Consider the following 55,388-nt stretch of genomic DNA (forward strand, 5'->3'; position numbering starts at 1 on the left):
TTTTCCCAGGCTGCGGCGATCTGGTCGGCGCCTTCCTGGGCCTTGAGCTGGCCGGCATAGATCTTGGCGAGAATGTCCTCGGCCAGGCTGTAATATTGGAAGATGCCGGGGATGCGCGGTTCGATCGCCCCGTTGGGGTGGTTGTAGGAGTTGAACTGCGAATCCAGATAGTTGGTGATGAATTCCTTGTCGTAACCGGCCGCGACCCATTCGTCGATATTGTGCTGGCTGTTGCGATAGCACTGGAAGCCGGAGGGGTAGACCGCCGTCCACAGCGCCAGGTCCTTGCCGCCGAGATGGGCGGCGGCGCTCCAGGCGGCCTTGTGCTTCTTCTCGTCCTTGTCGACGCGGGCCATCACATAGACGCCCCAGCCGAGATACGCCAGATTCGGCGCGAAGTTGGGGCCGCTCGCCAGCTTGTCCCACTTGCCGGTCTTCGCATTGTAGACGTCGTCGGAGCCCGGCAGGATGTCGAAGCCGCATTTGTCGCCGATGACCGAGGAATCATTGGTCTTGGCGTTGGAGCCGATGTCGCCCCACCACACGCACATCGAGCCGGTGCCGCCGAGAAACTGCTGGAAGCCGGTGGTGTTGGGGTCGGCGTTGAGCTGGTCGGCGGGCTCGGAGGGCAGGGCGTCGAGCACGTCCTGGATGGCGCGCACCCAGGCCGGATTGTTGATGCGCGGCTTCATGGTGTCGACGTCGAACAGCCAGGCCTTGTCGTCGGGATGCTTGGCATAGGCGGTGGCGCGGCTGCCGAGGAAATAGAAGCCGAAGCCGCCCCAGGCCTTGCAGGCGTCGAGATAGCCATAGGCGTCCTGGCCGTCGACCTGCTTGCCCTTGAGGAATTTGGTCACCGCCTGCACCTGCTGCCAGGTACGGGGCACCGCCCATTCGGTGGTGTTGCCGGCTTCCTTCCAGGCCTTGGCCAGGGCCTCGTCCTTGAAGTAGTCGGTGCGGTAGTTGAAATTGTGGGTGTCGCCGTCGATGGTGACGCGGTACTGCTTGCCGTCCCAGGTGCCGACGGGCGGCTTGAGGTAGGAGACGAGATCGTCCATGTCGATCTGTTTCTTCACCCAGTCCGGCATTTCCGAAGCCAGGCCCTTGCCGCAGACGTCGCCCTCGAAGGGAGCGCCCATCTCGAGCAGGTCGAAATCGACCGTGCCGGTGGCGATGGCCTGCTGCAGGCGGGGGTTGTAGTCGGCCTGGGCGAGGTCGATCCAGTTGATCTTGGCGCCGGTATAGGCCTCCCAGGGCTTGAGGAAGCCGCGGAACAGCAGGTTGTGCAGGTTCTGGTTGTTGAGCCCCATGAAGGAGAGCTCGACGCCCTTGAACTCGCCTTCCTTGATGGAGGCCTTGGTGGCGCCGAGGCAGAGCTCGCCGACCTTCTGCCAGTCGGCATCGGTGGGTGAGCCCTTGCCGACCCCGGGGATCTGCAGGATCTTGGCCCTGAGGTCGCTGGCTTCGTCCGCCACCGCCGGCTGGGGGGCGGCGGTGACGCCGAGGCTGCCCATCGCGGCCATGGCGCCGACGCTTGCGGCGCCCTTGAGCAGCCCGCGGCGGCTCGCCTGCAGGGCGAGGAGATGTTTGTAGTCTTCCGTTTTCACGTCGATTCTCCCGGTCTGAATAGCTGGTCTTGTTCTTGGCTGCCTCGGCAGCGGGGAATGTCTTTTTCGTAGCGCTTCGGCAACGTTGGGTTGTGGCGAAGTGTGCGGATGCTAGGAAGGCGCCCCACTCTCGTCAACAAAAAGGTCAGACCATTCCGGGTGCGCGGGCATCGCGACATGCGGTCTTGCTGCCGTGATCTCCATGCATCCTGAACGCTGCGCCTCAGTTCAACCGCAAACCGCTCTCGGCGTCGAAAAGATGCACGGCGGCGAGGTCGGGCTGCAGCGCCAGGATCTCGCCCGAACCGGCCGTCACCCGCTCGCGGAAGACACCGAGCACCCTCTGCTCGCCGAGCTGGGCGAAGACCTGGGTTTCGGCGCCGGTTGGCTCCACCACGGTAATCCTGGCCTGCAGGCTGCCGCCGAGGGAGAAATGCTCGGGACGGATGCCGTAGATGACACGCCGGCCCTCGCTGCCGGGCGGGATGGCGGGCACGGGCAGTTCCACGCCGTCGTCGGTGACGAAGCGCGGCGCCGGACTGGCCTCCAGCCGGCCCTTGATGAAATTCATGGCCGGCGAGCCGATGAAACCCGCGACGAACAGATTGGCTGGACGGTCATAGAGCTGCAGCGGCGAGCCGATCTGCTCGATGATGCCGTCATGGAGCACCACGATGCGATCGGCCATGGTCATGGCCTCGATCTGGTCGTGGGTGACATAGATGGTGGTGGTCTTCAGGCGCTGATGCAGCTCCTTGATCTCGGCGCGCATCTGCACGCGCAGCTTGGCGTCGAGATTGGAAAGCGGCTCGTCGAACAGGAAGACCTGAGGGGCGCGCACGATGGCACGGCCCATGGCGACGCGCTGGCGCTGGCCGCCGGAGAGCTGGCGCGGATAGCGTGCCAGATAGGGGCCGAGGTCGAGGATCTCGGCCGCCCGCTTCACGCGCTCGTCGATCTCGGCCTTCGGTGTCTTCCGGATCTTGAGCGCGAATCCCATGTTTTCGGCCACGGTCTTGTGCGGGTAGAGCGCGTAGCTCTGGAACACCATGGCGATGTCGCGGTCGCGCGGCGGCAGGTCGTTGACCTGGCGGTCGCCGATCCTGAGGGTGCCCTCGGTGATCGGTTCCAGGCCGGCGATCATGCGCAGCAGCGTGGACTTGCCGCAACCCGAAGGCCCGACCAGAGTGACGAACTCGCCGTCCTCGATGGTGATCGATACGCCGTGGATGACCTTCTGGGCGCCATAGGATTTCTTGACGTCGACGACATCGACCGAGGCCATGCGGCAGGTTTCCCTTTGACTGGATTTGTCTGACGAGGATTGGTAGCCGAATGCTTTGCCGCTCGGCAAGGGCAGCGCAAGGATAGATCGTTTGCGTCCTCCCGCAGGCAGCGGCACGCGGTGCTGCGATGCAGGATCGCGTGAAGAGATCGCGTTTCTTCTCGATGGCGGTCCCGTGTCGCCGGGCAACGTTGCATGCTGCGCACGGTATGACGCCGCCATTTGAAGCCTTCATCCCCTCCGGTGTGAAGAAACATGGTTGCACTCGGTTTGGAAAGACGCCATTTCCCCGCAAGGAGGCACGCATGAAAGCCAACAATTCACCGTCCGCCGAGGACGTCATCGTCGCGGTGTCCGGCGTCAGCAAGACCTACAAATCGGGCTTCCAGGCCCTGAAAAGCATCGATCTCAATCTGCGCCGCGGCGAGATTTTCGCCCTGCTCGGCCCCAACGGGGCAGGCAAGACCACGCTGATCTCGATCATCTGCGGCATCGTCAATCCCTCCAGCGGCACGATTCGCGCCGACGGCTGCGACATCGTCAGGGATTACAGGACCGCCCGCACCAAGATCGGCCTGGTGCCGCAGGAATTGTCGACCGATGCCTTCGAGACCGTATGGGCGACGGTGAATTTCTCGCGCGGCCTGTTCGGCAAGCCATCCAACCCGGCCTTTCTCGAAAAGATCCTGCGCGACCTTTCGCTGTGGGAGAAAAGGGACAGCAAGATCATGGCGCTGTCGGGCGGCATGAAGCGCCGCGTGATGATCGCCAAGGCCCTGTCGCACGAGCCGACCATCCTGTTCCTCGACGAGCCGACGGCGGGCGTCGACGTCGAGCTGCGCCGCGACATGTGGGAAATGGTGCGGGGCCTGCGCGAGAATGGCGTGACCATCATCCTCACCACCCACTATATCGAGGAAGCCGAGGAGATGGCCGACCGCATCGGCGTGATCAACAAGGGCGAGATCATCCTGGTCGAGGACAAGGCCGAGCTGATGCGCAAGCTCGGCAAGAAGCAGCTGACCCTCAGCCTGCAGCAGCCTCTCGAGACGGTGCCGCCGGCTCTTGCCGCCTACCGGCTCGATATCGCCGACAACGGCAACCAGCTCATCTATACCTTCGACGCCAAGGACGATCCGGAAGTGCTCTCGCGCCTGCTTCACGACGTCGGCGAAGCCGGCATCGGCTTCAAGGATTTGCAGACCAGCCAGTCCTCGCTCGAGGACATCTTCGTCAGCCTGGTAGGGGCGCATTGATGAACATTCACGCCATTCGCGCCATCTACGTCTTCGAGATGTCGCGCACCTTCCGCACGCTCCTGCAGTCGATCGCCTCGCCGGTGATCTCGACCTCGCTCTATTTCATCGTGTTCGGCTCGGCCATCGGCAATCACATGCCGACGGTCGGCGGCGTGAACTACGGCGCCTTCATCGTGCCCGGCCTCGTCATGCTGGCGATCCTGACCGAGAGCATTTCGAATGCCTCCTTCGGCATCTACATGCCGAAATTCATCGGCACCATCTACGAAGTGCTGTCGGCCCCGGTCTCGGTGGTGGAGATCGTCATCGGCTATGTCGGCGCGGCCGCCTCCAAATCCATCCTGCTCGGCTTCATCATCCTGATCACCGCCTGGCCCTTTTCGCATTATTCCATCGAGCATCCGTTCTGGATGCTGGCGTTCCTGGTGCTTACATCGGTGACCTTCAGCCTGTTCGGCTTTCTCATCGGCATATGGGCCGACGGCTGGGAAAAGCTGCAGATCGTGCCGACCCTGATCATCACGCCGCTGACCTTCCTGGGCGGCAGCTTCTATTCGATCAAGATGCTGCCCGACTTCTGGCAGGGCGTCAGCTACATCAACCCGGTTCTCTATCTGGTGAGTGGGTTCCGCTGGGCCTTCTACGGTGCTTCCGCTTCCGATGTCGATTTCGTGCAGAGCCTGGGCATGACGCTGGTGTTCATGCTGCTGTGCCTGGCCGCGATCGCGGTGATCTTCCGCACGGGATGGCGGATCAAGGTCTGAGCGGAGCTTCCGGGCAAGGCGGGCCGCGATTTCAGGGCAAAGCGAGATTTGAAAAATGATCGAAACATCGCGCCTTCTCCTGCGCAAACCGATTCTCGACGATTTCGAGCCCCACGCCGCCATGTGGGCGGAGCCGGAAGTCTACAGGTACATCTCGGGCAAGCAGCGCAGCCGAGAGGATATGTGGCAGCGCTTTCTCCAGGCCCATGGCACCTGGCATTTCTTCGGCTTCGGCTATTTCTCGGTGATCGAGAAGGCGAGCGGGCGCTATCTCGGCATGACCGGCTTCCAGGATGCCATGCGCGACATCGAACCGAGCCTGGTGGGCTCACTGGAGGCGGGCTGGGTGTTCGCGTCCTATGCCCATGGCCGGGGCATCGCCTTCGAGGCCAGCCGGGCCGCCTTCGACTGGGCGCGCGGCACGCATCCCGGTCGCAGGGTCACGGCGATCATTGCACCGGAAAATACCGCTTCGATCCGGATCGCCCAAAAGCTCGGCCTCGAGGCCGGCCCGAACGTGACCTATCATGATTCCGTCGTCACGCTGTTCGAGGGCTGGCTGGGCGAGCCTGGTTCCCCGGCTCGACATTCCAGCGCCGGCGCAGTAGCAGGGGCGTGACGATCACAGCCATGACCGGGTAGGTGCGCGCATGCCGAATCAATCGACACCGATGAGGGGAAGCTGTCGCTGCGGACAGGTCGAGTTCGAGGTCGCCGCCACGCCCCTGATGACCATGGCCTGCCATTGCCGCGGCTGCCAGAAGATGACCGGCAGCGCCTATTCCCTCAGCGCGGCAATTCCTTCCGAAGGCTTCCGGGTCACCCGCGGCGAACCCGTGATCGGCGCCCTGCATGGACCGACGCGGCATTTCTACTGCGGCCATTGCAAGAGCTGGCTTTTCACCAGGCCGGAAGGCATGGATTTCTTCGTCAATGTCCGCCCGACCATGCTGGCCGAAGCGGTGTGGACGGAACCCTTCATCGAAACCTGCACTTCGGAGAAGCTGGCCTGGGCCTCGACACCGGCCCGGCACAGTTTCGAGCACTATCCGGCACCTGAGCTCTATCAGCCGCTGATGGCGGAATATGCCGAATATTTGTCGTCGCAGAGCGCCGCCTCGCGCGACTGACGCGGCCGGCTCCGTGGAGTGTTGTCATGTCGGAAGCCTTGCCTGCCTATCGCAGCCGGGCCTCGTTGCGCGATGATCTGCGCCGGCTCGGTATCCGGGAGGGCGATATGGTCATGGTGCATGCTGCCATGAGCCGGCTCGGGCCGCTGCTCAATGGCCCGGATGCCTTGTCACATGCGCTCCTCGATGTCGTCGGCCCGCAAGGGACGATGATGGTCTATACCGATTGGGACAGCGTCCACACAGATCTCCTCGACGAGGAGGGGCGCGTCCTGCCGGCATGGCGCGATCATGTGCCGGGCTTCGACCAGCAGGCCTCGCGCGCCGTCCGCGCCAATGGCGTGATCGCCGAATTCGTGCGAACCATGCCCGGCGCCCACCGCAGCGGCAATCCCGGCGCCTCGATGGCGGCGATCGGCGCCCGCGCGGCCTGGCTGACGGCCGATCACCCGCAAGACTACGGTTATGGCGAGGGCTCGCCTTTGGCCAAGCTCGTCGCGGCCGGCGGCCGCGTGCTGATGGCCGGAGCGCCCTGGGACACCATGACCTTGATCCACCACGCCGACCATCTGGCGCGCCTGCCCGGCAAGCGCATCCTGCGTTACGAAGTGCCTTTCGCCGGCAAGAACGGCACGATCTGGCGCTTCATCGAAGAGTTCGACACCACCGAGCCCGTGCTCGAGGATATCCCGCCCAATTATATCGAACGCATCGTCAGCGCCTTCGTCGCGCAGGGCGGCGGCCGTCAGGGGCTCATCGGCCAGGCGCCGTCCCTGCTGGTGGATGCCAGACCCATGCTCGATTTCGCCATCGCTTGGCTCGAAGCCTGGGCTGGTCCGCATGACGGCTGAGACCTTGAGCGCCCGCCAGGCTTTGTGGTTCGGGATCTGAACCATCGCGTCGAAAATGATAAGGTGGCCTCAGGCCCCGGCGTAAGGCGTGCCGTCCTTGTGCAGGAAGCGGCCGTCGGAACTGGGGCTCATCATGTCGATATCGGAGCAGTGGATCACGTCGGCGGGAGAGCGGGAGCCGATTTCCAGATAGACCGCCATGGCGCCGGATCTGTTGATCATGTGGTGGCCGTTGCCGGTGCCCTTTGGAAAGGCGGCGCAATCGCCGGCCCGCAGGATCGTCTCGCCGCCATCCTCGACGAGCGTCAACTCGCCCTGCAGCACATAGACGAATTCGTCCTCGGCGGTGTGCCAATGGCGCTGGCTCGACCAGTTGCCCGGCGGCAGTTGCATGAGGTTGATGCCGAAATCCTGGAGGCCGCCGGCATTGCCGAGGCGCTGCCGCACCCGTTCCGCGCAGGACCCGTCAAAGGGCGGCGGATAGCCGGAGCCCTTGTGCCTGGGAATGGTGGCGAGATCGAGCTTGGGCATGGCGGGCTCCCGACTATATGGCAATCAGGGCGGCGAAAGGGAGATCATCATGTCCCTTCCGGCCTCGGAAACAAGAGGAGCTTCCGCTTCCCAGATCGCGGGACGCCTCAACCCCACCGACGATGGGCCCACATCCACTGTTCGGGATGTTCGCGTACCCATTTTTCGAAGAGTTGGTGAGTGAGGTGCGTTGCCGCGTCCACATCGGCGTTTCGGTCGTCGGTGCGGGGTATGTCGAGGATCTCAGCTTCGATCCGAAAACGCACGCCATGGGTGCGGATGACGCGGGCTGCGACCAGCAGCGCATCGCTTCCCCTGGCAAGCAGGGCCGGAAAGGTGGTCGAAGGGGCGGGCCGGTCGAAAAACGGCACCGAGAGCCCGTTGCGGTCGCGCAGATCGGCGAGCAGCGCAATGGCGCCGCCGCCGCGCACGATGCGCAGCAGCTTCTTGCCGACATCGCCACCCTTGACGAAAAGTCCGCGTGGATAGCGGTCGCGACGCACGAGAGCGACGTAGTCGTCGACCTTCGGATTCTTCATGCGCTGGTAAACGCCGGCCACCTTGATGCCGTTCGTCACCGTCGGGATGACGACGAGTTCCCAATTGCCCGTGTGGAGCGAAACGAATACCACGCCCTTGCCGCTGGCCTTCACCGCCTCGATCAGCGGTCCGCTGGCATCCTCCACGCGTCCGGCCTTGACGATGCGATCCACCATCAGGCTTTCGGCGAATGTCCGACCCAGATCCATCCACATCGCGCGTGCCAGTGTATCGATCTCGGCGGCACTCTTTGTCGGGTAGGCGGCGGCCAGGTGCCGCAAGGCCCGGTCGTGGCGGCGCAACCGAGGGGCGACCAGGCGCCACAGGGAGCCCATGGCCCAGGAACCGAAATCGAGCGGCAGGATATGCAGGAGACCGACCAGGCCGCGCAGCAGGAGATATTCGGCGGCGTGCTTGGTGCTGCGCCAGCTGCGTCCGGTTTGAGCCGGGATCACGTTGGATAGGTCTGTCACGTTTACCATCATCGTACTGAAGCTGCCGGCCCGACCGAACATCACGGCGATGCCAGGCGATTGCGGGCCGGCACCTCGGCTATGCTGGATTGGGAGGTCACTGCCCTGCCTATACCAGAATCGGTGCCCGGCGCCTGTTCTTTCGGGGACTCGGTGAAGCCCTGCAAGCCAATGAGCGTTTCCGTCTAAACGCGCTTTGCTCCAGCGGGATCACCGGGAATCTGCATCCCTTCCTGCATGCGTCATGTCGACCGCCGCGTCGGCCTGGTCCGCGCGGGTTTCAGAGCGCTCCGGTGCGGCTCGGGCGTTAGGCCCGCGCCTTGCCTGGAAGCACGCAGTTCGTGCTCCCGAGCCACCCTTTCGCGGGAATCCGAGATGTCTTTCAGCCTGTAGGCGGGCTCGGGGCCATCGGCGGGCATTTGCCGGGTCACCTGATAAGGGCCTTCGTCGTGCCTCGAGATGGACGAATGAAAGGTGACGATATCGCCGACCTCAAACGCATGCTTCATCAATCACGCTTTCTGTGTCCTGGAAGTGTCGGGAGGTGCTCACCGCATCACAAATATGGCAATCTGCGCGGCGCCGGACACGACAATCACGTCCTGGTGGTGGTCGAAGGCCCGCTTCTCCCTGGCCCTCCCCGTCCTCGCGACTGGGCCTTGGGCTTGGGGGCAGGCAATAGGCCCTCGCGCTGAGCCTGCTTGCGAGCGAGCTTGCGGGCGCGGCGAACGGCTTCCCCCTTCTCGCGCACCTTGCGCTCGGACGGCTTTTCATAAGCTCTGCGCAACTTCAGCTCGCGAAGGACGCCTTCGCGCGCCAATTTGCGCTTGAGGGCCTTGAGCGCCTGTTCAATGTTGTTCTCACGAACGAGTATCAGCATACGAACTCCAAATACCAAAAACAAAAGGGCCGAACGCATCGCCGGCTCAAGGATGAATCGTGCCGTCTTGCGCCAATCAAACGTTCTGATCGGTCGGGCTGAAGGAGGCTGGCAGCTTTCAGACTGCCCGCCACGGACTTATCCCTCCCGCGGCGCCTCATGGCAGGGCCGGGAGAAGAATTGCAGTTTCCTGGAAAAATCGCAGCCTGCAGGCACGATGCCACAAAAGCTTCGGTCAATCCGCCGATCCTGGAGCGTGTCTCAATTAGGGCAGCGTCTCATGCGCTGACTTTGCTCCAATTTTTGGAGTTGTACACCATTCCCGGCGGGATAGCCAGAATCGGATGACCGCACGGTCCGGCACACCTTGCCGAAGGGGACGGGCTGGAGCGCTCCAAATCCCGCCACGCTTGTAACTCACGCGATCCGCCAGACCTTCCTACAATCCCGTCATCGAACCAGGCAACAGGAGGCAGCCATGACGGATCGCAGTTACACCACCAGCTTTACGGTCGACCAGACACCGGCGCGGGCTTTCGCCGCCATCGTCAATGTACGCGGCTGGTGGTCGGAGAACATCGAGGGCGGAACCAGCCGGGTCGGCGAGAAATTCAGATACAGCTACGAGGATGTTCATCGCTGCGAGATCCAGGTGCGCGAATTGATCCCGGACCGGAAGGTCGTCTGGCGCGTCCTCGACAATTATTTCAGCTTCACCCGGGACAGCTCCGAGTGGAAGGGCACCGAAATCATTTTCGAGATTGCGAGGAAGGGCGATCAGACGGAGATTGCCTTCACCCATTTGGGGCTCGTGCCCGACTACGAGTGCTACGATGCCTGTTCGGACGGCTGGCACAGCTACATCACGGGCAGCTTGCGGGATCTGATCGCCAGCGGCAGCGGCCGTCCCAATGTCGGCGAGGCCATCACCCAAAGCGAGCAGCTGCTGACGCGCCCCACTGCGGCCTGACCTGCGCGGGGCGAGGCGCGTCCTCTTCGGGACGCGCCGGCGATGCTGTGCAGATCCGGGATCGCAGGACGAGTCCATTCAATTTCGATGCAATTCCGGGGTTGCTCTGCATCACTTCATGCTGCAACGCGACCGAGAAATTCGAGCACGCGCCGGGTGAGCGCCCTTGTGGCATCCGCGTCGAAGGACGGCAGCGAGCTGTCGGCGAAGTAATGCTGATCCCCCGGATAGAGGAACAACTCCGCGTCCTCGGCTTTCTCGACGATTTCGCGCGCCGCCTCGATGTCGCCCTCGCCGACGAAGATGGGATCGCGGTCCATGCCGTGGATCTGCACCGGAACGCCCTGCGGCCAGGGACCGAAGGCCCATTTGCCGCTGATCGGCAGGCAGGAATGGAAGAAGAGGGCGCCGCGCGCGCCCGGGCGGGTCTGCGCGAGCTTCTGAGCCGGCACCACGCCGAAGGAGAAGCCGGCATAGACCAGGCCCGGGAGCAGGCCGTCGGCGCAATGCTCGGCCCGATCCCGCATGGCATCGAAGCCGACCTCATTGATGTGAGCCAGGCCTTCCTCGATGCTGGCGAAGATGCGCCCGTCGAAAAGGTCCGGCGCATGCACGACATGGCCGGCGGCCCGTAAGGTTTTGGCAAATGCCTGCACGCCGGGTGTCAGACCCTGGGCATGATGAAACAGCAAAACTTCAGCCATCATCGCTCTCCGGCTGTCGGCGACGCCGGCAGCTAAACACGCCAGGGCCGCAAGTTGAAGATCCGGCGAAAAGCGCATGGCAATTCCGGCAGGATCCCTTCGTCAGTCCAATTCACAGGACCGGCACCCGGACGGCTGGCGTTCTCGCCAGCTTCTGCAACACTGGGGCTGAGCGCGATTTATCCGAATCGCACTTTTTCTCTGACTTATTGTCCTGAAGCATTTCCTCAACCGCAAATGCCCGCCGGCTTTTCTGCAAGATGCTTTGGGGCCTCCCATTGTTGCCCGGAGTGTTGCTCGATGAAATTATTCTTTTCCGACAGGCAGATGGCCCATCGGCCGACCCAGTACATGATCAACGGTCGAATCGGCAGCGCCTTGGAGAATCCCGAGCGCGCGCAAACCCTGGTCGGATCTCTCACGACGCTTGGCCTGACGGTCGAGGAGCCCAGGGATGCGGGCCGGGCGCCGATCGAGGCCGTGCATGCCGGCCATTACATCGACTTTCTGGAAACGGCCTATCGGCGCTTCCAGGAACTGCCCAATGCCGGGCCCGAAGTCCTGCCGGCCGTCAGCCCCTATCAGGGCGCGGATGCGGCCTTTCGCCCGCGTCCCGCCCCGCGCCCGAAGGGCATTCTCGGGCAGACGGGCTGGTACATCAACGGCCTGTCCAACGCGATGACGGAGCACACCTTCTCCTCCGCCTATCTGTCGGCCCAGAGCGCCGTGGCGGCTGCCGACGACCTCATCGCCGGCGCCTTCGACAGCTTCGCGCTTTGTCGCCCGCCGGGGCACCATGCCTATGTCGATCGGGCCGCCGGCTTCTGCTTCTTCAACAATGCCGCCATTGCCGCCGAGCGGCTGCGCACCCGGTATCAGCGCGTGGCCGTCATCGACTTCGACACCCATCATGGTGACGGCACGCAGGCGATCTTCTACAGCCGCGGCGACGTCTTCTTCGGCTCGACCCATACGGACCCATCGAGCTACTACCCCCATTACTCCGGCTATGCCGATGAGACCGGCGAGGGGCCGGGCGAGGGCGCCAACCTCAACCTGCCCTTGGCCGAGGGCAGCGGCGACGGCGCCTTCATCGAGGCCAACCGGGCGCTGGCCGCCGCCGTGACGGCTTTCGGGGCGCAGGCTCTGGTGGTGTCCGCCGGCTGGGACGCCCATCGCGAGGACCCGCTGTCCAAGCTGGCGGTAACCACGGCTGCCTATGAGGCGATCGGCGCCGTCTGGGGGGCGCTGCCCCTTCCCGTCGTGATCGTACAGGAGGGCGGCTATTCGCTCAGCGCGGTGTCGGAAGCCGCGCCGCGCTTCGTCTCGGCCTTCCGCGCCGGCCGGCCGTCGCGCTGATCCAGAGCGTTTTGCGATTTGGCAGAATCGCCAAGAACCGCAAGGACGCATCGCACCAAAGAGTTAGAGCAATGCAGCGTTTCCGCTTGAACGCGCTTTGCTCTAGAAATCGAAACAAGGAACATCATGACACAGACCGTCACAGCCGGCGCCGGACAGGCATCCGAGCGCCAGCCGATCCGTGCCGCCCTCGGTGCCTTCGTCGGCACCATGATCGAATGGTACGATTTCTACGTCTATGGCACGGCCGCGGCGCTGGTCTTCGGCGACGTCTTCTTCAAGTCCGACGACCGTTTCATGGGCATCATCGCCTCGCTCGGCACCTTCGCCATCGGCTTCGTGGCCCGGCCGGTCGGTGCCCTGCTGTTCGGCCATTTCGGCGACAAGGTCGGACGCAAGAATTCGCTGATCATCACGCTGTTGCTGATGGGCGCAGCCACTGTGCTGATCGGTCTCCTGCCGGGCTACGGTTCGATCGGCATCAGCGCCGCCATCCTGCTCATCCTGCTGCGCCTGATCCAGGGCGTTGCGGTCGGTGGCGAATGGGGCGGTGCGGTGCTGATCGCCGCCGAGCATGCCCCGCCGAAGTGGAAGACCTTCCTGGCCTCGGCTCCGCAATATGGCAGCCCGATCGGTCTGATGCTGGCGGCGCTCGCCTTTCGCACGGTCTCGGATCTGCCGCGCGAGGATTTCCTCGCCTGGGGCTGGCGCATTCCCTTCCTGGCCAGCGCCGTGCTGATCATCGTGGCCTTCGTCATCCGCGCCGGCATCAAGGAGAGCCCGGAGCTGATCAAACGGCTGGAGGAAATGCCGCAGGACGACATCGTGCCGGCCAAGGAAATCTTTCGCACGCGCGCCTATACGCTCCTGCTCGGCATGGGCCTGTGCCTGCTCGGTGTCGCCGGCTTCTACTTTCTGACCACGCTGATGACGACTTTCACCACCGAGTCGCTCGGCATTTCCAAATCCGACATTCTGAACGTGATCTTCTGGGTCGGCGTGCTCGAGCTGATCGCCTTTCCGTTCGGTTCCTGGATCGCCACCCGGTTCAACGAGCGTTTCCTCTTGGTGGCGATGTCGGCGGCTGCCTTCGTCTTCGCCATCCCGATGATGATGCTGATCGTGACGGGCGATCTCGGCAATATCCGCATCGGCATCCTGGTCGGCACCTTCTTCGTTGCCGCCCACTATGCCGTGATGGCGCCTTTCCTGACGCGCGCCTTCCCGGTGCATCTGCGTTATACCGGCATTTCGCTGAGCTCGTCGCTGAGCGGCGCCATCTTCAGCGGCCTGACGCCGGTCGTCGGGGTCTGGCTGGTCAAGACCTATGGCGTGCAATGGCTGCCGCTGTCGCTGCTCTTCATGGTGATCGCCGGGCTCACTCTGCTATCGAGCCTCTTCCTGCCGATCGAGGAAGAACAGGTACGGTCTTGATGGCGCTTCGGGGGCGAGCCTCCTGAGCTGCCTTCCCGGCGACTGCGGGCGGGCCAGAAGACCCGCCGCTCAACTCACGCCGCCTTGGTGATGGCTTCGATCACCTCGTCCACGGCGGTCTCGACGCTGACGCGGTCGTCGCCCTCGGCCATGACCCGGATCACTGGCTCGGTGCCGGAGGGACGGATGACGAGGCGCCCGCCATCGCCGAGCTGCTTGCGCGCGCCCTCGATCGCCTTGGCGACCTTGGGATCGTCCAACACCTTGCCGCCACCCGTGCGTACATTCTTGAGGATCTGCGGCAGCGGATCGAAGCGGTGGCAGACCTCGCTGACCGGGCGATCGGCCTTCTTGAGCACGGCCAGCACCTGCAGGGCGGCGACGAGGCCGTCCCCGGTGGTGGCGAAGTCGGACAGGATGATGTGGCCCGACTGCTCGCCGCCGACATTGTAGCCCTGCGCCCGCATGCGTTCGAGCACGTAGCGGTCGCCCACCGCCGTGCGCTCGAGCTGCAGGCCGAGGCCGCCGAGATAGCGCTCCAGGCCGAGATTGGACATCACCGTGGCGACGATGCCGGGCTGGGTGAGCTTGCCCTCTTCCTTCCAGTCCGAGGCGACCACCGCCATCAGCTGGTCGCCGTCGATGACATGGCCCTTTTCGTCGACGATCACCACGCGGTCGGCATCGCCGTCGAGGGCGATGCCGATATCGGCGCGCAGTTCGCGGACCTTGCGTGACAGGGCATCGGGGGCAGTGGAACCGACATCCTTGTTGATGTTGTAGCCATCGGGTTCCACGCCGATCGGAATGACGTCGGCACCGAGCTCCCACAATGCTTCCGGGGCGACCTTGTAGGCGGCACCATTGGCGCAGTCGACCACCACCCTGAGGCCGTCGAGGCGGAGCTGGCGCGGCAAAGTGCGCTTGGCGAACTCGATGTAGCGGGCGCGCACATCGTCGATGCGGCGGGCCCGGCCGAGATCGCGCGAGCCGGCCAGCCGCGACGACAGATCGGTGTCGATCAGGGCCTCGATGGAGCGTTCGGTCTCGTCGGAGAGCTTGAAGCCGTCGGGGCCGAACAGCTTGATGCCGTTGTCGTCATAGGGATTGTGCGAGGCCGAGATCATCACACCGATGTCGCAGCGCAGCGAATTGGTGAGCATCGCCACGGCGGGGGTGGGCATCGGGCCCAGCAGCATCACGTCGACGCCGACAGCGGTGAAGCCCGCCACCAGGGCATTCTCGATCATATAGCCCGACAGGCGGGTATCCTTGCCGATCACCACGCGATGGCGGTGTTCGCCGCGCTGGAAGGCGAGGCCGGCCGCCATGCCGACCTTCATCGCCAGTTCCGGCGTAATCACGCTGTTGGCCCGGCCGCGAATGCCATCCGTGCCGAAATATTTGCGACTCATGCGACAACCCCGAGATTTTCTGGTGCGATTATGCCTGAATCCTAGGCGCGAAGATTTCAAAAATTGTTTGCGAGCGTAACAAATGACGAGGGTCGATCTCCATCAGCGCCGCCATTCATACTCGAAGGTCGGCAGGCCGGAGCCGGGATTGATGCCGCTGCCGCAGCGCTGGAACGCCTCGCGCTCATAGAAGCGGATCGCCCTTTCATTGAAGGTGTTGACGGTGAGGCGCAGGACCGAGCCGGCCTTCTGCTTGGCAAACAGCAGGAGCAGATGCGCCAGGCCGCTGCCCTGCTCGGCCGGCGGCAGCGCGATCTGCTCCAGCAGCAAGGCATCGTCCTCCTGCGGCGCCAGCACCAGCATGCCGACGATCGTCTCGGCGGTGGCATCCTCGCGCAGCGCCACGAAGATCTCCGCTTCGAGCATGTGCCATCGGCGCCACTGTCCCGGCCAGCGGGCTTCATAATCGAAGGCCGGGTAGGTGGCCTGCCAAGCCTCGCACCACAGCGATTTGAGGGCCGGCTCGTCCGCCGCCTCCGCCAGCCGGAGGGTAACCGCAGCAGCGCTCATCGTTCGGTCAGCTTCAGTTCGATGCGGCGATTCTTCTTGCGCGCCTCGTCGGTGCCGGCCGTGTCGATCGGCTGGAACTCGGCAAAACCGGCCGCGACCAGGCGCTGTGCGGGAATGCCCTTCGACATCAGATATTGCACCACGGAGATGGCGCGGCTGGACGACAATTCCCAGTTGCTCGGGAATTGCGGCGAGTTGATCGGCCGATCGTCGGTATGGCCGTCGACGCGCAGTACCCAGGGGATGTCGGCGGGAATCTTGTCCTGCAGCTCGAGGAGGGCGGCGGCGAGCTTGTCCATCTCGGCCTTGCCTTCGGGCTGCAGCGTGGCTTGTCCCGCCTGGAAGAATACTTCCGACTGGAAGACGAAACGGTCGCCGACGATACGCACGTCGGGGCGGTTGCCGAGCACCTCGCGCAGGCGGCCGAAGAAGTCGGAACGGAAGCGGGAGAGCTCCTGCACGCGCTGGGCCAGGGCCGCATTCAGGCGCGAGCCGAGATCGGCGATCTTGGTCTGGCTCTCGCGGTCCTTGGATTCGGAGGCGTCCAGGGCCTGTTCCAGCGCGGCGATCTGCCGGCGCAGGGCTGAGATCTGCTGATTGAGCAGTTCGACCTGGGCCATCGCCTGGTCGGAAATGCGTTTCTGGCTGTCGAGCTCACCCTGGATCTGCGCGACCTGACCGCCCTGGGCGCTGGCAGCCGCGGCATCTTTCTGGGCCTCGTCCAGCAGGCCCTGCAAGCGTGACTTGTCGGCGTTGGCCTTGTCGAGGCTGCTGGCGAGCACCGAAAGCTGTTCCTGGGCGTTTCGCCCCGTGGTGCGTTCCAGCGCCAGCAGCTGCGACAATTCCGCGATCTGGGCATTGAGCCGGTTGAGCGCCTCGTCCTTGCCGGTGACTTCCTGGGACAGGAAGAACTGGCCGAGCACGAAGATCGACAGGATCATGATGATGGACAGGAGCAGGGTCGACAGGGCGTCGACGAAGCCCGGCCAGTAATTGATGCCCTCGCCGCGGCGGCGTCTTCCAACGGGCATTAGACGGCCCCCGCTCGTGTCGTGTCATTCCCGGCGAGCTGCGCAGGGGCGAGGGAAGGGGATCCCGGGGCCAAGAATGAGTGTCCCAGCCCCCCGCTTCCCTTCCCCTTGCGCTCGCAAATCTCCTTTGCAAGCGTGAGGCCGGGAATGGCGGAGGCTGACGCCCTGGCCGATATCGAGCCCGCCATCAGTTCTTCTCGCGCTCTTGCATCAGGCGTTCCAGCACGCTCTTGATATCGCGCTGCTGCTCGGCCTGGCTCTCGACCCAGTCGCGGATCATCTGCTGCTCGGAGCGCATATGCTGAACCAGGCCCTGGATGCCTTCGGCGAGCTGGGCCATGGCGGCGGTGGCGTTGCGGCCGGAACCGGCCTCGCGCGAGCCGTCGGCCATGCGCTCGATCGCCGATTTGATGGCCGCCATTTCGCCGTCGGAGCCGCCGCGGGCAAGGCCCTCGGCTTCGATGTCGGTGACGGTGGCGGCGAGCCAGTCCTCGAGCTCGGTATAGAAGCGGTTCTGGGCTTGACCGGCCTGCAGGTCGAGGAAGCCGAGGATGAGCGAGCCGGCAAGGCCGAACAGCGAGGACGAGAACGACACGCCCATGCCCTTGAGCGGGGCGGCGAGGCCGCTTTTCAGGCTTTCGAACACGGTGCTGGCGTCGCCGCCGCCCACCGACATGGAATTGATGACGTTGCCGACCGAGCCCACCGTCTCGATCAGGCCCCAGAAGGTGCCGAGCAGGCCGAGGAAGACCAGCAGTCCGGTGAGATAGCGCGAGACTTCGCGCTGCTCATCCAGGCGCATGCCGATCGATTCGAGAATGGAGCGCAGGGTGGAGAGCGAGATCGAGCGCCGGCCGACCTTGTCGCCGAGCAATGTCGCCATCGGTGCCAGCATCACCGGCTGGTCCCGAAGCTCCAGGCCGGGGTCGCGCAGGCGATAGGCATTGACCCAGCGCACCTCAGGCAGCAGGCGGATCACCTGGCGGAAGCCGAAGACGATGCCGAGCAGCAGGGTGAAGATGATCAGGCCGTTGAGTCCGGGATTGGCCATGAACGCGATATAGAGCTGGCGATAGAGCACGGCGGTGACGCAGGCCGCCAGCACCAGAAAGATCAGCATGCGGATGAAGAAGATCCGGGGGGAAGACAGCTTGTAGGGATCAAGGTCTCTGGCCATCGCACCACGCCGTTTCAGCAATCTGTAGCATTTTCCAGAAAAGTTGCCGGACTTTTCGGTTGGGAAAATGCTTCAAAACAAAGATCTGGAGCAAGCATGCGATTTTTTCCGATATCGCATTTTTCCCCAGACGCGAACCCTCGACAGGAGGGTTCTCCTTTTCGGACAGAGCTTGACGCAATGCAAGGACCGAAAGCACGCGCCCCCTGGCGCGCAGGACCGGATCAGGCCGCAGCTGTCTGGCCACCATAGGCGAAGACGGTCTGCGGCCGTGCCCCGCGAATGAAGCCGCCGCCGAGCACGCGGGCCTGGCCATCGGCGTGATCGTAGAACACGGCAGCCTGGCCGGGGGAAACGCCGTCCTCGGCCTCGGCGAGCTCGATCGTCGGGCCTTCCGGGCCGAAATGCAGCAATGCCGGCTTGGGCGCTCGGGTGGAACGCACGCGCACGGCGATCTCCAGGCCCTCGGCAGGCAGGTTCTCGAGCGCGCCGTCGCCGATCCAGTTGACGTCGCGCAGGGCGACATGGCGCGTCGCCAGCGCTTCGCGCGGGCCGACGATCACCCGCGCCGCCTCGGCATCGAGGCGGATGACATGCAGCGGCTCGCCGGTGGCGATGCCCAGCCCCTTGCGCTGGCCGATGGTGTAGTGGATGACGCCCTGGTGCTGGCCAAGCACGCGGCCGTCCAGATGCACGATCTCGCCCGGAACGGCGGCGCCCGGCTTGAGCTTCTCGATGACCTGGGCATAGCGGCCGGAGGGCACGAAGCAGATGTCCTGGCTGTCGGGCTTGGCCGCCACGGACAGCCCGAAGCGCTCGGCAGCCTGGCGCGTTTCCGGCTTTGTCATCTCGCCGAGCGGGAAGCGCAGGATGTCGAGCTGCTCCCTGGTGGTGGCGAACATGAAATAGCTCTGGTCGCGCTCGGCATCGCGCGGACGGAACAGGCCGCGCCCGCCGGGCACTGCCCGGCTCGCAACATAATGGCCGGTGGCCAGCACGTCGGCGCCGAGATCGCGCGCCGTGCCGAGCAGGTCGCGGAACTTGACGCGCTGGTTGCACTCGACACAGGGGATCGGCGTTTCGCCGGCCACGTAGGAATCGGCGAAACGGTCGATCACCGCTTCCTTGAAGCGGCTTTCATAGTCGAGCACGTAGTGCGGAATGCCGATGCGGTCGGCGACCTCGCGCGCGTCATGAATGTCCTGGCCGGCGCAGCAGGCGCCCTTGCGGTGGATCGCGGCGCCATGGTCATAGAGCTGAAGCGTCACCCCGATCACGTCATAGCCCTGCTCCTTCAGAAGAGCGGCACAAACGGAAGAGTCGACGCCGCCCGACATGGCAACAACGACACGGGTATCCTGCGGCCGGCGCGGCAGGTCGAGCGAATTCAACATGGCATCCTTCCGTCCATCAGAGGGTCAAGGTCTCTGCGACGGCGCTCCTTTACGCGATTTTGGCCGCGAGGGGAACGCCGATGTTCGCGGGGCGGGCGCGGCGCTCAGGGGCATCGGCATTTGATCCTAAATTACTCTACGTAATCTAAAAGCGGCGTTTGTGTCGTTAACCATGATTGTTAAGTATATCTGTTATGGATTGCTCAATAAAAAGCCGGGTGTTGCATTTATGTCATAGGATTTCATGTAAAGGCGGTGCTATCAGGCGTTCGAGCGTAACAAGTGCCAAGTGCTGGGGTATTAAAATGCAAATTCTAAGGAATGCTCTGCTTGCAGGCGTCGTCATTCTTGCGCCGGCAGCGGCATTCGCCGCCGATCTGGCGCCGCCGCCCGTCGAGCCGGTCGCGCCGGAGATCGTGCCGTCCTTCACCTGGACGGGCTTCTATGCCGGTCTCAGCGCGGGCTATGGCCGCGGCAATCTCGACACGGACCTGAAGGCGGTTCCGACCGCCCGAGGGGAGGAACTGGAGAATGCTCTCGGCTTCGGCTTGAACGGCGGCATCGCCCGCGTGAAGGATACCGCCAATGGCTTCGTCGGTGGCGGCCAGATCGGCTACAATTACCAGCTCGATCCGCATTGGGTGGTCGGTGCCGAAGCCGACCTGCAATATGCCGGCCTCGATTCCAAGAAGACCTTCATCGGCAACCAGAACATTCCCGTCACCGTGAAGACGGAGCTCGACTGGTTCGGCACGGCCCGCCTGCGCGCCGGCTATGCCTTCGACAACGTCCTGGTCTATGGCACCGGCGGCCTCGCCTATGGCCGGGTGAAGTCGAAGGTCAGCACGGCCGGCACCAGCCTGTCCGGTTCGGAGACCAAGTTCGGCTGGGCCTTGGGTGCCGGCGCCGAATATGCGCTGACGCAGAACTGGACTGTCCGGGCCGAATATCTCTATGTGGATCTCGGCAAGGCCGAGACGATCAAGGCGAACAGCGAGATCGCCCAGGTTACCGCCAAGGCGGACGTCTCCGTGCATACGGTGCGTGCCGGCGTAAACTACAAGTTCTGACCGGAGTTTCGCTGCCGTTCCAATTTTCAGGGCTCCGCGTGGCGGGGCCCTTTTACTTTGGCTGGGCAGTCTTGCGCCAGCCGGCCCGCCGTTCTAGTCAGGGGCCCTTTCCAGGAGACCTCGAACCATGCCGGCCACGCCTGACGACCTGTTCGCTTTCTTCGCCAAGCTCGGCATCACCGTGACGACCGTCGAACATCCGCCCCTCTTCACGGTGGAGGATTCGAAGGCGCTGCGCGGGCAGATCGCGGGCGGCCACACCAAGAATCTCTTCCTGAAGGATCGGAAGGGCAGGTTGTTCCTGGTGGTGCTGGAAGAGGATGCCAGCGTCGACCTCAAGCGCATCCACGAGATCATCGGCGCCCAGGGCAAGGTATCCTTCGGCTCGGCCGAGCTGCTGACGCAGGTCTGGGGCGTGTTGCCCGGTGCCGTCACGCCCTTCGGCGCCATCAACGACACCGAGGCGCAGGTGACCGTGGTGCTCGACCAGGCGCTGCTCGAGAACGACAAGCTCAACCATCATCCGCTGGTGAATACGCAGACCACCACGATCGCCCGTGAAGACCTCATTGCTTTCCTGCGTGCCACCGGGCACGAGCCCAAGATCCTTGCCGTCTCGCAGCCGCAGCAGGCGGATGCCTGAGGCTGGCATGGTTCCACCGCCTGGCGCGTTTTCCAGAAAAGCCGATCGCTTTTCCGATGAGGAAAACGCGATAAAGGAGTTGAAGAGAAAGTGCGCTTCAGGGAAATCGCACTTTCTCTGACTCGAAATCCCGGCATCCCATGCCGGTATGTTCCCGAAAGCCCGTCGAACCGCCGACGGGCATGATCCCGTTCAGTCGAGGCAGCCGCGGAAAATATCGTATCTCATGCATTTGCGGCGAGGCGCATAGGCGGCGGGTGACGTCGTGGCCCCGCGGGCATAGCGCTGGGCCGGCTGCTGCACGCCGGCTACGCCGGCCGATGGCACGGCTCTGGGACCGACCTGGCAGCGAATGCCTTCTGTAGCCAGGGCGCCGGCGACATCGGCGTCATAGCACAGCATCTGGGTGGCGGCCCTGCGATAGCCCATGGCCTGAAGAGTGCGGGCGAAGAGGCGGATGTTGCAGCCCTGGTCGAGTTTGGTGGTGCCGAAGCTGAAGCCGAAGCCGGCACCCGAGCCGCCGACGCTGACGCTGCCGAGACAGGCTTCGATGCCCGCGGCCGCAAGGCCGGGCGCAAACGCGGCAGGGGCCTGACGTCGATCGCGATGATTCAGAGTGGCACCGCCGACATTGCCGGTAATGTTGCCGTTGCCATTGCCGTTGCCCGATCCGTCGCCCGAATTATTGCCGTTGCCTGTCCCGTTCTGCGCCTGAGCCAGCGACGCAGCGGCAAGGAAAATGGCGACGGTGAAGAAATAGACAATACCCTTTGCAAGCGATTTCATATGCGTTCCCCCAAACACAAATACGCTCACAAACTTTTGGAAAGTCTATGAGGTGTACAGGAGGCTACGCTACAAATAGGATTTTCGCAATGAATACAATATTTTATCGCTAAGGAAGCTGACGGCGAGTAATGCCGCAACGCTGAAGTTCTTTCATTAGGCGCTCGTAGTCCCAGCTATACGTCATCTCGTTATGGTTTCCATTGTTGTCATTTGTGAAGCAGTTTCCGTTTCCGTTACCAGAATTGAAATTGCCGTTATTGTTTCCTTGATTGAAGTTTCCATTAAAGTTGCCGGTATTGCCGTTGCCGTTGTTGTTTCCTCGTCCAACGCTGTATTGAGCGAGGATAACATCATCTTTCCGCAGTATCTCGATTTGCGCCGCTCCGTGCTGCCGGCCTGGGACATGGCAACGGAAAAGCGCCGGAATCTGCGGGCTGGGAAGGGGCTGCCGGCAACCGATATCGAGGTCTGCGATCATGGTTGCATTCCTGTGATCAAGGACGGTGGATCGGTATAAACCATAAAGGCCGGACCGACCTCTCCGATCGATCCGGCCGAAGCTGCCTCGGCAGCCTCCTATGGGCGTCCGTTTCCGTTGCCGTTGAACGATCCGATGTTCCCGTTGCCGTTGAACATGCCGCCGTTGTAATTGCCGTTCGCGGCACCGATGTTGTTGTTACCGCTGGTGGAACTGGAGTTTCCGCGGCCGTTGAAGGCGCCGATATTGCCGGTGCCGCCATTGCCGTAGCCGATGTTGCCGTTGGCGTCCGGCGGGCCATTGCCGTTGGCGTTGCCGTTCAAGGTGCCGGTGTTGGCATTGCCGTTGAAATTGCCGCTGCCGAGCCCGTAATTGCCGTTGCCATTGCCGTTGCCATTGGCGAGGCCGCTATTGGCATTGCCGTTGGTATTGCCGTTGAAGCCGCCCCAATTGCCGTTGCCGTTGCCGTTGCCGTTGCCGATGCCGGAGTTCATGTTGCCGTTGCCGTTGCCGTTACCGACGCCAACATTGCCGTTGCCATTGCCGTTGCCGTTGCCGAAGCCGGCATGAGCCGCGGAGATCGAGGTGCAGGCGAGCGCGGCGTACAGGGCCGCATGGAAGATGGTGATTCTCATGGTTCTACCTTTCCTGGACTGGGTTCGGGAAAGGCATTGCCTTCCCATCGTGGTCGTCGGATCCCTCGAGAGGCCGGAAGGCACATGGGCACAGGGCAGGCCCTTGCTCCGTGATGTTTTGTTTCACGGAGCCGAAGCCGGGGCGCGGCCGGGCAAAGCATGCACCTTGGGGGGATGTTCGGTGCGTCTTCGGCCGAGCGAAGGCGCGCCGCTTCTCGTCCGCCGGCTTACCGTGAGGTGCAGCCGTGGTTCAGGAGGTTGCAACTGGACGGCGTGTTCGCATTCCTGGCGGTCGCGCTGGTTACGGTGACGGTCACGCCACCCGGTGCCGGATCGTCCGGCCCGCCGATGCCGTAATTGCCGTTGCCGTTCATGTTGCCATTGTCGGTCCCGGTGTTGCCGTTGCCGTTGTAATTGCCGTTCAGCGTACCGGTGTTGAAATTGCCATTCATATTGCCGTTGCCGGTTCCGGTGTTGCCGTTGCCGTTCATGTTGCCATTGTCGGTTCCGGTGTTGCCGTTGCCGTTCATGTTGCCATTGCCGGTTCCGGTGTTGCCGTTGCCGTTCATGTTGCCGTTGCCGGTTCCGGTGTTGCCGTTGCCGTTCATGTTGCCGTTGCCGGTTCCGGTGTTGTTGTTGCCGTTGCCGTTGCCGTTGTTGGTGCCGGAATTGCCGTTGCCATTGCCGTTGCCATTGCCGGTTCCGGTGTTGCCATTCCCGTTGCCGTTGCCATTGCCGAATCCCGCATAGGCGCTGAGGACCGGGGTGCAGACCAGTGCCGCACTCAGCAGCAGCCGCGTGAGGAGGGTGCGCATGATACTGTCCTTTCTTGCGACTCGAAAAACAGCCTGGCCGAAGGCCTGGAGGCGTGTTCGATGATCGGGCGGTGCGGTCTGTCGCTGCCGCGGCCCGTCCATGATGCACTGTGACTGGACCTGCACGCTCGGAGCATTCGGGGCGGTTCGTCTGTCGGATCGAACGGCCGAGGCTCGGTCGGAAGGGCCTGGATGCGGGATCCTCTTCCGTCGGCCGTCCGCAGGACGCTACGCCGGAGCAGGGAGAGAAGAGAAGCAGCGCATCCAGATTTCAGAGCTCGAGCGGCGAACGCTGGACGCCAGGGGAGGCGGGAGCTGACCGGCCGCCGGGAGGGAAGGCAGGCCAGCTCCCTGAGTGCGAGCAAGGCTTACTGGTTGCCGTTGCCGTTGCCATTGCCGCTGAAGGCGCCCCAGTTGTGGTTGCCGTTCAGGTTGCCGTTGCCGATGCCATAGTTGGCATTGCCGTTCAGGTTGCCGTTGCCGAAGCCGAAGTTGTGGTTGCCGTTGGCATTGCCGTTGCCGAGGCCGAGATTGCCGTTGCCGTTGGCATTGCCGTTGCCGATGCCGGCATTGCCGTTGCCGTTGCCATTCCCGTTGACGGCGCCGGCATTGCCGTTGCCGTTGCCGTTGCCGTTGAGGGCGCCCCAGTTTCCATTGCCGTTGCCGTTGCCATTGAAGGCGCCGGTATTGGCGTTGCCGTTGCCGTTGCCGTTGCCGAAGCCGACATTGCCATTGCCGTTGCCGTTGCCACTGCCAACGCTGAAGGCCATCGCGGCGCTGGAGACGCTCAGGATCAGGGCGGATGCGATGAGAAGCGATTTCATAATTGTCTCTCCACTCAGTCTGTCTTGTGAGGTGCTTAAGGCTGTAATCAGCAGAAGTTTTTCTTTAAGATCGCGATGATTACAGTTTTAATCTTATTAGTTTTTGAGTGTAGAGAAACTTGTCTATTGGAATTAGTACAAAGGGGTATTAATTCAGGAGTGTTATACTAAAAATTCATTTGGGCATGCCAAATAGTGCCGCGCGACGACGCTGGCGCGTGCCATGCAGCTCAAAGGCCCCGGATCATTCGAGAGGGAGAATATTCGAGGTGTGGAACGGCTGGATCAGAGTTCCCCAACACATCCAGCCCGGTCCATCGGACGTCTTCTGTCGTGGTCGTCAATAGGCGACGGCAGCAACGGCCATCTGGCTGTCTTCGCAATCGGGGCCGATCATCATGGTGGCGCCGGGCGAACGCATCTGGCTGCCGCACATCAGGGCGACTTCGGTCCGATTGCGCAGGTGGAATTTGCGCATGATGTTGCGGATATGGACCTTTGCCGTGCTCTCGGAAATGTTGAGGGCATGCGCGATGATCTTGTTCTGCTTACCCTTCTGGAGCAGGCTCAGGACGTCCATCTCGCGGTCGGTGAGATTGAGATGGATATCGGAACGCAAGTGGCGCTCGGGCTGCGGCTTGGGCGCGCTCAAGGGCGGTTCTGTGAACAGGGCGGTGGCGCTCGCATAGGAGACGGGCTGAGTAGCCGTTTCCTCGCACACTGGAAGCGACAGGCTCCGCCGGATCGCACTCACCATGGCATTGAAGCCCATCGAGGCCGTGATCCAGCTGTGGACGCCGGCTTCCTCCATCAATCGACCGATCGGAGGATCGCTGTTGTCGGTGACCACCAGCAAAGGCAGCTTACCGATACGGGCTTGTAATTGCTGAATGACGAAGGCGACGAAGAGCGGATCGGTGCTGCGCTGCACCAGGCTGAGTATGGCGAGGGAGGCTTGAGCGCCGCCTTCTCCGGGAGCGCCCATAATACGCACGTCGATATCGTCAGCGGCTTCCTTGAGAGCATGCGAAAAGATCTCGCCCAGCAGGGGGCGGCTCTCGATCAGCAGGACCACTTTACGATCTGTAGTAGCTAGGGCGCTCGGTTCTGTTTGTCTGTTATCATGACAATCCAGCATGTCATTGCAGGTGACGTGGTGACTCATGATTGGCCTCTTTGAAAGTTCTGGCGTTACTTCCTCTATAAGTCTTCTTGTCGGTTGGGCTTCCACCCCAATACGTCATTAGGGTGTGGGCCGTTACACTTGCGTGACAGTTCCGCGCTGCCGACCTGAACGGCCTGTTGTCGAGCGCAACCACTTTCACCGGGCACCACGAATTTCTTCAGGGCGGCGACCGAAAAGTAAAACGATTCACGAATAATGGGACGCCTGAATATTGATTATCGCGATGTGGCTTTTATCTCACAGAAACGACTATTCGCGAAAGTCTTTTGGGATTAATCCGAAAGGAACCTTCCCTACCGGCAGCCCAAAAAGGTATCATATTGAGGCGTAAGGCGATTTTCAGCCTTCCCGGTTCGTGCATGCCAGTTATATTGAGGAAGGCGTGAATTCGCCGTGATTTGAGTGAAGTTCCGGAATACGATGAATAAACTTCAATCTTTAGAAAGATGGCACTGATCGCCGGTGTATAGGCAAGTGGTTTTCTTTCTGTACAAGGCGGACTTCGATGCTCTTCATCATGCCGGAAGGCGATTCTGCTGTTGGTCGACTACCACTGTTACCTCTTTTGAGGCGCATCGGCGAAAAATAGGTATGGAGTTCCATTCGTTCCATTCCTGTAACAAGCAAGACGAAATCTATTGTTTCGTACAACGCCGCATGCGTGGCAGTTGCCTTCGTGGCAATTTACCCCCATCTAACCGCGGACGGAGTTTTCTAGCGGGTAGGAATGATGAGCAACGACGCTGCCGGAGCCAACGGTCTGATCAAGGATACCACCACGCAGACCTTTATGGCCGACGTGATTCAGGAATCGATGAAGCAGCCGGTGCTGGTCGACTTCTGGGCCGAATGGTGCGGCCCCTGCAAGCAATTGGGGCCGATGCTCGAAAAGGCGGTGCTGGCGGCCAAGGGCAAAGTCAAGCTGGTGAAGATGGATATCGACAAGCACCCGCAGATTGCCGGGCAATTGGGGGTGCAGTCGATTCCCGCCGTCTTCGCCTTCTCCAAGGGCCAGCCTGTTGACGGTTTCATGGGGGCCATTCCCGAAAGCCAGATCAAGGAATTCATCAGCAGAATCGCCGGCCCCGGCGGCGACCCGGACACCGAGGCCTTGCTGGCCGAGGCCGAAGCCTTGCTGAATGAGGGCGACGGCGCGGCGGCGGCTCAACTCTTCGCGCAGATATTCGAGCAGGACGCCGAAAACCTGAAGGCGATCGCCGGCCTGGCGCGCTGTGCACTCGCCGCCGGGGAACTGGAACAGGCCAAGGCCACGCTCTCGCTCACGCCGAAGGGCAAGGAGAACGATCCCGTCATCGCCAGCGCCCGTGCCGCACTTGAATTGGCCGAACAGGCCAATGACGTCGGCGACCTGCAGGCGCTGGCGCGCCAGGTGGAGGCCGAGCCGAAGAACTTTCAGGCCAAGTTCGACTACGCTCTCGCTTTGGCGGCCGCCAATCGGCGCGAGGAAGCGGTCGACCAACTCCTCGACATCGCCCGGCGCGACCGCAAATGGAACGACGACGGTGCACGCAAACAGCTCGTGCAGTTCTTCGAGGCCTGGGGCCCGATGGATGAGAACACCATCTATGGCCGCCGCAGGTTGTCGTCGATCCTGTTCTCATAAATAGTGACGCAGCCCGCCAGCAGGCCGTAAGATATCGCCTGAAGGTCGCGGTCTCGACCTTAAAAAAACTGTCATGCCCCGTCCTTGGGCCATGACAGTCTCCAGGCCCGTTTGAGGAATGGCAGCCGATGCATCCCTTGTTCAAGACGGAGGCCGATCTGCCTCCTGTCATTCCGGTATTCCCTCTGGCCGGCGCCCTGCTGCTGCCGCGGGGCCAGCTGCCGCTGAACATCTTCGAACCGCGTTATCTGGCCATGATCGACGACGTGCTGAAGGGGCCGCGCCTGATCGGCATGATTCAGCCCGAAGACGAAGAAAACGAGACGATGCCGCGCCTGTTCCAGGTCGGCTGCGTCGGGCGTCTCACTCAATTCGCCGAAACGAATGACGGGCGCTACCTCATCCAGCTCACGGGAATTTCGCGTTTCAAGGTGCTGGCGGAAGAAACCGTTACCACGGCCTACCGCCAGTGCCGTATCACGGCCGAGCCCTTCGCCATCGACTTCACCCCGCGTGCGGGGGAGGAGGAGGTCGACCGCAAGAGCCTGATCGATACGTTGCGCGCCTATCTTGCCGTCAATCGCTTCCAGGTCGACTGGAACGATATCCACGAGGCATCGAACGAGGCGCTGGTCAACGCGCTGTCGATGATGAGCCCGTTCGGGCGGCGCGAGAAACAGGCGCTGCTCGAGGCCTCGTGCCTGCGCGAGCGCGCAGAGATCCTGGTCGCCATCACGCAGATCGAATTGGCCAAGAGCGGCGACGGCTCCGATACGCCGCTGCAGTGAGGATGAGTGCCGATGCCCACGCCGCCGCCGCATCGCCCGCCGCCGCTGACCGATCCCAAGCTGCTGGAATTGCTGGTGTGCCCTCTCACCAAGACGACGCTGGAGTATGATGCGGAGAAGCAGGAACTGATCTCGCGTGCCGCCAAGCTGGCCTATCCCATCCGCGATGGTTTCCCTATCATGTTGCCCGAGGAGGCAAGGGTCATCGAATAGGACGGGCGATCGAATAGATCGCATCGTTCCGTTGGTTCATCCTGCCGACAGCCGAAGGAAGACGCAAAGTATGTATGACAGCCGTCCGCCGGAGCACCAAGAGCCGACCTTTCTCGGCGCCGCCTCCATCCCGCGCGAGGACTGGGATCGTGCGCCGTGGAACCGCTGGTCTTTCCAGCATGTGCGGGAGCTGGTGCCGACGGCGCAGGTCTGGCGCGGACCGGGGCCGGCGACGCCGCTGCCGGTTGCGCTACAGGACATAGACGGGGTTGCCTTCGAGAGCGAGGGCCAGCCGGCGACCGTCGGGAGCTTCTTCGAGGCGAATTACGCCGACGGTTTCCTGGTCTTGCATCGCGGCAAGGTCGTGACCGAGCGCTATTTCAACGGCATGACCACGCATACGCCGCATCTGTCCCAATCGGTCGCCAAATCCGTGGTGGGTACGGTGGCCGGGATCCTGATCGGGCGGGGCCTGGTCGATCCGGCCGCGCCGGTCACCTATTATCTGCCGGAGCTGGAGGCCACAGCCTATCGCGGCGCCACCGTGCAGCAGGTGCTGGACATGACGACCGGCGTGGTGTTCGACGAAACCTATACCGCGCCCGATTCGCATATCGCCAAGATGGACGTAGCCTCGGGCTGGAAGGCCCGCAAGGACCCGAGCTGGCCGGCCCATGTCTTTGAGCTGATCCTGCAGCTGCAGGCGAGCCAAAGCGCCCATGGCGCCATTTTCAACTACCGCTCCGTCGAGACCGACGTGCTGGCCTTCGTGCTCCAGAGCGCCTCGGGGCTCAAGCTTCCCGAACTGGTGAGCCGCGAACTCTGGGCGCCGATGGGTGCCGAGGAGGATGCCTATTTCACCGTCGATATCGCGGGCTATGGCCTGGCGGATGGCGGCTTCAACGCAACCTTGCGGGACTATGCCCGCTTCGCCCTGCTGCATCTCGGCGGCGGACAGATCGGGGGCCGGCGCCTTCTTCCGTCCTCCTGGTTGGAAGATACGCGGTTCGCTGCCCGGCCCGATCTCTTCCAGGGCGTCTATCGCGATATTCTTCCTCGGGGCGCCTACCGCAACCAGTTCTGGATCGAGGATGTCGAGCGCGGCGCCTATATGGCGCGCGGCGTGTTCGGGCAGCTGATCTATATCGATCCGGTCGGCCAATTCGCGGCCGTGGTGCTCTCGAGCTGGCCGGAATTCCTGCACGCAGCGCGAACGCGTGCCAGCCTGGCCGCCGTCCGGGCGATCCGCGACGCCTTGGCGTAAGCTGCAGGGGCTTGTAGCGCCGGCGGCGCTTCGATGTCACGCCGGCAACGCTGTCTCAGTCTGGCAGCCTGCTAGCAGCCAGGCTCGGAACGCCAGCATGGCGGGCGAGGGCTGGCGCGATTTGAGGTGCGTGAGCCAGTACGAACCGGCGTGAACCTCGATTTCGAAGGGGCGCACCAGGCGGCCGCTCGCCAGGGCGCTCGAGAACATCGCCGTCGGCACCAGGCCGACGCCGATGCCCTGTGCGATCGCCTCGGCCATGGTGACCGAGGAATCGAAGACGACGGCATGGGTGGAAGGGCCGCTCGCCCCCGCCGCGGCGAACCATAACGGCCATTCATCCTCGCGATAGGATCGCAGCAGCACTTCACCGGCGAGATCCGCCGGCTGGCGCAGCCGTCCGGCCGCCGCCGGCGCGCAGACAGGCGAGAGCGGAGCGGGCATGAGCAGCGTCGCCTCGGTGCCGTGCCACAGACCGTCGCCGAAGCGGATGGCATAGTCGAGGCCATCGCCCGCCAGATTGATCCGGTTGTTGTTGGTCAGGATGCGCAGGTCGATGAAAGGGTGCGCCTCGCCGAAGGAGCGCAGGCGCGGCAACAGCCAGCCGGCGGCGAAGGTCCCGACCACGCCGACCGTCACCACATCGCGGAAATGACCCTTCTCGAACCGATCGAGCGTGGCGCCGATGCGCCCGAAAGCCTCGTTCAGGACGGGGACGAGAGCCTGGCCCTCCTCGGTGAGCGCAAGGCCGCGCGGCAGGCGGCGGAACAGGCGTACGCCCAGGATCTCCTCCAGATTCTTCACCTGATGGCTTACGGCGGTCTGGGTCACCCGTAATTCGAGCCCGGCGCCGGTAAAGCTGAGATGGCGCGCGGCCGCTTCGAAGGCGCGCAAGGCATTGAGAGGCAGATGCGAACGGATCATGGACCCCCGAATTTTTTTCAAGTCTGAGGCGATTTATCATCGTTTGTCCCCTGCTCAAACTGCAGCCATCCTGACATCGAACGGTGTAAGGAGTTTGCATGACCAGACGGAATTTCATGGTTGGAGCGGGTGCAGCCCTGTTCCTGCTGCCTTTCAGCGTCGCGTTTCCTGCGGCCGAATCGCGTACCTCGACGGATTTCGCAGGGGCAATCAGACGGATCGAGGGCGGGGTTGGCGGACGCCTGGGCGTTGCCGCGCTCGACCTCAAATCGGGGGTGAGGCTGGCTTATCGACCGGACGAGCTTTTCCCGCTCTGCAGCACCTTCAAGCTGCTGGTTGCCGCCGCGGTGCTCGCCCGGGTCGACCAGGGGCGCGAGCGACTGTCCCGCCAGGTCCCGATCGAGGCTGCCAGGCTGCTGCCTAATTCGCCGATAACGGCCAGGCATGCCGGCGGCCGTCTGACCTTGGCGGAGCTTTGCGCGGCGGCGATCACCGTGAGCGACAATCTGGCCGGCAATCTCCTGCTGGAAGTCGTGGACGGGCCGGCTGGATTGACCCGCTATCTGCGTTCGATCGGCGACTTGGTCAGTCGTCTCGACCGTTGGGAGGTGGAGCTCAATGAATCTCTGCCGGGAGATCCGCGCGATACCACCAGCCCCGCCGCGATGCTGGCGGACCTCCAGCGCCTGCTGGTTGGAGAGGCACTGTCACCATCCTCGCGCAGCCGGCTTACGGCCTGGCTGAAGGCCAGCAGAACCGGCGATACCCGCCTGCGCGCCGGACTGCCCGCGGAATGGGCCTTCGGCGACAAGACGGGAACCGGCGAGCGCGGTTCGACCAATGATGTCGCTGTCGCCTGGCCGCCCGGCCGTCCACCCCTTCTCATCGCCGCCTATCTGACTGGTACGACCGCGGCGGCCGACCGCCGCAATGCCGCCCTTGCCGCCGTCGCCAAGGCCGTGGCGGGGCATGTGCCCGCGTAAGTGCAGAAAGGGTGCAGCGGGTCCTTGCACCATTTCTGCACGAGGTGCCCATCACGCCGCCATCAGTGTTGTATCACGGCTGAACATCGGCACGGCAGGAATGGCGGCCATGGAGGAACCCATGCCGATCGCTTCCGCTTCGCCGGGCCGGACCCTGCCGGCCCGCAACCGCTCGCCGCTTCGACTGAGCTTCGTTTTCAAGGTCCTGGCCATCATCGTGCTGGCCGTCCTCGCCGATTTCACGCTCTCGGCCGGACAAGCCCTGCCGCAGGCGGGCAGCATCATCGGCTTCCTGGCTTTCGCCTGGCTCGGAGCGTTGCTGGCCTGCGACAGCCTGATGCGCCGCAACCGGGCCAGCCGCCTCGCTGTGATCGGTGCCAGCCTCGCGGGCTTCGCCCTGATCGTCGAACCCAGCCCGCTTGCCGGCCTGCTCTTCCTGACGGGTTTGGCAGGGGCAGGCTCGAGGCCCAGCAGGTCGATTGGCGCCGATGGACACTGGCCGGCGCCTGGCGGTTGCGGCAGGCGGGACCGCTGCCCGATCCAATGCCGCCGAACCCCGCTTTGACACCTTCTCCCTGAAATGACATTCATCGCTCATGTCCCGCACCATTCTCATCGTCGATGACGATCCGCATATCCGCGAATTGCTGGCTTTCGCCCTTGCCAAGGCCGGCATGGCCACGCATCAGGCCGGAGACGGCGAGGAGGGGCTGGCGAAAGCCCTGTCCCTCAAGCCGGACCTTGCCATCCTCGACATCAACATGCCGCGCATGGACGGCCTCGAAGTCTGCCGCCGGCTCCGGGCGCAGAGCGAGCTGCCGGTGCTGTTCCTGTCTTCCCGGGACGACGAGATCGACCGGGTGCTCGGCCTGGAAATGGGCGCCGACGACTATGTGGTGAAGCCCTTCTCGCCGCGCGAGGTGGTGGCGCGGGTCGGTGCCATCCTCAAGCGGGTGGGAGCCAGGCCGGCCCAGTCCGCGCCCGCATCGGTGCTGGCGCGCGGCCTGCTCCACCTCGATCCCGAGGGCTGGCAGACGCAATGGGCCGGGGAATCGGTGGGCCTCACCGCCAAGGAGTTCCAGCTCCTGCAGATCCTTGCCGCGACGCCGTCCAAGGTCTTTTCCCGCGACGAGATCATCGATCGCCTGCACGGGCCGGGCTTTGCCATCACCGACCGCACCATCGACAGCCATATCCGCCATATCCGCCAGAAGTTCGCTGTCGTGGGGGCCGAAGACGTGATCGAGACCCGGGCGGGCATCGGCTATCGCATCGGCGCCTGTGCGGGCAAGGCGGCGTGATCCTGTTCAGCCGGCTGAAGGACGCCATCAAGGCGCACTGGCCGGCGCTGCGCCTGCGTTCGATCCTGATCGGCGTGCTGCTGTTCACCGCCCTGATGCCGGGCCTCGGCGCCATCTTCCTCAGGGTCTATGAGAATGTCCTGGTGCGCCAGACCGAGGCGGAGCTGATCGCCCAGTCCGCCGTCTACGACGCGGCATTCGATCTTGCCTGGCCCGGCCCGAAACCGCCGCCGGTGCCGCCGCCGGCCGAGAACGATCCGAGCGACTCCTACCGGCGGGACGATCCGGCGGCCGAGCCCTATTTCACGCCGGAGCAGCTGACGATCGATCTCAATACGATGCCGATCCTCTCCCAGCGCCCGCAGCCCGTTGCATCATCGCAGGCGCCGGATGCCGAGGCGCTGGTGGCGGCCCGGGTGATCGCGCCGCTGATCGAGCAGAGCCGGCGCACCACGCTGGCGAGCGCATTGATCCTCGATGCCAGGGGAACGATACTCTCGGACGGGCCGCTCCAGGGCCAGAGCTATGCCTTCCTGCCGGAGGTCCAGTCGGCCATCGGCGGGCATTCGCAATCGGTCCTGCGGCGCCGCGGAGACTATGTGCCGCGCTATGCCTTCGAAGTCTTCAGCCGGGCCTCGGCAATCCGCGTGCATTACGCCCGCCCGATCAAGCTGGGTGACCGCACCGTCGGCGTTCTCCTGCTGTCGCGCTCGCCCCGGGCCCTGTTCCGCGGCATCTATGACGATCTCGGCAAGATCGCGCTCGGGTTCGGCATCATTCTCGCCGTGATCATCGGTCTGGCCGGCCTGTTGTCGCGGGCGATCGCCAAGCCGATCGAGCAGCTGACGCAGGCCAGCGCCCAGGTCGGCCGGCATCTGGGCCGCGGCGGCAGTGAGGTGCCGCCCACACCGGCCACCGCCACCATCGAGATCCGGGCGCTGTTCGACAACTTCCGGCGCATGGCGGTCGCCATCGATCTGCGCTCGCGCTATCTGCGGGATTTCGCCGCCGCAATGAGCCATGAGTTCAAAACCCCGCTCACCGGCATACGCGGGGTGCTCGAACTGCTCGACGAGCATGGCGATACGATGAGCGCCGGAGAGCGTCGGCGCTTCATCGCCAATGCGGAGAGCGATGCCGAGCGCCTGTCGCGCCTGGTGGCCCGCCTGCTCGAACTCGCCCGCGCCGACATGGCGGATGAGAACGAAGGCGTTTCGACGCCGCTCGCGGGTCCCCTGCATCGCATCGCCGATGCCGGCTCCGACGACGGCTTCAAGATCGAGGTCGCTCTCGCTGCCGGCCTGCCCACCGTGCGCGTACCGGCGGATGTCCTGGAAGCGGTGTTGACGACCCTGGTGGAAAACAGCCGCCAGGCCGGAGCCCGCACCGTGACGATTTCGGTGGCTGCAATCGGGGATGACTATCTCGACCTTCAGGTCACCGACGACGGGCCGGGCATTCCGCCTCACGACCGCGCCCGCCTGTTCGAGCCCTTCTTCACCACCAAGCGCGCCAATGGCGGCACCGGCCTCGGCCTGCCGATCGCCCGCTCCCTGCTCGCCAACAGCAGCGCCAGTATCGACTATGTCGGTGACGGGCCGGGCGCCTGCTTCCGGTTGCGGCTGAAGCGGAATGGGGTCGAGTGATCCAGGTGGAATCTATCTACAAATGCCGGCCGATATCCATGCGCTGATGCAATATGCGGATAATGTCGATGGTTTGCCCCGCTTGGCGATAGAATACGACATGCGAGCCGATATTGTATTTTAGGTAACCTTCCCGGATCTCAACGAGGCGGCCGGTTTTTGTGCCGGCGGCCAACCCCTCGAAGGCTGCCACAAGTGTGTGAAAATAGCTGTCGGCCTGCTCGCGAGACCACGTTCGGAGCGTATAAAGCCAGATTTCCTCAAGATCGCTTTCGGCCAGAGGCGTGAGGCGATAGCGGCCGCCTCTATCCGGCATGCTTGTCATGCAACCGTTTGAGGAAGGCCTCTCCGTCGAATAATTTGGGAGGTCCGGACTCCTCGCCGGCGATCAGAGCGTCGCGCAGGGTTTGAAGTCGCATTTCCTGCTCTTCGAGCAGACGCAGCCCGGCTCGTACGACATCACTCGCAGACCCGTAACGGCCCGAGCCGACCTGTTCGTCGATGAAGGTCACGAAGTGATCTCCCAAGGAGACCGAGGTGTTGCGCTGCATGTTCGCTCCTCCAAGTTAGCACCAATATATACCATTCATTGGTACCATACCACGTCCATCACAGTTCCCTGGCTGGCGCCGAGGCGCAAGACGAGCCAGCGGCAGGGTGAGGTTTATTCGGCACGGGACTGTGCAAGCGGTTTTGCTCCTTCCTGGCCTGATCCCTGCCTGCCACGGCTGGAACGCCATGACCCTCGAACAGCCGCTTCTCGGCAGCCAGGCCATTGCCGACGAGATCGAAGAAGGCGCGGATGCGGGCGGTGTTCTTGAGGTCGCCATGGGTGACGATCCACAATTCGCCCGTCAGTTCGGGCATCGGTTCGGCGAGGGCGCGGGCAAGGCCCGGATCGCTGTCGCCGAGATAGCAAGGCAGCAGGGCAAGGCCGAGGCCGGCCTTGGCGGCGACAGCTTGGTTGACCAGGCTGTTCGAGCGGTAGGCGATGGCGTCGGCGGGCAAATGCTGCGCCAGCCAGTCGGCGGCCCGGATGCCTGCCGTGCCCTCCTGCCAGCCGACAAAGGTCTGGCCGGCGAGATCAGCAGCGGCTGCGGCCGGCCCGCCATTCGCGGCCGCCAGCGCCGGTGTGCCGTAGAAGGTCCAGGCCATGCCGGCGAGCTTCCTGCCCCATAGATCGCCTTCCCTCGGCCGCACCGGGCGGAAGGCGATGTCGGCCTCGCGCCGCGACAGGCTGAGCACGCGGTTGTCGATGGCAAGCTCGACCACGATGCCCGGATGGGCCTGGCGGAAGCTGGCGAGATGTCGCGTCAGCCGGCTATAGGCCAGGGTCTCCGAGGAGGTGACGCGCAGCCGGCCCGACAGGCGGTGGTCGCGGCCGGTGATGTCGCGGTCGAGGGCCAGCGCCTCGTCCTCCATGCGCTCGGCGGCAACGGCCATGCGCTCGCCTGCGGCCGTCGCCTGGTAGAGGCCTCCGGGCAGCCGCTCGAACAGGCGCAGGTCCAGGCGCGCTTCCAGGGCGTTGAGGCGCCGGAAGGCGGTCGAGTGATCGACCGCCAGGGCCTTGGCCGCCGCGGTCAGGCTGCCGGCGCGCTGGATCGCCAGCACCAGGCGCAATTCGTTCCAATCATCCATGGTGCCTGCATAGCACCAGAAGCGCTTGCAGTCACGCAAGCGCTTCTGGTGCAATCCCAATTGGCCATGCGTGCATGCATTGTCCTAACCTTTGCATCGGACAGGCCGCGACCCCGCCGGGTGTCGGTGCGCGGATGCTTCAAGTGAAAGGAACGGACATGAAACTCTATTATGCCACTGGCACGTGCTCGCTCTCGCCCCACATCGTGGCGAAGGAGGCCGGCATCGTGCTGGAACTGGAGCGGGTCGACCTGCGCAGGAGCCCGCACGTGACCGAGCAGGGCGTGGACTACACCAGCGTCAATCCCAACCACTACGTGCCGGCGCTGCGCCTCGACGACGGCTCGGTACTGACCGAGGGCGCGGCGATCAGCCAATATCTCGCCGATCTCAAGCCTCAGAGCCGCCTGGCGCCGGCCGCCGGCACGGTCGAACGGGCCCGCCTCCAGTCCTGGCTGAACTTCATCGCCTCGGAACTGCACAAGATGTACAGCCCGTGGCTGTTCCATCCCGAACATGGCACGCAGGCCCAGGACGTCGCCCGTGCCAAGATCGCCGAGCGCCTCGCCACCGTCGAGCGTCATCTGGCCGAGGGCGGTCTCTTCCTGCTGGGCGAGACCTTCACCGCAGCCGATGCCTATCTCTTTACCATCGTCGGCTGGTCGCCCTATACCAAGGTGGATCTCGCACCCTTCCCGGCGATCCGTGCCTTCATGGCACGCGTCGGCGCTCGTCCCGCCGTGCAGGCCGCAATGCAGGCGGAAGGCATGAAGGTGGCGGCATGAGCACCATCTCTCACCCCGCCAGGCTGACGCTCGTCAGCTATCATCTATGCCCCTATGTGCAGCGGGCAGCGATCGCGCTGATGGAAAAGGGAGCGCCGTTCGAACGGCGCTTCATCGATCTCGCCGCCAAACCCGGCTGGTTCACAGCCTTATCCCCGCTCGGCAAGGTGCCGTTGCTGCTGGTGGAGCAGGCTGGGCAGCAACAGGCCGTGCTGTTCGAGAGCAGCGTCATCTGCGAATTCGTGGAGGAGACAGTGCAGGGCCCCGAGCTGCATCCCGCTGATCCGCTGGTGCGGGCTCGGCATCGGGCATGGATGGAGTTCGGGTCTGCCATCCTCGCCGATCTCTGGCGCCTGGAGACGGCCCCCGATGCGGCGGGTTTCGAACAAGCCCGCGCAAAGATGGCGGACAAATTCGCCCGCGTGGAGGAGGTGCTCGGCACCGGTCCCTATTTCGCGGGCGAGGCCTTCAGCCTGGTCGATGCGGTCTATGCGCCGATCTTCCGTTATTTCGACCTGTTCGACACCCTCGCCGATACTGGTCTCTTCGCCGGGTTGCCGCGTGTGCAGGCCTGGCGCCAGGCGCTGTCAGTGCGCCCCAGCGTGCGGGGGGCCGTCACGCCCGACTATCCCGATCGCCTGCGCGCCTTTCTCGTGCGGCACGATGCTTTCCTGCTGAAACGGGCGGCGTGAAAGAGAAGAACGCGTCATTGCGAGCACAGGGAAGCAATCCAGCTTTGCCGCACACCTCGCACTGGATTGCTTCGCTGTGCTCGCAATGACCCCCTGAAACTGCCCAGCCGCCTGCGCCCGGCCCCTCACACCAGCCGGCGCGGGATCACCTCGTGGAAGCTGCGGTCGGCGATCTCGACCCAGTCCTGGAAAGCCTGGATCCGGGCGCTGATCTCGAAATTCTCGTCATTGGCGATCATGCGGGCTTCGGCTTCGATGCGGAATTCGATTCCGTCGCAGGCGAGCGTGCAGTGATGCGTCACCGTCTGGCGGGCGCTGTGAGGCTCGCCGTCCCGGATCGAGAATTCCCGGCGCAGCTTATGGGCGAAATCGGTGGCGATTTCTTCAAAACGCATCGGCGCCGAGCCGAAGGCGTCGCCGTCGACCACGAGATGGGCGGTGCCTTCGATGAGGTCGAGGCTGAATCTGCGCTCGGCCTGGGGCGGACGGCTCGTATGAACCGGGCCGGTCTCCGCCATGCTGACGGGCGGAAAGGCGAGGGCGGCGTCTTCACGCCGCGGCCGGCGCACCGGCAGGATCAGGGCGGCCTCGCCGGTGCGGACCGTCAGCGTCGCCTGCTCGCGCGCCGGCCAGACCATCGGCCAGGCCGAAGTCGCAATCGACAGGCGAATGCGGTTGCCGGCGACGAAGGCATGGGCGCAGTCATTGAGCCTGATGCGAACCGTTTCGAACTCGCCGGGCGTGAGGGGCTGCGGCTCGGCGTGGCCGTCCCGGTGGGTGAGATTGAGGATGGCATAGGAGACGCGCTCGGAGGAGCCGTCCGGCGCGACATCGCACAGCCGCACATGGATCTGCGCCGTCGGCCGGTCGGAGGCGATTTCCAGCACCAGCTCCGGTGCGCCGAGGATCTCGGTACGGTCGGCGAGCTCCTTGGAATCGAAGACGAGGGACAGGCCGTCGTCGAGGCGCTGGTCGGCCGGCGCTTCGCCCGGCAGGCCGGAGCTCATCCATTCGCCGCCGCCGGCGCCGCACCACAGGGGCGAGCGGATGGCAAGTTCGGCGGCGGGTGCCGGCCGCCACCAGAGCTGGCCGGGTGAAAGGAACATCGGCCGCCGGGTGATCAGGCGGGAGGGCCAGGAGGCCTCGCCGATCCAGCGGCCATTGCGGCCCTCCTCCGAGGTGCCGCGTTCCTGCATATAGGCCCTCAGCATCGGCTCGGACATGATGCCGTTGTCCTGCCCCTTGAGCCAGTGGTCCCACCAGCGCAGGGCCTCCTCCAGGAAGCCGATGGCGGGGCCGGGCGTGCCCTGATGGGGGTAGTGATGGGCCCAGGGCCCGATCAGGCCGAGGCGCGGCCCCGGCAGATGCTCGAGCAGGCGGGGGATGGCATTGGAATAGGCGTCCGCCCAGCCGCCGACAGCGAAGACCGGTACTTCGATGGCGGACCAGTCCTCGCAGACCGAGCCCTGCCGCCAATAGGTGCCGCGATGCTGCTCGCTGGCCCAGATCGCCGGAAAGAAGGGCAGATGATCGAGGCGCTTCTCCCAGGCCTCGCGCCAGCCTTCGCCGTGCAGGGAGGGCGTGGGCGGCAAGGCCTGCCAGGCCATCATCGCCGAGCCCCACCACAGATTGTCCGCCAGAAGGGCGCCGCCCATGAAATGCACGTCGTCGGCATAGCGGTCGTCGGTGGAGCACGCGCTGATCACCGCCCCCAGGGCCGGCGGCCGGCGAGCGGCGACCTGCAGGGCGTTGAAGCCGCCCCAGCTCTTGCCGATCATGCCGACCTTGCCGTCGCACCAGGATTGCTGCGCGATCCAGGCAATCACGGCACAGGCATCCTCCTGTTCCAGCGGCAGATATTCGTCGTCGAGCAGGCCCTCGCTGTCGCCCGACCCCCGCATGTCAACGCGGATGGCGGCGTAGCCATGCGCCGCGAACCAGCCATGCATGGCCTCGTCGCGCGAACGCGTGCCGTCCCGCTTGCGATAGGGGATATATTCCAGGATGGCGGGAACGGGCGCGGTCTCCGCTCCTTCCGGCAGCCACAGGCGCGCCGCCAGCCTGATGCCATCGGGCATCGCGATCGTCAGATGTTCGATGGTGCGGACGGGATTGGGCATGGTTCACTCTGGAGCAAGGCGCGTTTTGGCGGAAACGCACTTTTACTCAAAAATCAGGCCTTGAGAATGCGTCGGCATTCTCAAGGCCTGATATGAGCTTTCCGCTCCGGCCGGCGAATGTCAGCAGCTGCGATGGGAGGGGCGGCGCAGATATTCGACTTCCGCGTCGGCGATCTCGGCCTGGTCGCTGCCCGTCGACCAGGCCAGCGGCGAGGCCGGCGGCTCGACGTCGAAGAAGGGCTGCCCGATCAGGGCATTGGCGATCACCGCACTGCGCCAGGCCATCAGACTGAGCTGCGGCTCGGCGATGCCGTGGCTGATCAGCCCCGCGTTCAGCGCGAAGATGCGGTTATCGGCCGGGCCGTCCCATGTCACCGAGAAATCGGCATCCAGCCGCAGCCGGCCTGTCCCGTCGATCGCAATGCGGTCCTGGATCGGCGAGAGGCAGTCGGGCAGGCGATAGCTGTAGCCCGTGGCCAGCACGATCACGTCGGCCTGGCTGAATTCGATGCCGCCGTCGAAGCCGTTGCGCATCACCAGCCGGAAGCCGCCGGCGCCCTGTTCGACGTCCAGCACCTCGCGATGGGGCATCAGGCGGGCCTGCGGGCCGCCGCGCTCGATATGGCGCAGCGTGTAGAGGCGGCGGTAGATCTGCGACAGCGTGGAGGCCGAGACACCGTCGCCCGCCAATTTCTCGCGCTCCACGGTGGACAGGCGGCGCCCCTCGGCAAGATTGTGGAAGTTGCGCACATAATGCGGCGTGAACAATTCGTTGGTGAAGGGCGTGGCGTCGAGCGGCTGGAAGTTCGGGCGCAGGCTGATCCAGTCGACCGACGCGGCCGCGGCTTCGCCCGCTCCCAGCAGATGAAGCAGGATCTCCGCGCCGCTCTGGCCGCCGCCGATCACCGCCACGCGCTTGCCCGCGGCACGGGCGAGTTCGAAGGCGGCGCGCGAGGAGTGGAAATGGTTCTGGCCGGTCAGCTTGCGCACGAAGTCCGGCTGATAGGGCTGCAGGCCGATGCCGAGAGCGACGTTGCGGGCTTCCACCGAGCCGTTGCCTGTCTGCAAGATGAAGTGGCGGCCATCGAAGTCGAGGGTCTGCACATCTTCGCCAAAGCGCAGGCTGTCCAGGCCCTTGGCGACCCAGGCCAGGTAATTGGCGAATTCCTGGCGCGGCACGTCGGCGAACTCGGCATTGATGAAGTCATAGAAGCGCCGATGCGCCACGAGATAGGCGATGAAGCTCCACGGGCTGGTCGGATTGGTGGCCGTGACCAGATCCTTGAGGAAGGAGGTCTGCAGCGTCACGTCGGGCAGCATCATGCCCGGATGCCAGTCGAAGCGCTCGCGCTTCTCGAAGAAGGCGGCCTCGACGCCGTCGATGGCATCGAGCTGGGCGGCGAGGCTGAGGTTGAACGGGCCGATACCGATGCCGGCGAGGTCGAGCGGATTGCGCTGTGTCATGCCTGAACTCCTGCGGATTTGTCGGCGAAATCGCGGTCCCGGCGAGGGCGGGATTCGCGTTCAGCAAGGTGAAGGGGGTTGTCGAGTTCGCTGCCCAGGCTCGGCACCGGGCGGCGATTGGCGTCGCCATAGCCGATGGCGAGCCTGACGCGGTTGATGCAGATGCGCGGCACCTTCGGCGTGAAGAGATCGAACAGCTCGAAGCGGTGCGCGAGATCGGGATGACGCTCCTGATAGAGGCGCAGGCGCCGCGCCAGCACGCCGTAGAACTCGATTTCCGGAAAACGATCGTGGCTTGCCAGCGTATCGGAAAGGAAGCGCAGCACGCTGGCGAAATGCCCGGTTTGCAGGTGCTGCAGGAGATGGGCCGCCGGCCGCTTCAGCAGGGCCTCGCGGATGGCCGACGCAAGGTCCGCGGCTTCCGGGAATTCCTGGTCCACGAGGTCGACGTCGCCCTGTAGGTCCTTCAGCGCCACGCCGCGGGGAACGGCGCCGTCGAGCAGCACGGTGATGTTCTGGCCATGGGCGATGAAGCCCACGCCGTAACGGCAGAGGAAATGGTAGAGCGGCAGGACGACGGCGTCGAACAGGCGTGACAGCCATGCCGCATGCGACAGGCCCGATGCCGCGATCAGGGCGCTGGCGAGTGGCACGCCGGCAAAATCGCTCTTGATGAGGGCGCCGAGCATCAGCGGGCGCCGCCCCGCGGCGAGGCCGGTTTCCGGGCTCTCGCGCCAGATTACCCCCAGCATCTCGCGGAACTGGTAGGGAGCGTCGGCGATCCGCTCATAGAGAGGATGGGGATAGAAGGCGCCCGCGCATTCGCGCAGCACCAGCGCATCGGCAAGTTCGGGATCCTGCTCGGTCTTGTCGGCCAGCCAGTTCGAGAAGGCCGGGCCGATCGCCATGTATTTGCCGGGCACGCCGCGCCAGGCCGAGGTGTTGAGGATGGTGAGCGAGAGCTTGAGGTGGAGCTTGGCTGGCGAGGCCGCATTGGCGAGAGTGCGCAGCGACTGCAGGGGACGATAGGTATCGCCGAAAAGCCCGAGCGGCACGATGCGCCCGGCCGCGATCTCGCCGGCGAATTGCGCCACGATCATGTTGTCCCACTGCCAGGGATGCACCGGCAGGAGCATGAAACGCGCCGGATCGAGGCCTGCGGCCTTGCATGCGGCCTGCACCCTCTTGCGCTCGTCCTCGCCGAGGGAGGCGGCGAGCAGCGCCTCCTCGTCGATGTCCCCGGCCAGGCTGAGGCGGCAACGGCTGCGTTCCGCGGCCAGCCAGAACAGCTGGAAGGTCGGCTGGAATTCGGGCGCATAATGGGCGAAGTCGCTGAGGCCCCAGCCGATGCGGCCCTTGCTGGCCGGCGCCTTGGGATGGCCGTCGAGATAGGCCTGGAGCTGGTCGTCCGGCAGGGTGAGCAGATGTTCGCTTTCGCCGGAGCCGGCCATGGTCGCGATTCGGGCATCCGCCAACAAGGTGCTGAACAGCTCCTTGGCGTAGATGCACAGCGTGTCCGGCTCGATGTCCAGGATTTCGCGGGCATCGAGCATGAAGCCGGCGGCATCGTCGGCAGGGCGCAGCGCGGCGCCGTCCTGTCGCATCAGGCTGGCGGCGTCGATCGACAGATTGCCCCAGATGCGGCGTACCGCCTTGAAGCGATAGGCGACGCCACCGCCCAGGCGCAGGATCCACTGGGTGGCTTCGGCATTGGCCGGCTCGGGCGTGAGGCCTTCCTCGAAGGTGAGTTCGCTGATCGCCTTGGCGATGACGGCCCGGTTCAGCGCCAGCCAGAGTCCGGCGTCGATGGACCCGCCACCGGGCAAAGGGCCGAGGGTTGGGCTGCCGCCGGTCATAGCGTCACCTCCCGGAAGAAGCGCTCGCGCTGGCAGCACACCAGGGCCGCGCGCTTATGCGGGAAGTCGAATTCCTTCACCTTGTCATACGCGGTCTGGGCGCAATAGCTCAGCATCTTCTGGTGGGAGGCGCGAGGCTCGCCGACCACCCGGCGGGTGCGCGGCTCGTCCAGGAACAGGCAGTGGGTCACCGAGCGGAACCAGGTGCCGGTCCTGGCGCGGCCGAGATGGCGGGAATTGCCGATCAGGCCGTGCCAGCCGCGATCGTAATCCTCCGCGTCGTAGAAGGGACCGAGCCGATCTTCCTTGGCCCAGTAGAATTCGAAATAGCCGGATGGCTCGTCGCCCAGGCTGCCGATCACGCCGAAGATATGCGGATCGGTTTCCTGATCGGCGAGATAGCGGTCGAGCTCGGCCTCGCTCTGGGCCAGCTCCCAGAAGAAGGCGACACGCGGCTGGTTCATCCAGCCATGGAACAGCTTGAGATCGCGGCGCCGATCAATGGCCCGCATCGACAGCGTAGTTCCGAGCTCCGGAATCCAGCGCCGGTAGAAGGTGCCGGTCGGCTGCGGCGGCCGCAAGGGCGGCAGGCGGTCCTGCGGGCCGATGACGGATCGGATCTCGGGAAAGGCGCGCAGCCCTTCCGGCCGGTGCCAGAGCAAAGGAAGCTGGTAGAAATGCTCGCGGGCAATGCGGACGGCGCTCGTGCCCGTTTCCTGGTTCGCCGCGACCTGGGCAGAGAGGGCGAGCAGACCCGGCCTGGAGGCGACATCGGGCAGATGCAGGGCGGACATGGGGGGGAAGAGCTGGAAGGCGGCTTCCACCAGGATGGCAATGATATGGACATCGCCAGGATGAGAGGCATCGGGTTGGCGGATGGCAAGAAAGCCCGGCCCGTCGCCTTCCGGAGCGCGCAACCCGGCCCGTCCGATTGTCACCGAGCCAGCCCGGGCAACCAGTTCAAGGCTGCCGTCCGCCTGCAGGAGGCTCTCGATGACAGCTTCGCCGTCGAGGCCGAGAGGCCAGTGCCGGCTCGGCGCGGGGGAAACGGCGATCTCGGTGGGATCGATCTTCATCTGCAGGGTCATGCCGCGGCCTCCGCGATGGGGTTGGGCAAGGGCACATAGCCGGCGAGAGGATCGGTCACCTCCGTGTTTTCATTGATGTTGCGGAAGCAGATCATGAAGTTTCCTTTGCTGCCGAGCGTCGGCGCGTCGAGGAGGTAGGTGAGGCAGGTCTTGTCGGCGAGCCGCAGGGCGGCGAGCTCTTCGAGGAAGACGCGCAGGTCGCCGATCAGGATGTCCTCGGCGATGAGACGCGAGGTGCCGAGCGCGCCGATCACCGCGAAGACCGAATTGACGAGGAGGTAGTAGCCCACAAGCCGGGCGGCATCGCTGGAATTGAAGACATGGCCAGCCCGCATCGGGCTACCGGGCGCCTTGGCCGCGAGCTCGGGCAGGAATTCGCGGATATAGCCGGTGCCCTGGCAGTCGCGGAAATGCACGCCCGCCGGCCAGCCTTCCGCGAGTTCCACCACGATGTTCTGCTGATGCGCACCGAAAAGGAGGCCGATATCGGCCTGGATCTGCAGGAAGGGTGCGACGACCTTGTCGAGGAACTGGCGGAACCAGCGGCGCGCCACCCCGGCGGGATCGGCCGGCTCCTGCCCGGCGATGCGCCGGACGACGGCGGCGAGGGCACTATCATGCCCGTCGGGGTAGATCTCGCAAAGCGCGGCCAGCACGGCGGCGGAGGGCTGGCTGTTCCCCTTGAACGGGTTTTCGCGCAGGATCACCGTGGTCTGCGGCAGGGCCTGGCCGTCGGCGTCCCGCAGCAGGAGATAGGCGGGTTCGCCCATCACCTTGAAGCTCGGGAAACGCCGGGCGATGGTCCGGCCGACTTCACCGGCCAGGAGGCGATCGATCTCGATGCCTCGCTCGCATTCGCGGGTTTCGATGACCCGGCGCGAATTGGTGAGGCGCAGGCTGAGCGAGAATTTCAGCATCCAGTCGGCGTGCGGGGCATGGATGGCGCGCAGCGACGAGGTCGCCTGCCAAGGGGAGCCGGCATGGCCGAGATCCTGAAGAAAGCCGCGGCGGAACAGGCCGTCGATGGCCGGATCGAGCGCCAGCTGCGCCGCCTGCCAGGGATGCATCGGCAGAAGAACGCGGTTTTTCGCAGCCTGCACGACCTCCGGATCCATCGCAGGATCGCTGGCGGCCAGCGCCTGGCAGAGCTCGGCCGCGCTCTGGGTACGCGAACTGTCCTGAAGCACCAGCGCGGGATCGGCGGCCCACCAGCGCAGGGCGAATCCGCGCCGATATTCGGGGGCAAAGCGCCTGGAATCCTCCAGGGTGAACTGATCGCGGCTGCGCGGGGTGGGATGCACGGCATGGCCGAAGCGTAACGAGCCCTCGGCCTCGGCGAAGCCGGGATCGCGCTGCGCGAAATAGACATCGGGGGAGGGGACGCGCGCTGTCACATCCTCGATGTTCCTGATGCTGTCGAATACCCGCGACAGGAAGGTGAGGCTCCTGTCCTTGTCGGCGCTGCCGACGATGTCCGGTTCGCTGGCGAGCAGGAAGACGAACTCCTGGAAGCTGATCGGGCGCGGGGGCGTCGCGCCCGAAAATTCCAGGAAGGGCGGGCGGAAGCCGTGATAGGCCACGCGCGATCGATGCGTCACCTCGATGGCGACATGGCCGCCACGGCGCGGCAGGGGAAAGCGGGCGAGAAGCCGGCCGTTTCCGGCGCTGCTGTCTTCATGTTCCATCGTCCAGCCCTGCCATTCGCGCATCAGGCTGTTCAGGAAGGCGCGCATGGAGACGTCGTGGGCGGTATCGATGGATCGTCTGATCAGGTCGATAGCGTTCATGGTGTTCCTTTTCAGCAGAACTCCAAATTGTAGAAGTAATTTACAGAAGCAATCACTTGTACAATTTATAAATCTTCTACATAGAATTAAATTTTACTGTTGAATTCCCTAGAGTTTATTTCTAATTGGATCAAGGAAATTATTTGGAGAAAAGCATGGCTGGAGACGGCGCTTCCTCTGTTTCGCGTGCGGACAGTCTTCGCCTGGCTCTGATCGCCGCCTCGTCGGGCTTCGGCCAATCGGCCCTGCTGGCGTTGGTGCCGATCGTCACCGAAAGGACGGGGCTGGCGGCGCCGCAGATCGGCGTCGTCGCCTTCCTGGGCGCGGCGGTCTTCCTGGTGGCGGCCCCGCTCTGGGGGCATCATGGCGCGGCATGGCGGATCAGGCCGTTTTTCGCCGGGCTCGCCTGCTTGATGGTGGCAGGCCAGGGCCTGTTCGCTGGGGCGCTCCATGTCGGTGTGCCCGCAACCGCGCTCGGGCTGCTCCTGGTCTCGCGCCTGCTCTACAGCGTCGGTGCTGCCGGGGTAATGCCGCACGCTCAGGCCGCCATCGTGCAGCGTAGCGCCGCGGAGCGTCGCCCGGCTGCGCTTGCCAATCTCAGCGCCGGCCTGAATGTCGGCCGCATCGCCGGCTCCCTGGTGACGCTGGGCGCAGGAGCCGGCGTCATCGTGCCCGTTTTCATGATGGTCGCCAGCCCGCTGCTGCTGCTGTGCGCGCCGAACCTGCCGGCCACCCCCGCAATCGGTAGGAAGGGTGAACGCTCGAGCCGGCGCGCCAATATCCGGCGCGTCCTGCCGCTGCTTGCCGTCGGCTTTGCTCTGACCTTCGGCTTCGGCCAGATCCAGCTCGTGCTCGGCCTGTTCCTGCAGCACCGCTTCGGCCTCGATGCCGTCGCCGCCGCGGGGCTGGGAGGCGCTACCTATGCCGCGGTGGCGGTTGCCATGATCGCGACGCAGATCCTGCTGGTGCCGCGCCTGGCCTTCCAACTCGGGCGCAACATGCGCTGGGGCATTGCGGGCTTCGCGCTGGGGTGCCTGGCCATCATCCTGGCGCCCGTTCCCTGGCTGGTGCCGGCCGGTGCGGTCTGGGCCGGCATCGGGCTGGCGGTGGCGACGCCGGCCTACACGGCCTGCCTCGCCCAGCGTGTCGCGGCGCATCGCCAGGCGGGAGCCGCCGGCTGGCTCGCCAGCACCCATGCGGCCGGACAGGGATTGGGCGCGCTCTGCGGCGGCGCCGCCTTTGCCTTGTCGCCGGAGCTGCCCTTCGCCATGGCTGTCGGCATCGCGACCGTAACCTGCCTCGCCCTGCTGCGTCTGGACGATCGCGCCCGGGAAGAGGTGTCCCAGGGTGAAGTGCCCCGGGATCATGGCGTGGCCTCCTGAGGGCGGCCGACATTCGCCAGCAACCGGATGGTGGCGAGGACGGCGATGGCCGAGAGGGCGGTGGCGAGGCCGAAGAGCGCGCCATAGCCCATAAGATCGGCAAGCTTGCCCGAGATCAGCGAGCCCACGAGATAGACCACCATCTGGGCGCAGGCGAGAATGGTGAAGTCGGTGCCGGGCTGGTCCGATGACGTCACGCTCATGAACAGGCTGTAGAGCGCGACGATCTCCATATAACGGATGAAGGTCTGGAAGCCGGCGGCGCCGAACAGGGGCCAGGCGCCGGTGACCACGCCGAGGGCATGGGCGGTAAAGAGGGCAAAGCACAAGGTGCGCAAGCCCCCGAGCAGGCCGAGTGTGGCGGCGGTGCCATAGCGCTTGACCAGGAAAGCAGATATCGCCGATCCGGCAAGGCCCGCCGTCGCCGCCGATACGCCGGAAAGATAGCCGATGCGGTCGAGCGGCACGCCGGCATCGACGAGGTAGGGACCTTCCATTGCCTTCACCAGACCCTCGCTCATCCGGTAGATCAGCGCGATCCACAGCACGGTGCGGATCTCGGGCCGGCGCAGGAAGGCCATGATGGAGGGCCGCGTCGGCCTGTCGGAGGGCGCGGCGGGCGCCTCCCACATGCTGAAGGCGGCGACCAGGGGCAGGGCCGAGAAGGCGGCGATGACCAGGAGCATGCCGGTCCAGCCGATATGATGGTAGAGCACCAGGCCGAGCGTGCCGCCGATCACCACGCCGAACGCCACCGAGCCGCCCTGGATGGCATTGCCGATGGCCCGGTCCTCCGGCGCCAGATATTTGGCGGCATAGCCGTCGGTGGCGATGTCCTGGGTGGAGACCAGCAGCGCTGTGACGAGGCCGATGCCCAGAATGCCGCCGACATGCGTCGGGCCGAGCGGCAGCAGCGCCAGGATGGAGGCGATCACGCCGAGCTGGGTGAGGATCACCCATCCGGCCCGATGCGCCCGGGCGAAGGGCCGGATGCGATCGACCAGGGGCGCCCACAGGAATTTCAGCACCAGCGGCAGGAAGAGCAGACTGAGATAGCCGATCGCCGTGCGCGAGACCCCGGCCTCGCGCATGATGGGGGGCAGGGCGGCCGCGATCAGATAGGAAGGAATGGCCTGGGCCAGGTAGAGGCCGCCCAGCACCGCGAACAGGCGCAGCCGACCGGGTCTGGAGGCAGGAATGTCCTGGGCGAGCGCCGTCATGCCGTCTCCATATGCTGTGCGATGAAGTGCCTGGCGGCCTGCTCGTCGCACGTCGCCGTCAGCGGCATCGACCACAGGCGCTGGAAGGTCTCGATCATGCGTGGGTTCGCATCCGGCCGGACGATGGCGAGGGCGCGGCAATGGCGCTCGAAGCGCTCGCGCGTCGCCTTGAACCAGAGAGCCTGTTCCCGCTCTCCGGCCTGGGAAAGCCCCCCGCCGCCGGCAAAGATCGCCAGCAGCGCAAAGACGCTCTCGTTGCGGCCGATTTCGATCAGCGCGTCGAGATAGGCCCGCTCGTCCCGGTCCTCATAGGGCGGCAGGTAGCGCAGGATCACGAGCGGGCCGTGCTTGTCGAGTTTCACCATGATCAGAACGTCTTGCGATAGCCGAGCGTCACGGTGCGGCCCCAGGAATAGACCGGGAGGTTGCGCACGGAGGTGGCGGTGGGGTTCTGGAAGCGGGTGTCGAACAGATTGTCGACGGACACATAGGCCTCGCCGCCCTTCACCGGTGCCGACAGGGCGACGTTCATGGTGGCGCCCGGCTTGATCTTGTAGCGGGTGCCCTTGAGGTCGATCGCCTTGTCGCGGCCGGAGAAACCCTCGCCCTCAACGCGCACCGACACGCCATTGTCGAAGACGTAGCTGGCGTAGAGCGTGCCGCGGAAGGGGGTGGCGATGCGGTTGTTGGGCAGCCAGCTGTCGAGCTTGCCGTCCTTGTTGGAATCGTAGCGCCCCTCGCGATAGCCGAGCACGGTGCCGATGGTCAGCTGGTCAGTCGCGGCATATTCGCCGGTGAACTCGCCGCCATAGATGAATTCCTTCTGCTGCGAGATGGTATTGGTGATGGGGTCGAAGGTCACGCCCTTGCTGGAGGTGGAGATGAAGCCTGTCAGGCTGCCCTTGAAGCGGTCATGGCTGCCGCGGATGCCGAGTTCGTAATTGTTGACGACCTGGGCCTCGGGGCTGATGGAGGCGTAGGAAATGCTCGTGCCGGCCGGAAGGCAGTTCGGCCGGGCGACCGGGCATGCATAGGCGAGCGACAGGCCGGCGCGGCGGGTATAGGCACCGACATCGGGCAGGGCAAAGCCCTGCGAGAAGCCGCCGAAGATCTCGCTGGTGTCGGTCAGCTTGAAGGTGCCGCCGATATTGAAGGTCGGCTTCGAATAGCTGAACTTTCCTCCGGTGACGCGCAGGGCCGGAAGTACGAAGTCCTGATAGCCCCGCGGATCGCGGCTGGAGGCGACGGCGGCATAGGCGGCAGGACGCGTGAAATCGTCGACATCGAGGGCGAAATGTTCGAAGCGTACGCCGCCGCGCACGGTGAGGCGATCGGTCAGCGGCACCTGCAGCTGGCCGAAGGCGGCCGACGTGACCTGCTGCAGCGGCGTGAAGACATCCTGGCCGTTGGTCAGTGTCTGATGAGTCTTTTCAAAGATGAGATCGCTGCCCCAGGTGAGCTTGGCGCCCTGCCAGATCGTGTCGAGCGGGGTGTCGATGGTCAGGTTGACGCCGCCGCGATCCGAATAGAGCGTCGTCTGGTTGTCCGGGCTGGTAGGATTGGCGGGATCGAACGAGTAATAGACCTGCGAATTATAGGGGAACGAAAAAGTCGAATAATTGAAGCGCTTCTTGATGTTGTTGTAGAAGCCCACGATGTTGAGGCTGCCGAGCGCGAAGTCCTTGTCGGTGTAGCGTAGCGACAGGGATTTGGTGTCTTCGAGAACGCTCTGCCCGGTATAGGGATGGCGATAGTCCGGCCGGGCATAGGCACCGGAATAGTCGGTCATGTAGCGCGGGGTCTGGTTGAAGTAGTACCAGCCTGCCGAAAATTCGAGCCGCCTGGCGGCATCGAAATCATAACCGAGCTTGGCGAGAAGGTTGACCCGGCCGAAGCGGTCGCCGCCGCCCTGACCCAGCATGGAGTCGGACGGCAATTCCCACCCGGAACCGTCATAGGTGCGACGCCCGAGATAGCCGCTGCCGCTCAGGACATAATCGAGGCCATTCTCGGCCTTGCCGGAGATGCTGGCGGACAGTTCCGGAGCCACCGAATTGAGAGCGTTCGCCGTGAAGGCCCGCAGAGCGGTGTTCACAGTGATGCGCGGCTTGCCGGGCTCGGCCTTCTTGGTGATGAAATTGACCGTGCCGCCCGTGGCGCCTGCGCCGTAGAGGCTGGAGGCGCCGGCCACCATCTCGATGCGCTCGATCGAATTGAGGTCGATCAGGGACAGGATGCGCGAAACGTCGCGCAGGGGGGTGCCGAGGGGAACACCGTCGACCAGCACGAGCAGGTCACGGCCGCGATAGCTCTCGGACGCGCCCGAAACCGTCTGGTTGGAAACCGAAAAGCCCGGCACCAGCTTGGCCAGGGCCGCTGACGCGCTCGAACTTTGCTGGAGCTGCTTGTCGATTTCCTGCCTGTCGATCACCTGGACCGATTGCGGAATATCGGAAACGGATCTTTCGGCGCGGGAGGCGGTAACGGTAACCGGATCGAGCTCAATCTGTTGTTCCTGCGACTGTTGTGCCAGTGCAGGTGAAACAACCGATAGAAACATGACCGCCGATACGGATATCTTGCGCATGATGAATTTTTAGACCTCCAGCCACTCTCGATCCGAAACTAAGTTATATTTAACGATTCCGGCTGAATTCCAGTTGTATATTCTTAGTATATTCCCAGTTTATAACCGTTATAATCTGGACAAAGACGGCATATACTTCTGGATATCCAGCCTCTCCCGCTCTATATTGACGAGCGGTCTTACTTGTCGTGCTACTTGATTTCTTGGACTTGGGCGCATTGATTGATGGACTGAAGCGAACTGCCGGCGCGGACGAAGTCGTTTTGCCGCCAGAGGAGGCCTATGCGGGAAGGCTCAGGCCTGTCTGGCTGCTTGGGCATGGGCTGACGAGCGAAGAGCTGGCGCTGATCGAACTGCGGGCCAGCGGACGTTTGGCTGCGCAGCGCAAGCTCGGCCCGTCGGATCCGGTCTTGCTCGGCGCCCGGGCAGTGCTTCGCCTCGAGCCCGATATCGGCCCCATTTCCTGCTTTTCGCCGCTTCAGGATCGCGAACTCCCCCTGGATGCCGCCGAGCTCGGGGCGGGCGGGGTGCTGCTGCGCCCCTCCCATGGCCGGATGGAGATCGAGCGGGACGGGCAGCGCACCGTCGTCTCCGCGAGGGAGGCCATTTTCCTGGCCGGCGGCGCGCCGGCCCGTCTGTGGCTGCGGCATGTCGACCGTGTCGATTGCCTGGTGCTGTCGAATGAACGCATCACCGAAAACATGCTCGAATGCTCGGCCAGTCTGCGGGTTTTCGCGCAGAACAACGACACGCTGGTGCTGCTCGGCAATTATGGCGCGGCGCTGATGCGAGGGCTGTTACCGATGAGCGGCCCGGTGCTGCTGCAGCATGCCTGCGCCTATATGGGCGATCTCGTCGACATCCTGTGCGGCGAGGCCGAGTCCCAGGCGCCCCATACCGTGCAGGACCGCGCGGCTACGCGCCTGAATGCCATCAAGTCTGATATCGAGGCCCATCTCGACGATCAGGGGCTCAATGCCAGCCAGATCGCCTTACGGCACGGCATCAGCACGCGCTATCTCCAGAAGCTGTTCGAGGGAGAGGGCGAGACGTTCTCCGAATTCGTGCTGCAGCGCCGGCTGGACAGGGCGATGCGCCGTCTGCAGTCGCCGGACGAGCGCAAGCGTTCGATCAGCGAGATCGCCTTTGATGTCGGTTTCGGCGACCTGTCCTATTTCAACCGTACTTTCCGCAGGCGCTTCGATACGTCGCCGCGCCTGGTGCGTGCCAAGCACCGCTCCGTGCCCGCCGGGTCTGCAAGGAGCGAAGCGCCGGATGCGGGCAGCGCCTGAGTGTGGGCTGTCCCGGTTCGGCGCCCTCCGCATCGGCGGCCTCGAACCATTGGCCGTCTCGCCGCTAGCCGGCCTCAGTGGGCGGTGGCCGAGGGCGGCTTCATCCGCGTCATGGTGTCCAGGGCGCAGGGACTGACGGGGGCGATGAACAGTCCGACCCGGGCAAGGGCCTTGGCCAGAGCGGTGGTGGCGTCGAGCGCCCGGTGCAGGCCGTCGCTCTTCAGCAGGTGGGAAGCGGCATGGAGGAGCTGCGCCCTGTCGTCGCGCTGCGCCGCATCGACCATGGCGAGCACCAGGCATTCGTCGCGGCACAGGGCCCGGCAGGCCGCAGGACGCCAGCCGATCTCAGTGTCGGCCGTCGCCCGGAGCGTGCGCACGAAATGGTGGAACTCGCCGAAGAGCGGCTTGGCGTTCTCCTCCGGCATTTCGCGCGCCAGCCCTTCCCAGGCGATGTCCCAGCAGGCGGCATCGCCGGTGGCATAGCCCGCCATCCAGCAGCGAAAGACGGAAAAGAGCAGGTTCTCGGCCGGAGCATCGATATGATAGCCGACGGGGCGCGCGGCATCAGGGCTGGGCAGGGTCATGATGGTGTCCTTCAATCCGCGGGGTTCAAGGTCCCGGCATTGGCAACGGCACGCATAGGACCACACCGAGCCGATTTGTTCAAGAAAATCTCTTTTTATTTCAATAGTTTATAGGAATTCCAGGGTGTGCGGCGCGCTCGCGCGGCGATGCCATGGCGTTGACTTTCCCGCTCGCCGGGCGCAGACGCAAAGGTTCCCGCCTTTTTCCCGGTTTGCCCGTGATGCCTACCCACAAAGTCATTTATGATACCGATCCCGGCGTCGACGACGCCATGGCGCTGTTCTTTCTGCACTATCATCCCGACATCGAGCTGATCGGCATCACCACCTGCCACGGCAATGCGCCGGTCGAGATCACCACCCGCAACGCCCTCTATCTCAAGGAGCGCTTCGGCATCGAGGCGCCGGTGGCGCGTGGGGCGGCGGGGCCGGTGACGGGGGACGATGCCCATCACGCCGCCGTCGTCCACGGCCATAACGGCCTCGGCGAGGTCGAGATCCCTGCCGAGATCGAGGCGCAGGCGATCGACACGCCCGCCCATCGCTTCATCATCGACACCGTGCGCAAGCATCCCGGCGAGATCACGCTGCTGGCGGTGGGGCGCATGACCAACCTGGCGCTGGCCCTGCGCGAGGATCCCGAGATCGCCGGCCTCGTCCGCCAGGTGGTGGTGATGGGCGGTGCCTTCGGCTATCGCGGGCACCTGGGCAATGTCACCCCGGCCGCGGAAGCCAACATCCATGGCGATCCGCATGCCGCCGACGAGATGTTCGCCGCAGCCTGGCCCATTACCGTCATCGGCCTCGACGTCACCCACGAAGTGCTGATGCCGCAGGATTATCTGCGCCGGCTGGGCGAGGAGGCCGGCGAGGTCGGCCGCTTCATCTGGGACATCACCCGCTTCTACGAGAATTTCTACCTCAAGAAGGGGCTGGCCGGCATTTCCGTGCATGATGCCTCGGCGGCGATCTACCTGGTGGCACCGGACTTGTTCGAGACCCGCTCCGGCCCGGTCCGGGTGGTGTGCGAGGGCCTCGCCTTCGGCCAGACCATCCAGCGCCCGGCAGCGGTCGGTTTTCCGCCCAATGACTGGGATGGCCGGCCGGATCATGCGGTCTGCATCGACGTCAAGGCCCAGCCCTTGCTCGATCTCTACCGGGAAACACTGCTGAGATCGGCTTAAAGAGCGGACGGGACGTCTGCGGTCCCAGCCCTAGCGCTTCCAGCGCGAATCTTGCAGGCCTTGTCCGGGAAACGCCGCGGCTGGGACCCTACCTCGCGGCCAGCCAGGTTTCGATTCCCCTCGCCGCCGCCACCCCGGTGGCGAAGCAGGCCTGCAGCAGATAGCCGCCCGTCGGCGCTTCCCAGTCCAGCATCTCGCCGGCGACGAAGACGCCGGGCGCTTTGCGCAGCATGAACTGACTGTCGATTTCCTCGAGCGCGACGCCGCCGGCGGTGGAGATGGCGCGTTCGAGGCTACGCTGGGCCATTACCCTCAGGGGAACATGCTTGATCAGTCTGGCGAGAGCGGCAGCCTCGCGCGGCAGGGCGTTGCCCGTGGCTTCGCGCAGCAGGCCGATGGCGACAGGCGCCAGCTTGGCGGCCTTGCGCAGATAGGTGGAAAGAGACTGGCTGGCCTGGGGACGGTCGAGCAGGCGAGCCAGCGCGGTCTCGTCGAGGTCGGGACGCAGGTCGATGGCGATCTCGGCATGGCCATGCATGGCGATCGAACTGCGGATGACAGGAGAGAGGGCATAGACCACGCCGCCTTCCAGCCCCCGCTCCGTGACGACGGCCTCGCCGCGGCGGGTGGCGCCGGCAAGGGTGACGGCGATGCGCTTGAGCGGTTCGCCAGCCGATTTCTCCGCATAGGCTCGGCTCCACCCGATCTCGACACCGCTATTGGCCGGCGCGAGATCGGTGATCGCGACGCCGCGGCCGCGCAGCAGCGGTACCCAGCCGCCGTCCGCTCCCAGGCGCGGCCAGGAGGCGCCCCCAAGCGCAAGCAGGGTCGCGGCGGCCTTGCGGTGCACGAGGCCGCTGTCCGGGCCTTGGAAGGCGAGACGGCCTTCGCCGTCCCACCCCGTCCAGCAATGACGGATGTGCAGGGTCACGCCGAGGCCGGCGAGACGCGCCAGCCAGGCGCGCAGCAAAGGCGAAGCCTTGAAGCTCTCGGGAAAGATGCGGCCGCTCGAACCGATGAAGGTCTTCTCGCCGAGCCCCTCGGCCCAGGCGACGAGATCGCCGGGCGTGAAGGCGCGCAGGGCGGATTCGAGAAAGGCCTCGGCCGGCCCGTAGCGCGTGAGGAAGCGCTCGAACGCCTCGCCATGGCTGA

Annotated in this window: 54 protein-coding genes (2 of these 54 only partly in view); 23 read left to right on the top strand and 31 right to left on the bottom strand. The window is 64.5% G+C overall.

The window, feature by feature from the left end:
• Together J8I29_RS15555 and ugpC are read right to left on the bottom strand one after the other, a co-directional pair.
• Window positions 1–1,607 carry the 5' portion of a substrate-binding domain-containing protein gene (locus tag J8I29_RS15555; RefSeq protein ID WP_348536026.1) on the bottom strand. Its footprint begins 64 nt before the window's first position, so only the first 1,607 of its 1,671 coding nucleotides appear in the window; the start codon lies at window positions 1,605–1,607; its stop codon lies off the left edge, out of view.
• 223 nt (window positions 1,608–1,830) lie between these two features.
• Window positions 1,831–2,892, bottom strand: coding sequence for a sn-glycerol-3-phosphate ABC transporter ATP-binding protein UgpC (ugpC, locus tag J8I29_RS15560; protein WP_105863856.1), 1,062 nt, complete (start codon window positions 2,890–2,892; stop codon window positions 1,831–1,833).
• A gap of 305 nt (window positions 2,893–3,197) precedes the next feature.
• On the opposite strand from ugpC, the gene J8I29_RS15565 reads away from it, so the two are divergent.
• The 5 genes from J8I29_RS15565 to aac(3) are packed head-to-tail and all read left to right on the top strand — an operon-like array spanning window position 3,198 to window position 6,896.
• The gene (locus J8I29_RS15565) at window positions 3,198–4,148 is read left to right on the top strand and encodes an ABC transporter ATP-binding protein (RefSeq protein ID WP_105863857.1); all 951 of its coding nucleotides are present in this window, start codon (window positions 3,198–3,200) and stop codon (window positions 4,146–4,148) included.
• A complete protein-coding gene (locus tag J8I29_RS15570) occupies window positions 4,148–4,915 on the top strand; it encodes an ABC transporter permease (RefSeq protein WP_105863858.1) in 768 nt (255 codons plus the stop codon). The genes J8I29_RS15565 and J8I29_RS15570 overlap by 1 nt, the downstream gene beginning before the upstream one ends.
• A 55-nt stretch (window positions 4,916–4,970) precedes the next feature.
• Window positions 4,971–5,534, top strand: coding sequence for a GNAT family N-acetyltransferase (locus tag J8I29_RS15575; RefSeq protein ID WP_209432340.1), 564 nt, complete (start codon window positions 4,971–4,973; stop codon window positions 5,532–5,534).
• A gap of 31 nt (window positions 5,535–5,565) precedes the next feature.
• A complete protein-coding gene (locus tag J8I29_RS15580) occupies window positions 5,566–6,045 on the top strand; it encodes a GFA family protein (protein WP_209432341.1) in 480 nt (159 codons plus the stop codon).
• A 26-nt stretch (window positions 6,046–6,071) separates the two neighbouring features.
• On the top strand, window positions 6,072–6,896 hold the full coding sequence (gene aac(3), locus J8I29_RS15585) for an aminoglycoside 3-N-acetyltransferase (protein WP_209432342.1): 825 nt from the start codon (window positions 6,072–6,074) through the stop codon (window positions 6,894–6,896).
• A 69-nt stretch (window positions 6,897–6,965) separates the two neighbouring features.
• Here aac(3) and J8I29_RS15590 read toward each other — a convergent pair whose 3' ends face one another.
• The 3 genes from J8I29_RS15590 to rpsU form a co-directional block, all read right to left on the bottom strand.
• Window positions 6,966–7,427, bottom strand: a complete 462-nt coding sequence (locus J8I29_RS15590) for a cupin domain-containing protein (protein ID WP_209432343.1) — start codon at window positions 7,425–7,427, stop codon at window positions 6,966–6,968.
• Window positions 7,428–7,534: 107 nt separating this feature from the next.
• Window positions 7,535–8,440, bottom strand: a complete 906-nt coding sequence (locus tag J8I29_RS15595) for a lipid A biosynthesis acyltransferase (protein ID WP_209432344.1) — start codon at window positions 8,438–8,440, stop codon at window positions 7,535–7,537.
• A 595-nt stretch (window positions 8,441–9,035) separates the two neighbouring features.
• Entirely contained in the window at window positions 9,036–9,320 is a 285-nt protein-coding gene (gene rpsU, locus J8I29_RS15600; RefSeq protein WP_105863865.1) for a 30S ribosomal protein S21, read from the bottom strand.
• A 478-nt stretch (window positions 9,321–9,798) separates the two neighbouring features.
• Here rpsU and J8I29_RS15610 point away from each other — a divergent pair, with 478 nt between their 5' ends.
• The gene (locus J8I29_RS15610; protein ID WP_209432345.1) at window positions 9,799–10,290 is read left to right on the top strand and encodes an SRPBCC domain-containing protein; all 492 of its coding nucleotides are present in this window, start codon (window positions 9,799–9,801) and stop codon (window positions 10,288–10,290) included.
• A gap of 116 nt (window positions 10,291–10,406) precedes the next feature.
• On the opposite strand, the gene J8I29_RS15615 is transcribed toward J8I29_RS15610, so the two are convergent.
• Window positions 10,407–11,072 carry a dienelactone hydrolase family protein gene (locus J8I29_RS15615; protein ID WP_209432346.1) on the bottom strand — a complete coding sequence of 222 codons (666 nt, stop codon included), beginning with the start codon at window positions 11,070–11,072 and terminating at the stop codon, window positions 10,407–10,409.
• Window positions 11,073–11,294: 222 nt separating this feature from the next.
• On the opposite strand from J8I29_RS15615, the gene J8I29_RS15620 reads away from it, so the two are divergent.
• Both J8I29_RS15620 and J8I29_RS15625 read left to right on the top strand, forming a co-directional pair.
• Window positions 11,295–12,353 carry a histone deacetylase family protein gene (locus J8I29_RS15620; RefSeq protein WP_209432347.1) on the top strand — a complete coding sequence of 353 codons (1,059 nt, stop codon included), beginning with the start codon at window positions 11,295–11,297 and terminating at the stop codon, window positions 12,351–12,353.
• Window positions 12,354–12,479: 126 nt separating this feature from the next.
• Window positions 12,480–13,787, top strand: a complete 1,308-nt coding sequence (locus tag J8I29_RS15625; protein ID WP_209432348.1) for an MFS transporter — start codon at window positions 12,480–12,482, stop codon at window positions 13,785–13,787.
• Window positions 13,788–13,861: 74 nt separating this feature from the next.
• Here the strand turns inward: J8I29_RS15625 and glmM are convergent, their stop codons facing one another.
• The 5 genes from glmM to mnmA form a co-directional block, all read right to left on the bottom strand.
• Window positions 13,862–15,202, bottom strand: a complete 1,341-nt coding sequence (glmM, locus tag J8I29_RS15630; RefSeq protein ID WP_105863870.1) for a phosphoglucosamine mutase — start codon at window positions 15,200–15,202, stop codon at window positions 13,862–13,864.
• A gap of 102 nt (window positions 15,203–15,304) precedes the next feature.
• Entirely contained in the window at window positions 15,305–15,772 is a 468-nt protein-coding gene (locus tag J8I29_RS15635) for a GNAT family N-acetyltransferase (protein WP_209432349.1), read from the bottom strand.
• Entirely contained in the window at window positions 15,769–16,803 is a 1,035-nt protein-coding gene (locus J8I29_RS15640; RefSeq protein WP_105863872.1) for a peptidoglycan -binding protein, read from the bottom strand. The genes J8I29_RS15635 and J8I29_RS15640 overlap by 4 nt, the downstream gene beginning before the upstream one ends.
• A gap of 187 nt (window positions 16,804–16,990) precedes the next feature.
• Window positions 16,991–17,980 carry a flagellar motor protein MotA gene (locus J8I29_RS15645; RefSeq protein ID WP_105863874.1) on the bottom strand — a complete coding sequence of 330 codons (990 nt, stop codon included), beginning with the start codon at window positions 17,978–17,980 and terminating at the stop codon, window positions 16,991–16,993.
• 224 nt (window positions 17,981–18,204) lie between these two features.
• Complete coding sequence (gene mnmA, locus J8I29_RS15650; protein ID WP_105863875.1) at window positions 18,205–19,374, bottom strand: tRNA 2-thiouridine(34) synthase MnmA; 1,170 nt, start codon at window positions 19,372–19,374, stop codon at window positions 18,205–18,207.
• A 305-nt stretch (window positions 19,375–19,679) separates the two neighbouring features.
• Between mnmA and J8I29_RS15655 the strand changes: the two genes are divergently transcribed.
• Both J8I29_RS15655 and J8I29_RS15660 read left to right on the top strand, forming a co-directional pair.
• Complete coding sequence (locus tag J8I29_RS15655) at window positions 19,680–20,444, top strand: outer membrane protein (protein WP_209432350.1); 765 nt, start codon at window positions 19,680–19,682, stop codon at window positions 20,442–20,444.
• Between the two features lie 127 nt (window positions 20,445–20,571).
• The gene (locus J8I29_RS15660) at window positions 20,572–21,087 is read left to right on the top strand and encodes a prolyl-tRNA synthetase associated domain-containing protein (RefSeq protein ID WP_105863877.1); all 516 of its coding nucleotides are present in this window, start codon (window positions 20,572–20,574) and stop codon (window positions 21,085–21,087) included.
• Between the two features lie 192 nt (window positions 21,088–21,279).
• Here J8I29_RS15660 and J8I29_RS15665 read toward each other — a convergent pair whose 3' ends face one another.
• The 6 genes from J8I29_RS15665 to J8I29_RS15690 all read right to left on the bottom strand — a co-directional run bounded on the left by J8I29_RS15665 (window position 21,280) and on the right by J8I29_RS15690 (window position 25,703).
• On the bottom strand, window positions 21,280–21,873 hold the full coding sequence (locus tag J8I29_RS15665) for a hypothetical protein (protein ID WP_105863878.1): 594 nt from the start codon (window positions 21,871–21,873) through the stop codon (window positions 21,280–21,282).
• A gap of 109 nt (window positions 21,874–21,982) precedes the next feature.
• Entirely contained in the window at window positions 21,983–22,354 is a 372-nt protein-coding gene (locus tag J8I29_RS15670) for a hypothetical protein (RefSeq protein WP_209432351.1), read from the bottom strand.
• A gap of 98 nt (window positions 22,355–22,452) precedes the next feature.
• Window positions 22,453–22,989 carry a hypothetical protein gene (locus J8I29_RS15675; protein ID WP_181161261.1) on the bottom strand — a complete coding sequence of 179 codons (537 nt, stop codon included), beginning with the start codon at window positions 22,987–22,989 and terminating at the stop codon, window positions 22,453–22,455.
• Between the two features lie 227 nt (window positions 22,990–23,216).
• Complete coding sequence (locus tag J8I29_RS15680; RefSeq protein ID WP_105863879.1) at window positions 23,217–23,804, bottom strand: hypothetical protein; 588 nt, start codon at window positions 23,802–23,804, stop codon at window positions 23,217–23,219.
• A gap of 368 nt (window positions 23,805–24,172) precedes the next feature.
• On the bottom strand, window positions 24,173–24,628 hold the full coding sequence (locus J8I29_RS15685; protein WP_181161262.1) for a hypothetical protein: 456 nt from the start codon (window positions 24,626–24,628) through the stop codon (window positions 24,173–24,175).
• 340 nt (window positions 24,629–24,968) lie between these two features.
• On the bottom strand, window positions 24,969–25,703 hold the full coding sequence (locus tag J8I29_RS15690) for a response regulator transcription factor (protein ID WP_181161263.1): 735 nt from the start codon (window positions 25,701–25,703) through the stop codon (window positions 24,969–24,971).
• An 838-nt stretch (window positions 25,704–26,541) separates the two neighbouring features.
• On the opposite strand from J8I29_RS15690, the gene trxA reads away from it, so the two are divergent.
• The 4 genes from trxA (at window position 26,542) to J8I29_RS15710 (ending at window position 29,703) form a co-directional block, all read left to right on the top strand.
• On the top strand, window positions 26,542–27,438 hold the full coding sequence (gene trxA, locus J8I29_RS15695; RefSeq protein WP_105863881.1) for a thioredoxin: 897 nt from the start codon (window positions 26,542–26,544) through the stop codon (window positions 27,436–27,438).
• 128 nt (window positions 27,439–27,566) lie between these two features.
• Window positions 27,567–28,226 carry an LON peptidase substrate-binding domain-containing protein gene (locus J8I29_RS15700; protein WP_105863882.1) on the top strand — a complete coding sequence of 220 codons (660 nt, stop codon included), beginning with the start codon at window positions 27,567–27,569 and terminating at the stop codon, window positions 28,224–28,226.
• A gap of 12 nt (window positions 28,227–28,238) precedes the next feature.
• Window positions 28,239–28,439 (top strand): Trm112 family protein, encoded by a 201-nt coding sequence (locus J8I29_RS15705; RefSeq protein WP_105863883.1) that lies wholly within the window; start codon window positions 28,239–28,241, stop codon window positions 28,437–28,439.
• A gap of 70 nt (window positions 28,440–28,509) precedes the next feature.
• The gene (locus J8I29_RS15710) at window positions 28,510–29,703 is read left to right on the top strand and encodes a serine hydrolase (RefSeq protein ID WP_209432352.1); all 1,194 of its coding nucleotides are present in this window, start codon (window positions 28,510–28,512) and stop codon (window positions 29,701–29,703) included.
• A gap of 36 nt (window positions 29,704–29,739) precedes the next feature.
• Here the strand turns inward: J8I29_RS15710 and J8I29_RS15715 are convergent, their stop codons facing one another.
• Window positions 29,740–30,627, bottom strand: a complete 888-nt coding sequence (locus J8I29_RS15715; RefSeq protein ID WP_209432353.1) for a LysR family transcriptional regulator — start codon at window positions 30,625–30,627, stop codon at window positions 29,740–29,742.
• Window positions 30,628–30,725: 98 nt separating this feature from the next.
• On the opposite strand from J8I29_RS15715, the gene bla reads away from it, so the two are divergent.
• The 4 genes from bla to J8I29_RS15735 all read left to right on the top strand — a co-directional run bounded on the left by bla (window position 30,726) and on the right by J8I29_RS15735 (window position 34,557).
• A complete protein-coding gene (gene bla, locus J8I29_RS15720) occupies window positions 30,726–31,610 on the top strand; it encodes a class A beta-lactamase (protein WP_209432354.1) in 885 nt (294 codons plus the stop codon).
• Window positions 31,611–31,731: 121 nt separating this feature from the next.
• Complete coding sequence (locus tag J8I29_RS15725; RefSeq protein ID WP_209432355.1) at window positions 31,732–32,175, top strand: hypothetical protein; 444 nt, start codon at window positions 31,732–31,734, stop codon at window positions 32,173–32,175.
• A 31-nt stretch (window positions 32,176–32,206) separates the two neighbouring features.
• Window positions 32,207–32,911: a response regulator transcription factor gene (locus tag J8I29_RS15730; protein ID WP_209432356.1), complete on the top strand. Its 705-nt coding sequence runs from the start codon at window positions 32,207–32,209 to the stop codon at window positions 32,909–32,911.
• Entirely contained in the window at window positions 32,908–34,557 is a 1,650-nt protein-coding gene (locus J8I29_RS15735; protein ID WP_209432357.1) for a HAMP domain-containing sensor histidine kinase, read from the top strand. The genes J8I29_RS15730 and J8I29_RS15735 overlap by 4 nt, the downstream gene beginning before the upstream one ends.
• 16 nt (window positions 34,558–34,573) lie before the next feature.
• On the opposite strand, the gene J8I29_RS15740 is transcribed toward J8I29_RS15735, so the two are convergent.
• Genes J8I29_RS15740 through J8I29_RS15750 form a run of 3 tightly spaced genes read right to left on the bottom strand, consistent with a single transcriptional unit; the run spans window position 34,574 to window position 36,234 of the window.
• Window positions 34,574–34,873 carry a type II toxin-antitoxin system RelE/ParE family toxin gene (locus tag J8I29_RS15740; RefSeq protein ID WP_209432358.1) on the bottom strand — a complete coding sequence of 100 codons (300 nt, stop codon included), beginning with the start codon at window positions 34,871–34,873 and terminating at the stop codon, window positions 34,574–34,576.
• Window positions 34,863–35,108 carry a type II toxin-antitoxin system ParD family antitoxin gene (locus J8I29_RS15745; protein ID WP_209432359.1) on the bottom strand — a complete coding sequence of 82 codons (246 nt, stop codon included), beginning with the start codon at window positions 35,106–35,108 and terminating at the stop codon, window positions 34,863–34,865. The genes J8I29_RS15740 and J8I29_RS15745 overlap by 11 nt, the downstream gene beginning before the upstream one ends.
• Window positions 35,109–35,166: 58 nt before the next feature.
• Window positions 35,167–36,234: a LysR family transcriptional regulator gene (locus J8I29_RS15750; protein ID WP_245197031.1), complete on the bottom strand. Its 1,068-nt coding sequence runs from the start codon at window positions 36,232–36,234 to the stop codon at window positions 35,167–35,169.
• 119 nt (window positions 36,235–36,353) lie between these two features.
• On the opposite strand from J8I29_RS15750, the gene gstA reads away from it, so the two are divergent.
• Together gstA and J8I29_RS15760 are read left to right on the top strand one after the other, a co-directional pair.
• Complete coding sequence (gene gstA / locus J8I29_RS15755; RefSeq protein ID WP_209432360.1) at window positions 36,354–36,980, top strand: glutathione transferase GstA; 627 nt, start codon at window positions 36,354–36,356, stop codon at window positions 36,978–36,980.
• Window positions 36,977–37,672 carry a glutathione S-transferase family protein gene (locus tag J8I29_RS15760; protein ID WP_209432361.1) on the top strand — a complete coding sequence of 232 codons (696 nt, stop codon included), beginning with the start codon at window positions 36,977–36,979 and terminating at the stop codon, window positions 37,670–37,672. The genes gstA and J8I29_RS15760 overlap by 4 nt, the downstream gene beginning before the upstream one ends.
• A 125-nt stretch (window positions 37,673–37,797) precedes the next feature.
• On the opposite strand, the gene J8I29_RS15765 is transcribed toward J8I29_RS15760, so the two are convergent.
• From J8I29_RS15765 to J8I29_RS15785, 5 genes are all read right to left on the bottom strand, one after another.
• Window positions 37,798–39,792, bottom strand: a complete 1,995-nt coding sequence (locus J8I29_RS15765) for a CocE/NonD family hydrolase (protein WP_209432362.1) — start codon at window positions 39,790–39,792, stop codon at window positions 37,798–37,800.
• A 120-nt stretch (window positions 39,793–39,912) separates the two neighbouring features.
• Window positions 39,913–41,256 carry a SidA/IucD/PvdA family monooxygenase gene (locus tag J8I29_RS15770; RefSeq protein WP_209432363.1) on the bottom strand — a complete coding sequence of 448 codons (1,344 nt, stop codon included), beginning with the start codon at window positions 41,254–41,256 and terminating at the stop codon, window positions 39,913–39,915.
• Complete coding sequence (locus tag J8I29_RS15775; RefSeq protein ID WP_209432364.1) at window positions 41,253–43,112, bottom strand: IucA/IucC family siderophore biosynthesis protein; 1,860 nt, start codon at window positions 43,110–43,112, stop codon at window positions 41,253–41,255. Before J8I29_RS15775 ends, J8I29_RS15770 begins: the two co-directional genes overlap by 4 nt.
• Window positions 43,109–44,200, bottom strand: coding sequence for a GNAT family N-acetyltransferase (locus J8I29_RS15780; protein ID WP_209432365.1), 1,092 nt, complete (start codon window positions 44,198–44,200; stop codon window positions 43,109–43,111). Before J8I29_RS15780 ends, J8I29_RS15775 begins: the two co-directional genes overlap by 4 nt.
• The gene (locus tag J8I29_RS15785) at window positions 44,197–45,987 is read right to left on the bottom strand and encodes an IucA/IucC family protein (RefSeq protein ID WP_209432366.1); all 1,791 of its coding nucleotides are present in this window, start codon (window positions 45,985–45,987) and stop codon (window positions 44,197–44,199) included. The genes J8I29_RS15780 and J8I29_RS15785 overlap by 4 nt, the downstream gene beginning before the upstream one ends.
• Before the next feature lie 155 nt (window positions 45,988–46,142).
• Between J8I29_RS15785 and J8I29_RS15790 the strand changes: the two genes are divergently transcribed.
• Window positions 46,143–47,369 (top strand): MFS transporter, encoded by a 1,227-nt coding sequence (locus J8I29_RS15790; RefSeq protein WP_209432367.1) that lies wholly within the window; start codon window positions 46,143–46,145, stop codon window positions 47,367–47,369.
• On the opposite strand, the gene J8I29_RS15795 is transcribed toward J8I29_RS15790, so the two are convergent.
• The 3 genes from J8I29_RS15795 to J8I29_RS15805 are packed head-to-tail and all read right to left on the bottom strand — an operon-like array spanning window position 47,351 to window position 51,176.
• On the bottom strand, window positions 47,351–48,589 hold the full coding sequence (locus tag J8I29_RS15795; RefSeq protein WP_209432368.1) for an MFS transporter: 1,239 nt from the start codon (window positions 48,587–48,589) through the stop codon (window positions 47,351–47,353). The genes J8I29_RS15790 and J8I29_RS15795 overlap by 19 nt on opposite strands.
• Complete coding sequence (locus J8I29_RS15800; protein WP_105863899.1) at window positions 48,586–48,954, bottom strand: hypothetical protein; 369 nt, start codon at window positions 48,952–48,954, stop codon at window positions 48,586–48,588. Before J8I29_RS15800 ends, J8I29_RS15795 begins: the two co-directional genes overlap by 4 nt.
• Window positions 48,955–48,956: 2 nt before the next feature.
• Entirely contained in the window at window positions 48,957–51,176 is a 2,220-nt protein-coding gene (locus J8I29_RS15805; RefSeq protein ID WP_209432369.1) for a TonB-dependent receptor, read from the bottom strand.
• 263 nt (window positions 51,177–51,439) lie between these two features.
• On the opposite strand from J8I29_RS15805, the gene J8I29_RS15810 reads away from it, so the two are divergent.
• Window positions 51,440–52,468 (top strand): AraC family transcriptional regulator, encoded by a 1,029-nt coding sequence (locus J8I29_RS15810; RefSeq protein WP_209432370.1) that lies wholly within the window; start codon window positions 51,440–51,442, stop codon window positions 52,466–52,468.
• A 74-nt stretch (window positions 52,469–52,542) separates the two neighbouring features.
• Here J8I29_RS15810 and J8I29_RS15815 read toward each other — a convergent pair whose 3' ends face one another.
• Window positions 52,543–53,052, bottom strand: coding sequence for a hypothetical protein (locus J8I29_RS15815; protein WP_146126975.1), 510 nt, complete (start codon window positions 53,050–53,052; stop codon window positions 52,543–52,545).
• A 221-nt stretch (window positions 53,053–53,273) separates the two neighbouring features.
• Here J8I29_RS15815 and J8I29_RS15820 point away from each other — a divergent pair, with 221 nt between their 5' ends.
• Window positions 53,274–54,236, top strand: a complete 963-nt coding sequence (locus tag J8I29_RS15820; protein WP_209432371.1) for a nucleoside hydrolase — start codon at window positions 53,274–53,276, stop codon at window positions 54,234–54,236.
• An 88-nt stretch (window positions 54,237–54,324) separates the two neighbouring features.
• Here J8I29_RS15820 and J8I29_RS15825 read toward each other — a convergent pair whose 3' ends face one another.
• A protein-coding gene (locus J8I29_RS15825; protein ID WP_348536030.1) for a TIGR03862 family flavoprotein crosses the window boundary here: on the bottom strand, window positions 54,325–55,388 show its 3' portion. The gene runs 157 nt beyond the window's last position; 1,064 of the gene's 1,221 nt are visible here — the last part of the coding sequence; its start codon lies beyond the right edge, outside the window; its stop codon occupies window positions 54,325–54,327.

The organism is Labrys sp. LIt4 (genome assembly GCF_017813775.1).
GTDB lineage: Bacteria > Pseudomonadota > Alphaproteobacteria > Rhizobiales > Labraceae > Labrys > Labrys okinawensis_A.

Excerpts from the sequence above, each read along its gene's own strand:
- ugpC (WP_105863856.1), bottom strand. The coding sequence starts at position 2,892 with ATGGCCTCGGTCGATGTCGTCGACGTCAAGAAATCCTATGGCGCCCAG.
- J8I29_RS15565 (WP_105863857.1), top strand. The coding sequence starts at position 3,198 with ATGAAAGCCAACAATTCACCGTCCGCCGAGGACGTCATCGTCGCGGTG.
- J8I29_RS15570 (WP_105863858.1), top strand. The coding sequence starts at position 4,148 with ATGAACATTCACGCCATTCGCGCCATCTACGTCTTCGAGATGTCGCGC.
- J8I29_RS15575 (WP_209432340.1), top strand. The coding sequence starts at position 4,971 with ATGATCGAAACATCGCGCCTTCTCCTGCGCAAACCGATTCTCGACGAT.
- J8I29_RS15580 (WP_209432341.1), top strand. The coding sequence starts at position 5,566 with ATGCCGAATCAATCGACACCGATGAGGGGAAGCTGTCGCTGCGGACAG.
- J8I29_RS15590 (WP_209432343.1), bottom strand. The coding sequence starts at position 7,427 with ATGCCCAAGCTCGATCTCGCCACCATTCCCAGGCACAAGGGCTCCGGC.
- rpsU (WP_105863865.1), bottom strand. The coding sequence starts at position 9,320 with ATGCTGATACTCGTTCGTGAGAACAACATTGAACAGGCGCTCAAGGCC.
- J8I29_RS15610 (WP_209432345.1), top strand. The coding sequence starts at position 9,799 with ATGACGGATCGCAGTTACACCACCAGCTTTACGGTCGACCAGACACCG.
- J8I29_RS15615 (WP_209432346.1), bottom strand. The coding sequence starts at position 11,072 with ATGCGCTTTTCGCCGGATCTTCAACTTGCGGCCCTGGCGTGTTTAGCT.
- J8I29_RS15620 (WP_209432347.1), top strand. The coding sequence starts at position 11,295 with ATGAAATTATTCTTTTCCGACAGGCAGATGGCCCATCGGCCGACCCAG.
- J8I29_RS15625 (WP_209432348.1), top strand. The coding sequence starts at position 12,480 with ATGACACAGACCGTCACAGCCGGCGCCGGACAGGCATCCGAGCGCCAG.
- glmM (WP_105863870.1), bottom strand. The coding sequence starts at position 15,202 with ATGAGTCGCAAATATTTCGGCACGGATGGCATTCGCGGCCGGGCCAAC.
- J8I29_RS15635 (WP_209432349.1), bottom strand. The coding sequence starts at position 15,772 with ATGAGCGCTGCTGCGGTTACCCTCCGGCTGGCGGAGGCGGCGGACGAG.
- J8I29_RS15640 (WP_105863872.1), bottom strand. The coding sequence starts at position 16,803 with ATGCCCGTTGGAAGACGCCGCCGCGGCGAGGGCATCAATTACTGGCCG.
- J8I29_RS15645 (WP_105863874.1), bottom strand. The coding sequence starts at position 17,980 with ATGGCCAGAGACCTTGATCCCTACAAGCTGTCTTCCCCCCGGATCTTC.
- mnmA (WP_105863875.1), bottom strand. The coding sequence starts at position 19,374 with ATGTTGAATTCGCTCGACCTGCCGCGCCGGCCGCAGGATACCCGTGTC.
- J8I29_RS15655 (WP_209432350.1), top strand. The coding sequence starts at position 19,680 with ATGCAAATTCTAAGGAATGCTCTGCTTGCAGGCGTCGTCATTCTTGCG.
- J8I29_RS15660 (WP_105863877.1), top strand. The coding sequence starts at position 20,572 with ATGCCGGCCACGCCTGACGACCTGTTCGCTTTCTTCGCCAAGCTCGGC.
- J8I29_RS15665 (WP_105863878.1), bottom strand. The coding sequence starts at position 21,873 with ATGAAATCGCTTGCAAAGGGTATTGTCTATTTCTTCACCGTCGCCATT.
- J8I29_RS15670 (WP_209432351.1), bottom strand. The coding sequence starts at position 22,354 with ATGATCGCAGACCTCGATATCGGTTGCCGGCAGCCCCTTCCCAGCCCG.
- J8I29_RS15675 (WP_181161261.1), bottom strand. The coding sequence starts at position 22,989 with ATGAGAATCACCATCTTCCATGCGGCCCTGTACGCCGCGCTCGCCTGC.
- J8I29_RS15680 (WP_105863879.1), bottom strand. The coding sequence starts at position 23,804 with ATGCGCACCCTCCTCACGCGGCTGCTGCTGAGTGCGGCACTGGTCTGC.
- J8I29_RS15685 (WP_181161262.1), bottom strand. The coding sequence starts at position 24,628 with ATGAAATCGCTTCTCATCGCATCCGCCCTGATCCTGAGCGTCTCCAGC.
- trxA (WP_105863881.1), top strand. The coding sequence starts at position 26,542 with ATGATGAGCAACGACGCTGCCGGAGCCAACGGTCTGATCAAGGATACC.
- J8I29_RS15700 (WP_105863882.1), top strand. The coding sequence starts at position 27,567 with ATGCATCCCTTGTTCAAGACGGAGGCCGATCTGCCTCCTGTCATTCCG.
- J8I29_RS15705 (WP_105863883.1), top strand. The coding sequence starts at position 28,239 with ATGCCCACGCCGCCGCCGCATCGCCCGCCGCCGCTGACCGATCCCAAG.
- J8I29_RS15710 (WP_209432352.1), top strand. The coding sequence starts at position 28,510 with ATGTATGACAGCCGTCCGCCGGAGCACCAAGAGCCGACCTTTCTCGGC.
- J8I29_RS15715 (WP_209432353.1), bottom strand. The coding sequence starts at position 30,627 with ATGATCCGTTCGCATCTGCCTCTCAATGCCTTGCGCGCCTTCGAAGCG.
- bla (WP_209432354.1), top strand. The coding sequence starts at position 30,726 with ATGACCAGACGGAATTTCATGGTTGGAGCGGGTGCAGCCCTGTTCCTG.
- J8I29_RS15725 (WP_209432355.1), top strand. The coding sequence starts at position 31,732 with ATGCCGATCGCTTCCGCTTCGCCGGGCCGGACCCTGCCGGCCCGCAAC.
- J8I29_RS15730 (WP_209432356.1), top strand. The coding sequence starts at position 32,207 with ATGTCCCGCACCATTCTCATCGTCGATGACGATCCGCATATCCGCGAA.
- J8I29_RS15740 (WP_209432358.1), bottom strand. The coding sequence starts at position 34,873 with ATGCCGGATAGAGGCGGCCGCTATCGCCTCACGCCTCTGGCCGAAAGC.
- J8I29_RS15745 (WP_209432359.1), bottom strand. The coding sequence starts at position 35,108 with ATGCAGCGCAACACCTCGGTCTCCTTGGGAGATCACTTCGTGACCTTC.
- gstA (WP_209432360.1), top strand. The coding sequence starts at position 36,354 with ATGAAACTCTATTATGCCACTGGCACGTGCTCGCTCTCGCCCCACATC.
- J8I29_RS15760 (WP_209432361.1), top strand. The coding sequence starts at position 36,977 with ATGAGCACCATCTCTCACCCCGCCAGGCTGACGCTCGTCAGCTATCAT.
- J8I29_RS15765 (WP_209432362.1), bottom strand. The coding sequence starts at position 39,792 with ATGCCCAATCCCGTCCGCACCATCGAACATCTGACGATCGCGATGCCC.
- J8I29_RS15770 (WP_209432363.1), bottom strand. The coding sequence starts at position 41,256 with ATGACACAGCGCAATCCGCTCGACCTCGCCGGCATCGGTATCGGCCCG.
- J8I29_RS15775 (WP_209432364.1), bottom strand. The coding sequence starts at position 43,112 with ATGACCGGCGGCAGCCCAACCCTCGGCCCTTTGCCCGGTGGCGGGTCC.
- J8I29_RS15780 (WP_209432365.1), bottom strand. The coding sequence starts at position 44,200 with ATGACCCTGCAGATGAAGATCGATCCCACCGAGATCGCCGTTTCCCCC.
- J8I29_RS15785 (WP_209432366.1), bottom strand. The coding sequence starts at position 45,987 with ATGAACGCTATCGACCTGATCAGACGATCCATCGATACCGCCCACGAC.
- J8I29_RS15790 (WP_209432367.1), top strand. The coding sequence starts at position 46,143 with ATGGCTGGAGACGGCGCTTCCTCTGTTTCGCGTGCGGACAGTCTTCGC.
- J8I29_RS15795 (WP_209432368.1), bottom strand. The coding sequence starts at position 48,589 with ATGACGGCGCTCGCCCAGGACATTCCTGCCTCCAGACCCGGTCGGCTG.
- J8I29_RS15800 (WP_105863899.1), bottom strand. The coding sequence starts at position 48,954 with ATGGTGAAACTCGACAAGCACGGCCCGCTCGTGATCCTGCGCTACCTG.
- J8I29_RS15805 (WP_209432369.1), bottom strand. The coding sequence starts at position 51,176 with ATGCGCAAGATATCCGTATCGGCGGTCATGTTTCTATCGGTTGTTTCA.
- J8I29_RS15815 (WP_146126975.1), bottom strand. The coding sequence starts at position 53,052 with ATGACCCTGCCCAGCCCTGATGCCGCGCGCCCCGTCGGCTATCATATC.
- J8I29_RS15820 (WP_209432371.1), top strand. The coding sequence starts at position 53,274 with ATGCCTACCCACAAAGTCATTTATGATACCGATCCCGGCGTCGACGAC.